This window comes from Enteractinococcus helveticum (assembly GCF_001657475.1).
GTDB classification, from domain to species: Bacteria; Actinomycetota; Actinomycetes; order Actinomycetales; family Micrococcaceae; genus Yaniella; species Yaniella helvetica.
Genome location: NZ_LXEY01000006.1, coordinates 1 through 57,671 on the forward strand (window position 1 = coordinate 1; position 57,671 = coordinate 57,671).

Here is a 57,671-nt window from a genome sequence, read left to right on the forward strand (position 1 = left end):
GGACAACACCACACAATAAACATGTGGATAACTGGCCGGATTCTTGACGCTCTTTTGGCCGGAAACCAACCGCTGAACTGGCTGGATTTCCCTGCTCATCTGGCCTAGTTCTAGTTGATCACAAACACCGGGGTGGGGATCATGACGGTGTGGTTCCTGGGCACGGCCAGCACATAATGCGTACCACGAGACACAGGCGGTGACGAAGCTGGTGGTTGGCACCATACACGGTGTCACCGGTGACCCATTGGGCTTGCACGCCAGCATCCAAGACACGCTCGATCATCGCTGCGGCCGGTTCTGGTTTGGTGGCCATCGTCTGGCGTTCGGCTGGGATCCCGGCCTTGGCGCACCGCTCTGGGCCCTCGATCCACGCCTTGGGGATATACAGTTCGCGGTCTAAAAACGTGCGCCCATACTTGGTGGCATAGGTGACAAAGACCCCGATCTGACAGTTCTCCACCCGGCCTGCGGTGCCGGAGTATTGTCGGGCCACCCCAGCTGAAGCCATGCCTTTCTTGAGGAACCCGGTCTCATCGATGGCCAGAATGCCTGCCGGGTCGCCCAGGTGTTTGGCCACATACCCGATCAGTGCATCACGGACGGCTTCCGGGTCCCAATCCGTGGTGGATAACAACCGTTGCATCCCATCAGGGGTGGCCTGCCCGGCACGTTCAGACAACGTCCAAGAGTTCTTGCGTTCCTCATCTGACAACTGCCCTTGGGTATAACCGATCGCGGTATTGCGCGGCTCAGTCCGGGCGAACTGATCACCAATCAGATCACGGATTTCTTCCAGCCCCTGGGCCCATTCGTGTGTTTCTGCCACACCAATATTGTCGCTCATACGACAGAATTAACACGCCAGCTCAGCAATGTCCGATGAAACCGCCGACCCCACCAGAAATAAATGCGACTGTAGTACTAGTTTGGGGTGACAAGATCGGTGGAAAGGACCGCTGCAATGGGTTTACCGTTTGCTGCGTTTCCAATGCTTTTACCCTTATACAACGTGTCCATCAGTTCTCGCGCTTCAGTCAGCATGGTTTTTCGCCAAAATTTTTGGACGAATGGGTTATCTACTGCCTTGTCGAAGGCGGTCTTGTATTTCTCTATGGCCGGTCGCTGATTCGCACTGGTGCCCCGGATGATGTGAGCAGTTGGCGCCCAGACCATCCCTGGGGCCGCTTCCTTGGAGATTGGTGAACTGGTGAGTCGTGCCAAGATTTGATTGGTGGGTGATTTGTCTGCCGAGTCGTAGGGCATGGTCACAAGCTCAGGTTCCAGGGACTGCATGATGTCATAGTTGAATTGCCCCTCTTCGATCCGGTCATCCCCCGCTAAGAGTTGCACTCGTTCTGCGGAGACTGAGTGTAGTGGGGTGAACGCAACTTCAGCTCTTGGTGTCCTGCCGGAGTGATATCTGACTCGGCCGTCGCGCAAGAGGACTCGGAAGGGATCTTCGTCGTTTCGGGCTGCCTGGGCGAGGAATTGTTGCCCGTCGGCAATGAATTCAGCTTCGTACTCTGGCCGTTTCAGTTTTCGGGCGTTTTGTTCTATGAACACATTGGGGTCTGATGAACCTGCACGGAGCTCATAGAGTTTCCGGTGGATGCCCCCGCCGCCACCACCGATCGTGATGTTGGTGGGTGTTGGCCCTTGAGTCGGTCTATAAAACGGGTAGTAGACTCCCATCGATTGTGCCCGGTACATGTGGTAACTTTCGTCGCCGTGGAGTTCCAACCGACGTATGGTTCGGTTGTCATTGATTTCAAACCCGTAACGTCCGGCGATGGTGGTAGCGACTTCGAAGTCTGTTTGGTTATGCGGGCTTGAACTGCAGTGTAGACGCGGTAGTTGACTTCGGTTGTCGAGTCGGGATAATGCTGCTTGAACGAGGGCGAAGTTGGCTCGAGAGTCCACCCCTCCGGTGAGGTCTACGGTGAAGTCTGTCTCGGGGGAGTGCATGAGGGTTTCGAAGCGGCTTACCCAGGTGTTGAGGTATTCGGACAGAGCTTCGGTGTAGGTGGTGCTGGTGGCGGTGGGATCGGGGCGTCGTATGAATTGGACGGTGCTTGGTGTGATGATTAAAGAGTGTGTGCGTGGTGCCACGCGGACATTGTGGGCCAGGGTTTGGAATGAGAAGAGTTGGCCGAGCGGCATTCCATTGCCCATAGCTGCGGCAAGATGAGCATAGTTTGGGCGGATGCTAATGTTCTGGTCGCGGAGGTAGTCGATGATTCTGGAGAAGCTGTTGCTAACTGCCCACGTTGCGCCGTCGTGGTAGTAGTACAGGATGGTGTATCCGGCGAAGTCGACGTCGAAAACGTAGGCGTCATTGTGGCAGTGGATTGTGACGTAGCATCCGTCTTGGGCAGCGGGTATGGGGTTGCCAGTTAATGCTTGATAGTGTAACGCGCCGTTGGTTCCAAATATGAAGTCGTTTCTGATGAAGCAGTAGCCTTGGAAGAAGCCGTTGGTTGGTGGGCTGTGATTGGTAGCGAGGAATGTCGTCTCGTAGAGTCCGGATATGTGCATGTGTAAGAATCTAGCAGCCAGGGTGTTGATCTTGAGACGCAAGAAGAAACAGCCCCATTACCTAGGGGGTGCTGCGTGATTGGTCTAGTTAGACGCGTCGTGTCCTGCTAATAGGAAGCGTTCCTCACCGATAGTGCACCGATAACGGCTTCGCGGTCCCCCGATGAGGATTTCGGCACCGCCCTGACTTGTGAGATTCGCTGCCACATACCAGCCAAGAGATCATTAGCGGTACTGTGAGTTTCTGATGAGGTCTTTGTATGGGACCCAGCCGGTCTTGCCGTTGTGGGTGACTCGCCACCAGTTGCCGATGGCTCGGTTTGTAGTGCTGACTCGGGCACCGCGGGATAAGCGTTGCACTGTAGTGGCTGTGGAATTGGGTGCAGTCCTAAGCGTCGTGGTCCTTTGGGCACGGTAGGCCAAGCCTGAGGTGATTGTGCGGTAAGCCACTGGCGCCTTGTATTTGGAGTTACTGATGAGATCTTTGTATGGAACCCAGCCAGTCTTGCCATTGTAAGTGACGCGCCACCAACTGCCACTGGCTCGGTTTGTTGTGGTGACTCGGGCACCTTGGGATAGGCGTTGCACGGTAGCAGCTTTGACATTGGGGTCAGTCCTCAGCACGGTGGCCTTTTGGGCCCGGTAGGCCAGGCCTGAGGCAATTGTGCGGTAAGTAATAGGTGGCGTGTATTTGGAGTTACTGATGAGGTCTTTGTATGGAACCCAGCCAGTTTTACCGTTGTAAGTGACACGCCACCATCCACTGCTGGCAAGGTTTGTGGTGGTGACCCGGGACCCATGGGCGAGACTCTGGATTGTGGAAGCTTTCGTATTGGGTTCTGCCCTAAGGGTGGTGGCTTTTTGAGCACGGTAAGCCAGTCCTGCGGTGATCTTGCGCGTAGGAAACGACGTCGTTGTTTTGGCGTTGTTAATGCGTGTGGCGACATCCCGACGAATCGATGGTAATTGGGAATACAGATATCGTCCTGGGCATGCAGTTGCATGCGTATCTTTGTGACCGAGAATTGTATTGACAGTTACGCGAGTACCACTTGAGTGTTTTGAACTGCCACCAGCGGATGTGAGCGATGTCGTGCCTGCTGCATTAATTCCATGTTGAAGTCCCTTCCAGGCTAATACCTTTTTAAGAGACTCAACCATGGCTGCCGGCGGACTTGCGATCTCAAAATTGCCAATGGTCGATATCCCGAAGGTATTGGTATTGAATCCGCCAGCTTGCGCGCCTACGGGTAGAGAGTCTATGGAACCACGGCGCCCTTCGTATATGGTGCCATAACGGTCGATGAGAAAGTTGTATCCGATATCTCCCCATCGAAGGGTTCCGGCGTGATAGTTATGAACTGCTCGAACTTGAGCATAAGCTTGAGCTCGTGAATAGTTGTTTGTTCCAGCAGTGTGGTGGACATACATCGCCTTGAGTTCGCTCGACTGGTTACTTCTAGAAACTAGCGACTCGTTGGCGCCCCACTGGGCCCGGGTTACGATTGCGGGCTTGATGACATCAGCGCTGCTATTAGAGCGGGCGGTCTGCAGTGGAGTCCTTGCAGATACTGAACGCATCATCTTTGCGCCAGTAGGCTGGTCAGGCTCGGTGGTGGCGTTATCGAGAGGGCGAGTGGTTGAAGCCGTTGAAGCGTCGTCAATGGTCTTGACATCGGTGCTTTCGATGGAGGCGGGCTCCAATTGGCCGTCTGTGGCAGACTCACCAGGATCGATCAGGGAAACCTCGAGGCCCTCAGGAGCTTTCCCCGATCGGGTATGCACTCTTGCCTGGACTGCATCGGCTTTGAGCGTGATGAGGGGTTCTGTACCAGCTCGTGGGGAATGGGCTTTCATTTCCTCATCAGTGGCATGCACTTCGAGATCGTGCCACTCACTCCATTCACCCTGCTTTCGCACCCGGAGCGCAGCTTCAGTGATATCTTCAGAAGTGTTCGAATCCCACGTTATACCTGCCGCAATGAAATCGATGGATTCCACGGGTGTTGTGAGAGCGGCTAATGTGCCCTCGCTGTCTTCGATAGCCGTTTCGGCTAATTGTTGTTCCTCTGCGGACTTCTGATTCTGGGTAGCCTCTGTAGGTGAGGCGTTTTCTGGTGAGGGTTGTACCGTCTCCGGGCCAGAAGTCTCTACTGTGTCTGGAGCATCAGAAGCTTCATCTGTCTGTGCGTCAGTTCCCAGGCTCTCCGGTTGCTCAGACTCGCCATCATCTTCGGCTTGTGGCGTCGCCTCCGAAGTAACTGATGGTTCGGATTCTTGGGAGATCTCGGGTGAAGGCTGCTCATAAAGTTCTTCGTCGCTGTCTGGGAGAGCTTCTTCATCTACGCCGTCTACGCTTATGACTTGTGTGTCTTCCCCTTGAACTGGTGCAGGTTTTTGGTCTGCGTCCATTTCATCGACGGTGAGGGCAGTTGCTTGATGGTGAGGAACTGGGGTGGTTGAGGTACTCGGTAATGCGTATGACACTGAAAATGATGATGCAATGAGCGCCAAGGATAATGCGCTAACGGATGCAATTCTGGTGGTGTGAGCGAACATAAAAATCAGCAGGCAACCTTCTATTGTTCTATACCGCCATTATTTATGGCACAGACAGGTGCAATAGTATCAGTTGGGTTCACTCGTAATGAAGTCTATGTGTGCTACGACCCCGGGTATGTGCAGAGGCTTATTGGTGTGTTTCTATTCGGGAACAGCCGTGGCTCAATTCGATGTTGTGCACCGAAAATATGATTGCTGGAGACCCTTAGCCAATCTCTAGCAGCCGTTTGAGAGTGTTGAGGCGTTTAGAAGTCTGGCGAGTTAAAGCGTCAGTTCGTTTAGCTATCTCCGCTTTGGCCAAATGATTCCTGTGCCAAGACAAAGTCAGAACTACTGAAAGGGCGATCTGTTCCCGGAATGTATAGTGCCCATGCTGAGAACCAATGTCACTACCTAAGCCTGAGTGCATATCTTGCACCGCCTGATCTAGATCCGTGACGTTGATAATCATTTTCGACATGTCGAACGCGATGGGCTTCATTTCTGCGAATTCCCAATCGACGAGCACGAAGTCTCTTTCGTTGACAAGGATGTTGGAATTTACAAGATCCCCATGAGTAAGGCTTACTTCTAAGAGGTCATTACGATCGATCAGTCGTTGTACGGCGTCATCGATTGTTGGATCGATGTTTTGAGCCTTTACGAAGTTGGACCAGCGCAGCCTGTATGCCCCACCAACTATCTTGCTTAAGTGCTTCTCTTTGACGCCAACACCTTGATGAACTTTCCGTAAGCGCTGCGCAAGGGGGACGATCAAAGATTCGAGCTGAGCGCGAGTAGCTGTTTCTCCGACAACGGTGTCTTCGACCAGGTACGCGCCTGCACGATTCCGGATGGTCCCGTGATCGTAAATGGTCGGCATGAGCTCTGGTGCGTAGGGGTGCACTTTATCGTGTGCATCGACTGTGCGAGTAATGCCATTTCGTTTTCCACCGGTTTGGTAGCGAACACTGAGGCCCTTGTCTGGATAGAAGGCGCGGAGTCGAACTTCTTCTTCGACATCGAATTTCCCTATTAATAGGGATTCTGCTCGGACCCGTGCACGGGTTTTTCCGTGACCTGGTAGCTCATGCTGTTGATCTATGGGCAAGACATCGAAGCCCTCTTCGGTAGCCCAGGCAGATCGCTTCGAATACGTAAATGTTCTCGGGAAGAATCGTGATCTGAGATTACGAGATTTCCGCTCTACCTCGGCGACTCGGCTCAGGGCAGTATCCCACCGTTGATGTTCTATGTTTGGCAATCCGTTTCACCCTTTTAATTTTTGCATTTCATTTGGTGTTCTTGCGCTCTTTGAATTGCGAAAGATTATACAGGAGGGTTTTCGCCCGCTCTGAAAGATGATCGCAGTGCAGCACGGTGCCGGTAATTTTCGATCAAATGAGCCGCCAAATGCCAACTTATGCTCTACAATAGGTAAGGCTTGCCTAAATAAATTACTTATGCGCTTGTGGTTTGGTTAGCTCCCTTCGCTGATGTGCGTCAGAAGTCTGACGCCTGTCGCAGGCAAGGGAATGGTCTTGTCGAAAATTCGAACAGACCTTTTTTGTGATTGAAGAACTGGGTTCAGTGTCCTGAGCCTGATAAGTCCTGCCCTACTTGAGTAGTGGGGCACTATGAGGAAAGCAGATAAATGCATAAGTCATCACTTCCACCGGCGCCTCGGGTACCGCTGAGCTGTGCCTCGCCCGAAAAGTCCAGAGACGGCCGGAGAGCCATTGCTACTCGCGCGACTGCGCTAATGGGTGCAATTGTTTTGAGTACTGCTGGATTAGTTGGTATTTCTGCCCCTGCCCACGCAGTAACCGATGCAGGCGCAGGGGCGATCATTGCCTCGACTATGTTCCAGGCCGATGCCTCTGAAGCTGGTCAACGTGAAATCTCCCAGTCAGATTTCAATTGGGGAGTCAGATCATCTTTCCGTAACTATATTAAAGGTCCCATTGCAGGAGGTTCCATTACAGCCGTCGGCGGTGCCGCTGCGGATAGCGCTGGTATTTTGACTTGGTCTAACGGTGCGGGGTCACTTAAAGAGGCCGAGTCCTTCAGCGGCAGGGTGAGCTTTACTGGCGGTGTCAGTTACCGTGGACATGCCGGGGACCAGTACGAAGGTGGGTATGGACTCAATGTTGATCTAACGAACCCGACCATTGAGTTTGAGGAAACCGCAGCGGGTGTGACCGGCGTCCTATACATTGACGCCTTTGCGAACCCCTATGGCGGCGCTGAGGGTATCGACGAGAAGCAGGTTCCCTTTGCCAATCTGACATTCTCGGATGGTTTTGCCGTAGAAGATGACACATTGTCCGGTACTGCAACCGCTACCTTGCATGAAGATGGGGTCGATGCATTTATCGGCTTCTACGAAGCAGGTTCACAACTTGACCCGATTACCTTCTCGGCCACACTTGCTCCCGCAGTCACTGAGGTAGCACCTGAAGCGCCGACGCAAAACGGTGGCACTGTCACCATTCCTGAAGTTGAGGGTATCGAATACGTCGTCGACGGTGAAGTCGTTTCCCCTGGAGACCTGGAGCTTGAATCGGGCGTCCCGCTCAAGGTCACTGCCCGAGCAGAAGAGGGATATGCGCTCACCGAAGGTTCGACATCGGAATGGACCTTTGAATACGAAGCCCCTGTTGTTGCAGAAGCTTCGCTGACGGTGACACCAACGTCTGATCTCGACCCGAACGGTCAGACTGTTACTATCCGTGGTTCCGGTTTCGATACCTCCGCCGATGCACCAGCGTACCTACCGGTGAATAAGGCTGGCTTCTACGTTCAGATCGGCTGGATCGATGAAGAGTGGCGGCCATCCGAAGGTGCGCCGTCGTCTGCACGCTCGAACGCATACTCGGTATGGGTCCAGGACACTAACGCTGACGAACCGTACATGCTCTGGGACGAAGCGGAAGACGGAACTGCCAGCTTCACCTGGGAAGTCGAGATCGATAAAGCCACGCTTGATGAAAAGCAGCGTGAAGGTGCACAACTGGCGGTATTCACCATCGGTGCTGGCGGCCAACAGCAGCCAATGAACGAAAAGGTTATTCCGATCAGCTTTGCCGATGAAACGGAGTCGCCTGAACCGGACGACACTGAATCGCCAGAGCCCGGTGAGACTGAGACTCCTGAACCAGGCGATACCGAGACACCTGAGCCAGGCGACAGCGAATCACCGGAGCCTACTCAAAGTGAAACCAAATCGCCTAACGACAACACTGGGTCTCCATCGGCTGACGCTGTAGACCACAGCGTTGATGACCTCACCGAAGATAACCGTGGAGACATTGACGTTCCGGCAAGTGCAAAGGCCGGGGAGACCATCACGGTAAACGTTGGTGAAGAGTATGCAGGTGAGCAGGTTGATCCTGTATTGTTCTCGGATCCGTACGTGTTCGACACTGCGACCGTCGCTGACGGCGGAGCGATCCAAGTGACCTTGCCAAATAACGTGACCGGAGAACATCGTTTCGCTGTCTATTTTGCAGGTGAGACGGGTGCTGACGGTGTCTTAGGTTGGTCGACCGTTACGATCTCTGCGGCAGACAACGAAGGCCAGGATGCTAAGGATGCCGATGATACCGGCGATGATTCCGAAGAAGTAACCACTGCTGGTACGAATGACAACGAAGCGGACAAGTCCGGTGGCCTAGCGAAAACTGGCGCCGAACCAGTAATCGTTGCTATCGGCGGCCTGTTGTTGCTCGTAGCCGGTGGCGTAGCGCTCGTTGCTTCCCGTGCACGTCGAAACGGCATGCAGCAGTAACGCTTTCCCGCTAATCTCAACTCGACCGATTTTGTGTCGGACTTGTTGAGTCCTAGCTATAGGCCCAGTTCATGACGCTCTGTCATGGACTGGGCCTCGTGCTTTTTCTGGGAATCGACGGCTCTATGAGTTCGTGAACTTGCTGAGTCTGCGCTGCTTCAAGAATGTTCTTGGCCATCGTGGGGAAAATGAGCGCGTGGAAGGGCTGAATGACACGCCAGTAGGAGCGGCCTATCAGTCCGTTCGGGAAGAATACCGCGCGTTGATATAGTCGCGTGCCGCCATCGTCCAATGGTTCAATACGGAACTGTAGCCAGGCACGGCCACCAGCTCGCATCTCGGCACGCAGCGTGACTATGTGCTCGGGTTCAACGGACTCCACCCGCCACCAGTCCACATGATCATTGACCCGTAGCTGGTGTTCGTCCTTTCGTCCTCTGGCCAGTCCATAGCCGCCGAGTGCTTGATCCATGAGCCCGCGGATCTTCCATAAGATCGGTGCCGAGTACCATCCGCGTGGACCACCGATGGTTTCTATCACTTGCCATACGGCACCGGGCGTGGCGTTGCCTTCGCGCTCGCGTTCGTCCGTCAGGACAGTGTGTCCCGCCCACTCAGGATCGGATGGCAGGGGGTCGGCGGGGTTTCTGGATTGCACGGCTAGCACGTCGTCATCCCAGGTGACGTCTAAGGGGCCAAGTTTTTGTCGGGTGATCGCGCGTTGGCAGGCTTCGCGATAGGTGGTCAATCCACCCGGTGGGTCTGGGATGAGGTTTGCTATCTCATGTTCGTGGGTCACAGCGTCCTCCGCCATGGAGGCTGCCAAGGGCATGGCTATGCCGCGGGGTATGGGAGTCACCATGCCAATCCAAAATCCCGATAAGCGTTGGGCAGGGATGGGCAGTGCCAGAACTTTTCGTCGAGACAAACCGGCGACCTGGGCGTACTGTTCCAGCATGGACGCAAAAGACTGTACGCTGCCCGAGCCGATGCCCAAGGAGGCATTGACAGGCTGATCCAGTGCGCAAGCATGCGCCAGGTAGTACAGGACATCACGGATGGCGATTGGTTCAATCGTGTTCTTCAGCCAGCTTGGGCCTGGCATTAGGGGTAGGCGTTCGGCCAGATGCCGAATCATCTCGAAGGAGACGGATCCTGACCCGATGATGACTGCTGCCTTCAATACAAGCGCAGGGACTGGTCCAGCAAGCAAGATTTGTGCAACACGTTCCCGAGAGCGCATATGTGCTGAGAGTTCAGTAAGTGGTTTCTTCGGGTGAAGCCCGGACAAGTAGACGATTTGTTGTACCCCGGCTGCGGCCGCGCTGTGCGCAACGTGTCGAGCAATTTCTGTTTCTTGTTTTTCGAAGTCTTTGCTGGAGGCCATCGAGTGGACAAGGTACAACACGGTATGGACGTCTTTGAAAGCGCTTTCTGTGTCGTCTGGATTTTGCAGATCGGCTTGGGCTGTTTCGACGTCGTTGAACCAGGGCCTGTTTTCAAGATGACTAACGTTGCGAGCCAGCGTACGAACCGTGAATCCAGCTGCTACAAGTTCAGGGATGAGTCGCCCGCCAACGTAGCCGCTGGCACCTGTGACTAGTACGCGACGTCCCTTGCCGGATCGTAAGTGCAAATCTAATGGTGATGCAGGGTTCGCGCTCATTCTCACAAGGTAGTTGGCTTTACTTATGCCAAGCTCGGTGCAAGCTTGAAATTTGCAGTGCATCTGGCTTCAGCTGTGTTGGTCCATGCTCATGACTGCTAGGTTGGCGAACACAACGCATCGCCACGAAGTGTATGTGTGTCGACGACCAAGGAGGCAGCTTGAATACCGACGACCCTGTGAAAACCTTACTGAAGAAGACTCAGGATGCAGGCGTATGTATGCTGACGACCATGGAGGCTGACGGAAAACTTGTCAGCCGTCCGATGGCGATCCAAGAAATCGAAGAGAACCATACGATCTGGTTCATGACCCGCATTGATAAGCCCGCGGTTCGCGAGACGTCAGGTGGCCAACAGGTCAATGTCACGGTCGCTGAGAAAGGTTTCTGGGCATCGATTGCGGGCGCCGCAACCATTGTTCAGGATGTAGAGCGCAAGAAGGCGTTCTGGTCCAAAGCTACCGAGGCTTTCTTCGGCGATTCGACGCCTGAGGACCCGGACGTGGTCTTGTTGCGAGTTACTCCGGATACCGCCCAGTACTGGGACTCACCAGGTCTTCCGGCGACAGCTATCGAAATCCTGAAAGGTCTCGCCAGTGACAAGCCTGCCCATCCTGGAGAAACTCACGAGGTGGATCTCTAGCTAGCCGCCAATTCCACACGCTGACCTGGAACATTCACATGTTCCAGGTCAGCGGTCGTTAAGGCATAAATCTCTTAAACGGCGACGGGCGTGAGCCTTTTGCAAAAGGTGCCCAACTCTTCGAAGATGGCCTTGTTGTACCGGAAACCACGAGCTGCTTCGTCAACGAATGCATCTTGTTGTTCCGGGGTGAGGTTGAGATTATTCAACTTCTCGCGGTAGGAGTCCTTATACAACTTCGGTTTCGAAATTGACTTGAAGGTGTACATGTTGAGCTGATGGTCATGTACGCGATAGTGCCGTTGCATCAGACGAGCAATAGCTAGCCCGCCGGACAAATCACCTAAATAGCGGAGGTAGTGGTGGGCGGCAAGGCGAGCGGGATCATCTGCGACATCACGGATCCTTTGTGCGTACGTCGCCGTTGACGTCAGTTCAACCGGGGCGGGATGTAAACCGGACTCAGGCAGCAAAGTCTGAAGATCTTCAAGGATTGCGGTGCGACGATCAAGTTTTGGGTCGAATAATTGCACCACCTGCGGCAGTAGTGAGTTATCCCTGAAATGTTCTACCGCAGCATCCAGGGCCTGGTAAATGAAGTGGTACTGCGACACGAGCATCGCATATTCGCGGGTGCTCAGATCTCCGTTCATTAGCTCCGTGATAAACGAAGCTGACTCTGCTGATCTGTGATCTTCCTGAGTGAGCTTTTTGACACGAGTTGCTAGCGATGATGCCTCGTCAGAATGTGGCATTTTCCCTCCGATGATGTGAATAGTTAGGGGAGGAATCAAACCGCCACCAAGGAGCGATTCGTTTTCTCATTAGGGTAGCCTAACTTAAATTTGTGGCAGCCGGAAGCCTTGGGGCAAAGATCGTTTTTTTGACTCTCAACTCCGGTGCGGTTCCGGGCTTTATCGCGGCGCCGCGAGCCATGTCGAGTCTGTTGGCTGTATTTCAATTCATATAAATAATTCCTATCGCCTCCCATAATCTATTGTATTCCGATGATTTTAGGGCTTTTTCGGACATGGGCCTGGCCTCACTTGAGCGTATTTCGAAAGTTTTCGCAAGAAATATTGACCATTGTGCTTGTGCTTGTGAGGTGGGGGTCATATAGTGTTCTCTCAGTTAGGTGAGGCAAGCCTGACTAATAAAGAAAGGCGGGGCTTCGGTAATCGAAGTCCGCTTGTCAGTCGAGTAAAGGAAAGTCATGCAGCCGCCACTGAACGCATCAATGAACGTGAAACCGGTCTTCACTTTCTGGTCTGATGTACTCTTCGGTTTCTGCTCAATCGCGGCTGACGATGATTGCCAACACCCAGACCTCGTGGAGTCACGACGTCTGCAAGCCACCTTTGAAGCTGCGCAAGTTTATGCGAGGACTTGTCGCAGGGTCGAAGGTTGTCACACCGGTGTCACTGGAATTGGTGCTGTTGCGGGTCACCAAGCCGCCGGTGGTTCTCAAGGTATTGCGCTGGCACTGTCAGGTCTTTTCGTCGTCCTGAGAGTCGCCACCTTGATGTTCATGTTCGGTGCGTTGAACATTGTGCGGTACCTACGCGAAGCCCATAGGACAGACACCTCTATGTCCTAGAGCCTCGTACGAGGCCTGGACGATCTGTTTCCAGCATTTTTGGATCTGGTGTTGGAAACAGATCGTCCGTGGCCGTCTCGCATCAAGATTTCGTTGACACACTCACACTCACGTCCAGGAGGACCCATCCGATGGGCCGAATATACGCGCTCAATTCCGCGCTCCGTGCATCATTGATGATGATCGTGATCGCAGTCTTTTCGATCGCATCGAGCGCTTTGGCTCTAGCCGCTCCGAGTTACAACGAGTCAACCACGGACAACACGACCTCGCGGCTGTCGGTCGATGGTGGCGAACTGACCTGGGGGATCAGCGATAGCTGGCGAGAGTATCTCAATCGCCCATTCGTTGGCGGACATACGATTCCGCAAGCACCGGCGCGCGAGGCACAAGATCATCGCGCTACGCTGGTTGAAGCGTCCGGGTGGGTTGATGTTGAAACCGGTAGTGGCTCGATCGAATACAACGGCGGAATCACCTCGCAGGGACACAAGGGCTATGCAAACCCTGACGAGTGGGGCTTAGACCAAACTCTGAGCCAACTGAAAATTGAGCTGACATCTCAAAAGACTGCAAAACTTACGGCCCTTGTGAGCCAGTCGTCTGCCTTACCAGCTTTCCCAAAGTATTCCGATCAGCGCGTGCACATTGCGAATCTAACATTTTCAACAGAGCAGCTTCGCGCGGGTGAAATTACCGCCTCTGCAGTATTTGCTCCCGACGGCGCTGACATTTATGCGCGACTCAACGAAAAGTACGAGCCGGGTGCCGCCATGGATCATGTGGTCTTCTCATTTGCAACGAGCGGGCCAGCACCAACTGAGTCGGAAGAAACACCCAAGCCCGACGAAACGAAAAAGCCCGATCCCGATCAAAATACGAAGCCGAGCCCAGCCCCGTCGCAACCGACAGAAGAACCGAATGTTAGTGCGCCATCTACCAGCGGTGTGGAAGGCTCCCTGCAGTGGGGCGTGCGGGAAAGTTTCCGAAAATATGTTGTCGGTCCAATTGCCAATGGCAAGATTACGCCGTCGAGTGGGGCGAAACAAGCAAGTGGCAACGGTGTTTTCACCTTCCCACAAGCTGCGCGGGGGACCAAGTGGAATGGCACCACAGGCCAGGTACAGTACGCCGGCAACGTGAATTTCTATGGCCATGACGGAGTCATGGACGTTACGCTGTCGAACCCAGTCATTGTCGTAGAGAATGCACGGTCTGCCAAAGTACAAACAAACTACAACGGCAAAACCATCACCATTGGCAACATTGACCTTTCCGGTGCAAAGATGCGCTCATTGCAAGGTGACGCGGTGCAGTATCAGAATGCACCAGTTACGCTGCACTCCGAGGGAGTTGCGTTCTTTGCGTACAACGGCGAGGGATTCTACAACGCGGGCGACAAGCTCGACGCGATCACGTTTACCGTGGGCGACAGCAGCAAGACGGCCGTGGCAAAGACACCGTCGTCGAAGAACACCGGCAGTCAGCAGGCTGGTGGCCGCTCGTCGTCAACTTCGAATGCAGAGACTCCTGCAACAACCGCCGGCACTGGTTCTGCAGCCGGATCCTTGAAGTGGGGTGTCTCGAGTTACTTCGCCAAATACACCACGGAAAAATCAGGGACCTCAGGATGTCCAACGCCGAGTACACACTGTGCGGGTGGAAATATTGAAACCAGCGGTGTTGGCAGCGGGTGGCTATTCCCACAGGCAACCGGTGGAACCTGGAATGACCAGAACCATACCGGCACGGTGAATTTCTCCGGGGTCGTGCGATTCAAAGGCTATGGCATGATCATGTTCCAGGTCGCCAACCCATCGATCACCGTGCACAATGACTCATCGGCAACCATCAGCACAGGCAATACGACCAACCATGGTCAGGCCTCGTATAAGCTCGACCTTTCGCGCGGCACAAAGACCGTCAATGATGACGGCACTGTGACCTGGAGCAATGTACCCGTCAACGGTGCACTTGCAGGGATCAATGCTCACCAAAGCATTGGATTCGATCCGCTCACCTTCACCATTGGAACGGCAAATAACGCCGCCTTCGGTGCTGGTGCTCAAAGTAGCGACGGCAGCAGCGCAAACGAATCTACCTATGAGGCCGCTGAGACTGCACCGACCACCGAAGGCCTGGAAGTTCTGACTCCGGCAGATCGTATCCGCGAAGGCGGGCGCATCAAAGTCAAAGCTGAATGCTTCGATGCCGAAGACTCCGGAATCTTGGCGGTGCTGTATGACACAGCAGATGGCACTGAACCGAAGATTCTCGATGAAACCGCCACAGCGGATGAAAACGGTGTTGTCGAATGGTCTGGCACCTTACCGGAGGGTATAACCGGTGAGCATATCTTGACCCTGCAGGGCAGTCACGATGCGGGTGCAGCAATCGACATTCTGCCCGCCGAAGCCATCGCTGCCATCGCACCGATCGATGAGCTGGCCGCTGTCCTCGGTGATCGCATCTTGTTTGCTGCCACGGGTATGCAGCCCTCGGAATGGTGGGCCAGCGCCGGCGCACTGCTGAGTATTGCCGGTTGTTCGACCGCGCTGACACTTCGTCATCGCCGGAACCAAGCCCCTGTGGAACTCCAGGGCTGAATCTCGATGACACATCACTTGCAACGAGGAGTATTTTTGGCAAGCCCACAAGCCACACGCGGTGTGACCAGAACCCTATTACCAGCCGTGTTCGCGACTGCGCTGTTGGTCTCCCCATCATCGGCACTGGCCAGTCCCGAAACCGATGACCAGCCAGCAGACACCGGTATCTGTCAGATCGAAAATGCCGAACTGCAATGGGGACTGAAGGAAAGCTTCCGGTCCTACATCAGTGGCTCAATTGCTAACGGTTCATGGGAAACTGCCGATGGTGCCGACTACCAGACCCCTCATTTCATCTGGTCCGAGGGCACTGGCACATATGATCCGGCAACGGGCATGGGCTCGGTGTCATTCACCGGCACGGTCGCATTCAGTGGCCACGATGGTGTTTTAGACATGACAATTGCTAACCCGACCTTCGAATTTGAAGGCGACGGCAATGCGGCCTTGGCGTTGGATACCAAGAGCAACGACATGGAGGGCAACCTGGCGGTCGATGAGCAGCAACAGTGGGTTGCTGAAGTCAGCTTGGACGAGCAGCCCGAAGCAGCTGATGGCCCGGTCGAACTCGCGGACATGCCCAGTGTGCTCACCAACTCGGGTGCGGCCGCATTTGCTGGCTTCTATGAAGCCGGCGTAGATCTTGACCCTTTGGCATTGAACTTTGACTTCGTCGATTGTGATGCCCATGGCGGAGCCGTAGCGGCTGATACTCCCGAGCCGCCCGCGGCCGAAGAAGTCGCACAAGAACCGACCATTATTCCGGCGCCGACAATTCCGTGGCTGCCGATCGCCTTGGGCGGGCTCGCCCTGTTGGTCATCGGCCTGACCATCGGCGTATTCATCGGTGGTCGCAAGCCTGCTGCTCAGCACCGGAAACGCCACAGCGTAGACCAATCCGATATCCACGAGTTGATAGGGGATCAGCGTTGAGCACATCTTCACCACAGCGACGCATGCTCGGCTGGATTGCCACCGCACTGGTTGCGGGTCTGGCACTGGTTGGCTGCAGCAACACCGGACACGGTGGGACCCAGACACAACCTCAGCCCGCACTGGAAGAGGTCGAAGTCCTTGAAAACCCGCGCGATTATGTTGGTCCGTCCACAGCGGTATTGCAAAGTACAGACATTGAACCCATTGCACAGAATCCAAAACAATCCCTCCCCACGACTGTGACCTCATATCAAGCTAACGGTCAGACCGAAGAAATAGAGATCACCGATACCACTCGGGTCGTTGCCCTGGATATCGCAGGTTCCATTGCGGCAACGATCTGGGCGCTCGGATTTTCTGACACCCTGGTTGGTGTGGACCAATCCACGACTTTCCCAGGCACCGAAGACATTGAAACCGTGACCTCCGGTGGCCATACGGTCAATGCCGAAGCGATCATCGGGTTGGATCCTGACGTCGTCATCACCGACGGTACCGTTGGTCCGCGCGACGTCGTCGAACAACTGACCGATGTGGGCATCGACGTGGTTTTTGTCGATAACGAGTCCTCATTTGAAGGTGCTGAAAATCTCGTGCATCAAGTTGCCGCAGTGTATGGTGCTCCCGAAACCGGCGAACAGCTGGCAGAGCAATTGGTCGGTGAGATTGATGCCAAGGTCGAAGAGATCTCGGCCATGGTGCCCGAGAACGAGGATGACAAGGTTCGGATGTTGTTCCTCTACCTGCGCGGTAACGCCGGGGTGTATTACATGTTCGGGGAGGAATCGGGCGCCGATGAACTCATTGATGCCCTTGGAGGTGTCGACGTGGCTGAAGAGCTGGGCTGGGACGGTATGAAACCGATGACCGATGAGGCCCTCGTTGCGGCAAATCCAGATCTCATCTTGACCATGTCCGGTGGAATTGAATCCGTAGATGGCGTCGAGGGCCTGCTCCAGGAAAAACCCGCTGTTGCTATCACCAAGGCCGGTGAGAACCAGCGCATCGTGGATATGGATGATGGCATGATTTTGTCGTTCGGTCCACGATCGGCAGACGTGCTGGACGCTCTGGCACGGGCCATCTATGCGCCAGACTCCGTAGCCAATCTTGCAGGTGGGCAGTAATGGCTGTTATAGATCAGACGCCCTTGCGCACCACGGACCGTGAGACCCGCAACAAGCCCAAGCGCTGGTTTCAGGTCAAACACCTGGTGGTCATTGTTGTCACCCTGGTGCTGTTAGTCGTGGGGGTCCTCCTATCGGCTGGCCTAGGGCAGTTGCCGTTTGGTGCGAGCCAGGTCATCGGTTCGATGTTACAAACCGTGGGTATTGATACGGCCATGGCCCCGACTGATCGGCTCATGGAGCAAACCTTGTGGCAGATCCGTTTTCCACGCGTGGTGATGTCCCTGCTGGTGGGCGCGTCGCTGGCGGTTGCCGGCGGTGTCATGCAGGCGATCTTTGGCAACCCGCTTGCCGAGCCAGGTGTTGTCGGCGTCTCTTCGGGTGCTGCACTGGGTGCTGCCACCGCGATTACGTTGGGTATGTCAGTCTTTGGCAACTGGACCATTGCCGCGATGGCGTTTATCGGTGGACTGGTTGCCACGCTCATTGTCTACGCCACCGCACGAGCACAGGGCCGTACCGAAGTGGTGACGCTGTTGCTCACCGGAATCGCCGTCAATGCGTTTGCGGGAGCAGGATTAGCCCTGGTGAATTTTGCCGGTGATACCCAAAGCCGTGAACAGATTGTGTTTTGGCAGCTGGGATCACTCAACGGATCGCGTTGGGATGAGGTCGCCGTTGTGGCCATTGTCGCCGCAGTGGCCACGAGCCTTGCGCTGGGACTTTCCTCACAATATGACCTGCTGTCGCTGGGGGACCGCACGGCCGCTCATCTCGGAGTCAAAGTAGAAGCCCTGCGCATTTTGTCGGTCATCCTGGTTGCGCTATTGACCGGTGTTGGTGTTGCCTTCGTAGGGATTATCGCCTTCGTCGGGCTGGTCGTTCCACACCTGATCCGCATGATCGTTGGTCCAGGCCACCGCTGGTTGCTCATACTGTCAGCACTGGGCGGTGCCACCCTAATGGTCTACGCCGACCTGCTCGCTCGCACCTTAGTTCCCTCGGCGGATCTGCCAATCGGCATGCTGACCTCACTGGTCGGTGGACCGTTCTTCTTCTGGCTCATCCGTCGCAACCGCAAAGGCGCAGGAGGCTGGGCATGACCGTGACATCAATACAAACCACCGTGGCACAAGCCCTGCACAGTGTCAGCTACCAAACCGGCAGCCACAAGATCATCAAGGACGTCAGTCTCCAGGTCAACTACGGCGAAGTACTTGCCCTGGTCGGACCCAATGGCGCCGGCAAGTCTACGCTGCTCGGTTTGCTCGCAGGAGACTTGCATCCAACCGCCGGTAGCGTCAGCTTGGAAGGACGGGACCTGGCGGATTGGGATGCTAAAGAACTCGCCAGGATGCGTGCGGTACTGTTGCAGGCCAATCAGGTCGCGTTTTCATTTACCGCTCGCGATGTCATCGATATGGGTCGGGCGCCCTGGATTGGGACTGCCGAATCAGCAGAGGATGATGAGGCAATCACCCAGGCCATTGCCTTGACCGATGTTGGACACCTGACCGGACGAACCTTTCCGACACTATCGGGGGGTGAAAAGGCGCGCGTATCGCTGGCCCGCGTCATTGCGCAGCGCACCAGAATCGTGATGCTCGATGAGCCCACCGCAGCGCTGGATCTACGTCACCAAGAAGAGGTGTTGACCATCGCTCGCAATATTGCCGCCCAGGGACGCGCCGTGATCGTCGTCCTGCATGACCTTTCCCTCTCGGCCGCGTACGCCGATCAGGTGGCAATGCTGCACCAGGGACAATTGGCCGCGGTGGGTCAACCGGCTGAGGTACTGACCGCTCAGCGTGTTCAAGACATCTATGGCATTCAGGTGCGGATCATCCACGATCCAGATACCGGCCGACCGATCGTGCTGCCCCGACGCAGCCTCTAGACGGTCGCCACACAAGCTGGATGGGCGGCGTGTTTGCAAAAATTACCACAAGCGCAGCAAACACGTCGTCCATTCTTTATTTACCCGGTGTTCACTCTGGGGTGGTTCGATCGTGAGTCGACGCATGTATTTTCTGGTCTGGCAGTGCACAATGGAAGTATCGTCGTTCTGACCAGCCGCAGCTGAGGAGTATGTCTTGTTCGAAGAACTCATTCCCGACCAACCTCGTCAAAACTTGCGCGAGTTTATCGACACTCTGCGCGATGGCGGCTACCAAGTCACCGAAGGTCACACCCCAGACCCGGATCTTATTGACCCGATGGGCAAGGCGGTAGAAACCTGGCGGGAAAACTATCCCTATGCCGAGCGCATGACCCGGGACCGGTATGAACGCGAAAAATATAAGCTGCAGATCGAACTGCTGAAACTCCAATACTGGGCTGAAGATACCGGCCAGAAGATCATCGTCGTCTTTGAAGGCCGAGACGCCGCAGGTAAGGGTGGCACGATTCAACGGTTCACCGAATACATGAATCCGCGCACTGCTCGCACCGTGGCACTGAATAAGCCAACCGAACGCGAAACCGGTCAGTGGTACTTCCAGCGTTACATTAACCATTTTCCCACGGCTGGTGAGATCGTTTTGTTCGACCGGTCCTGGTACAACCGCGCCGGTGTGGAACGGGTCATGGGCTTTAGTAATGAAGACCAGTACCACACGTTTATGAATCAGACTCCGGTGTTTGAAAAGCTGCTGGTGGATGATGGTTTTCATCTGATCAAGTTCTGGTTCTCTGTGACCCAGACTGAACAGCGCACCCGCTTTGCGATCCGTCAGTTGGATCCGGTTCGACGTTGGAAACTGTCACCGGTCGACCTGGAAGCGCTGGACCGGTGGGAGGCTTATACTGAAGCCAAAGAGCTCATGTTCCTACACACCGACACGGATCACGCGCCCTGGGTCACCGTGAAGTCCAATGATAAGAAGCGCGGTCGCCTTAATGCGATGCGCTACTTCTTGAGCCAATTCGATTATGACGGCAAAAGCCACGATGTTGTCGGCGTCCCAGACCCACTGTTGGTCATGCGCGGCCGCGACGCGGTAGGAGATTAACACACCCCTCGTCCGGGAAAGGATCGCATGAGCACCCCGCCTGCTAGCAGGATTCGGCGGGCTCGTGCGGCCACCGGGCTACTGTTTCTCACCAACGGCGCACTCCTTGCCAACCTGATACCGCGCTACCCAGAAATCAAAGCTGCCTTGGACATGACCGACTCGTTATTTGGCTTGTCAGTGGCAGCCTTTCCACTGGGGGCCATGATCTTTGGGGTCTTTGCCGCCGGTCTGATCAGACGATTTGGGTCAGGGGTGATTGCCACACTGATGACAATCACCTTGGCAGTCTGTCTGGCAGCCACGGCCTTCATGCCAGAAGTGTTCCTTTTTGCTCTGGCGTTATTATTGGCTGGAGGAGCAGACGCAATCGCCGATGTGTCACAAAACGCCCATGGATTGCAGGTTCAAGATGCATATGGTCGCTCCATATTGAACTCCTTCCATGCCTTATGGTCTCTCGGGGCGGTGGTGGGTGGATTTATGGCCGCGGGCGTGTTGTTTATTGAACTGGATTTACATGTGCACCTGGTCGGTTCAGCGGTGTGCTTTATTGTGGTCGCGCTGATTGCCTGGACCATGACCCTACCGCCGGCATGTCCTGAAGGTTCACCGGAAACCGCCCCCGGTGCCGATGCTCGGCGTCAGGATCTCAAACGCATTCAATGGGCAGTACTGCGGAATCCGAACACGATGCTGATGGTAGGCGCTTTAGTTCTGCTGGCCATGGCTGAAGCGGTGGTGGAGGACTCCGGGAATTCTTGGTCTGCCCTGTATATGTCAGTGCACCTGGGGGCACCAAGCGCCGTGGCGGCATTCGGGTTCACCGCTTTGGTGGCCGGCCAGTTGATCGGGCGGGCTACGGCCGACCGATTCGTTGATCGCTTTGGGCAGCGTCGCGTAATCCGTACTGGTGGCATCATCATTTCTGTAGGGATGGGACTGGCAATCGCTTGGCCAACGGTTCCGTTGACCATTGCCGGGTTTGCTGCGGCTGGGTTTGGTTCCTCGGCACTGATCCCAGCCGCGTATAATGCTGCCGATGATATTCCCGGACTACGTCCCGGCGTCGGATTGACCGTGGTCTCGTGGTTTATGCGGCTCGGGTTCTTGATCGCTCCACCGTTTGTGGGCGCGCTGTCAGATATGTTGTCGCTGCGATGGGCACTGCTGGTTGTTCCGCTGGCAGGATTGGTGACTATTGTGCTTGCCAGGGTGCTGCCGGGACGCCATACTGCGATACAACAGCGGCTCTAAGGAAGTTCTCCTTGGAGCCGCATGCTGCAAGATTGCTGGGTTAGATCCACATGGCTGGATCAACATATTCAGCCGGGTCAACTGCAGGCTTTGCTTCTTCCTGACTACGGCGAATACGAATCTGAGCTGGGATACCAGTGGCAATGGCGTCTTCTGGAGTATCTTTGACTAACACCGCATTGGCGCCAACAGCGGTGCGCTTGCCCACCACGACTGGTCCGAGGATTTTGGCACCAGCCCCGACGACGACATCATTTTCTAGGGTCGGGTGACGTTTGACTTTCTCCAGGGATTGACCCCCGAGCGTGACACCGTGGTAGAGCATGACGTCGTCGCCTATTTCGGTGGTCTCACCGATGACCACACCCATACCGTGGTCGATGAAGAAGCGGCGGCCAATTGTTGCACCCGGGTGAATTTCGATTCCGGTCAGTGCCCGGTTGAATTGTGAAAGGAGTCGCGCTGGGGTTTTGAGCTGCTCTTTTTGCCACATCTTATGTGCGACGCGGTGCATCCAAATAGCATGGAGACCGGTGTAACCCACAGCCACTTCAAATGTACTGCGTGCAGCAGGGTCGCGGTCTTTGGCTGCCTGAATATCCTCGCGCAAGCGACGTAAGAATCCCAATGTTTCCCTTTCAAAAAGTGTCGTTGATAAGCTCAACGCACAGGCGGTCGAAATTATTCTATGGTCAAGTGAACCGCCAGTTAAGCATTAAAGCGTTCTGCCTTCGGTCTGCAACAGAATATGCATTCCATTGCGAGCCCGAAGGCAGAATCACAGAGCAGCGTTGATTAGCCGCGAATGTCTTCGTAGAGAACAGTGGAGATGTAGCGTTCGCCGAAGTCTGGAATGACTGCAACGATCAGCTTGCCGGCGTTTTCTTCTTTCTTGGCTTCATCCAGGGCCGCAGCGATTGCCGCGCCCGAAGAAATACCGCCAAGGATGCCTTCTTTGGTCCCCAGCAGACGAGCGTTCTGGACAGATTCCTCGAGGGTGGCGGTGTAGACAGAGGAGTAGAGCTCGGTATCAAGTACTTCTGGTACGAAGTTGGCGCCGATGCCCTGGATCTTGTGTGGCCCTGGTTTACCACCCGACAGGATCGGGGAGTCGGCTGGTTCTACAGCAACGATCTTGACGTCAGGCTTCTGTTCTTTGAGGTAGCGACCTGCGCCGGTCAGGGTCCCGCCGGTACCGATACCGGAAACCAAGATATCGACCTTGCCCTCGGATGCTTCCCAGATTTCTGGGCCGGTGGTGGTGTAGTGAATTTCGACGTTGGCCGGGTTAGCGAATTGCTGGGCCAGAATCGAGTTGTCGGTTTCTTCCACGATCTGGGCGGCTTTTTCTACAGCACCGCGCATGCCGTCTGCACCTGGAGTCAGGACAATCTCGGCACCGTAGGCGCGGAGCATAACACGACGCTCATTGGACATGGTCTCTGGCATGGTCAGCACGACGCGATAGCCGCGAGCCGCACCTACCATGGCCAGTGCGATACCAGTGTTGCCGGAGGTGCCTTCAACGATGGTTCCGCCCGGACGCAGTTTGCCTGCTTTTTCAGCGGCATCAATGATGGCGACACCGATGCGATCTTTGACGGAGTTGGCTGGGTTGTAGAACTCGACCTTGACGGCCACCTCAGCTGGGAGCCCCTCGGTGAGACGGTTTAGACGAATAAGAGGGGTCTGTCCGACAGCTTGGGTGATGTTATCGAGCATCTTTGCCATGTTGGATTCATCCTTTTCAGGGGTACAAGTTTAAAAGAGTTCTCACGCTTAACAATAAAGGAAAGGTCGCAAAACGTAATTATTGAAGCCATGCAGAGTAATGTTTGCGAACGTTTGCCAGTTTTGGATTGATAACCACCTGACAATAGCCCCAGTTGGGGTTTCGTTGATAAAAGTTCTGATGCTCTGCTTCAGCCGGCCACCAGGTCGCGTCTTCTTCAATGGTAGTGACGATGGGATCAGCCCAATGTTGTTGATGGCGTTCAATCGTGCGCTCAAAGAGTTCTTTGTCGCCGTCTGACTGTGGGAACAGTGCTGAGCGGTACTGTGGGCCAACATCGGCACCCTGACGATTCAGCGTGGTTGGGTTATGGGAGGCAAAGAGCATATCTAAGATCGTGTCGGCGTCGATGACGTTCTGGTCGAACGTGACTTTCACTGCCTCGGCGTGACCCGTTGTGGCCGTCGATACCTGCTCGTAGGTGGGGTGTTCAACGTGACCGCCGATATACCCACATTCTGATTCGATGACGCCCTTAGTTTTGCGATAAACGGCGTCCTGACACCAAAAGCATCCTCCACCGACAATCAGGGTGCGCTGGCTGGTATTTCCTTGAGATTCTTGTTGCTGCGTCATATCTGACCACGCTACATGATATGCCGCTACTTCGGCTAGATCATGCGGGAGTTTCGGGGTGTCGGAGCTTACGCTAGGGCGTGAAAAGTGACGGTGAACAGTGGTCGGTAAAGCCTCGCCTTTCATCTGAAATGGGAACACTTTTGACGCCGAGAGCAACTTACGAGCACTTTTGAAGGCTTCTCGTTTTTCTCAAATCCACTTTCCCCCGGACACTCTGTGTCTGTAAAGCAGTCATAGTAAGGGAAATGTGGGGGAATACCAGTGGCCAGAGCTCGTCTAAGAATCGGCGAACGTGGGGAAATTGGCTCGTATAAGGTGGCAGATCGAAAATGGAAGTCTCGATGCTTCTATCGGGACTCATACGGCAAAAGACGTGCGTTGACGGCGACAGCAGCCACCAAAGCAGCTTCAGTTCGTGCAGTGCGGGAAAGGTGGCACAATGTTTCCAAGAAGATCATCACCAGACACGACGGAGATGAAAACCTCACTCTCGATGATCTCGCCACCAAATACTTCGATCATCTCTTCGAGGTACGACGAATCAAGGGCAGTAACACCGAAACCCTGCCGTCTCGTCACAAGCAGTATCTCAATCACCTGCAACCTCGTATAGGTCACACGTTGGTCATTGACTGCTCTACAGGAATGCTGAACGAGGCGTTACACAGCATCATCGAACCAGACGGTTCCATGGTGTCAGTGGCTGACAAATGCCGTAGTATCCTGGTCGGGATGTTTCAATATGCTGCCAGTCATAACATTGTTCAGCACAACCCGGCTGAGAACATCCCAACTGTGGGCTACCAGGCGCCCAGACCCCAAATCTGGTCGGACACGGCGTTGCACAACATCAGACTGGCCTTGCGGCACTGGGAGTCCAACCCACCGGTCAAAACCGTCCCCATCGCTGATGTTTTTGACATGACGCTTGCTACAGCGTGTCGTATCTCTGAAGTCTTGGGGATGCAATGGGAAGACATCTACTTGCCCGACGAAGAACACCAACCGGGGATTGTCTACGTGCAAAAAGCTGTTGTTCGCAGAACAGGAGTCTCCAACTACCTTGGCGATCCGAAAAACAGCAAGAAGAAACGCCTATCGCTACCAGTGTATGCCGTAAACATCCTGAAGCGACGCAAAGCAGACTGTGCTGGCAAAGGATTGGTATTTGTCAACCGCAAAGGCAACCCGTATGCACGAGATAACCTGTACCGGGCTGCACAACGTGCATTCAGTCTAGCTCGACAAGAACTCGGTCTCGATGTTCCAGACCGCTTGCCATTTCACACATCACGTCGAACCTCGCTCACAGAGATCGCCGAGGTGTATGGCATTGAAGCGGCATCGCAGCAGGGCGGACACAGCTCGGTGCGGGTCACGGAGCGCCACTACATTCAACGCGACGAGATGAAAGTTATCGACTTTTCTTCCGCATTAGAAAAGTTCGGGAAGACTGCAAAATAAAACCACTGCATGATGTATAGGTGAGTACAACATCATGGCTTTCGTCAGCCAGAAACATCAGCAGAGGTGAGTGTCATCGTCATCGGTATCGACCGGATCACCGTCAACGTGGGGCAGAAGTTCGATCCCGAAAACCAACGCCACATCGACAAAGTGATCAAGGCCGTTGCTGCACAACACGGTGAAGGATTCGAGATAGAAAACTTCGAGCCAGCCACCGGCAAAGCAGTCTTACGCCGCGAAAACCGATCCGCCATCGCCTCCCACACCGGCAACGCATCCATCGAGGTGCCACTACCGACCGGCACAACGGAGCGCGATGGGAAGAAACGATCACTCGCCTTTGCTGATGCATACCCCGGCTATGTGATGACCACCTTTGAGCCACACCGACGCCGGGCGATCTTATCCAAACTCGAAGAAGACATTGTGCTCACCCGAGATGCTTTAGCCACCGCACTGCGGTGTGAACCATGGGACATTCAAGTCTCATATCGACCCAAGGGCGGTTATGATTTCACGTTACCGTCCACCTACCGGCCATCCGCACATGACAAGGCGCTGACCGAAGTGACTGAGACGATCATCGGCAAACCTGGCTGGTATTTTGAGACCGACACTCGGGAACGAACCGGGTCGATCATCCCAGCAGAACTGCCCACGTTCAAAGCAGTGTATCCAACACCGCTGCCCAAAAAGGTTGAACCGTTTAACCCGGACAAAGACGATCATTTCCATATTCCAATCGGCACTGCCCTGCCTGAGCCGGGGAAGAAACATACCGAGCAGATCATCGACATTTCAGCCCATCAGCACGTCCAAATCGGGGGTATCGCTCAGGCCGGTAAATCCACAGTGGTCAATGCCTACATCACACAATTCCTGGCGCGCGGGGCTCAGCTGGCCATCATCGACACCCCCGATAAAGCAGTGGACTTCGCTTGGTGCAAAGACTTTGTCACGCCTGGCGGCTGGGGATGTGAAAATATCTTTGAATCCGCCACCGTGACCAAGCTCATTGAAAAAGAAAAGACCCGTCGCAGTGCCATCATTGCTCGCAACGGGGTGCAAAACTGGACGCAGCTGCCACCAGATCAACGTGTCATGCCACTGCTATTGGTCATTGACGAAGTCACCGTGCTGTTCTCCATGGAACCAGTGCCCAAGACGAACAAAGACTCACCCCAGGTGCTATTGGATATGAAGGATGAGGCAGAGTCCAACAACCTGGCAAAGGAGATTCTGCAAAAGGGAATCAACGATATCGCCGCCGAGATGCGTTTTGCCGGCATCTTTTTAGCCCTCTCCACTCAGGTAGCCTCCACCGACACCGGACTGCGAACCAAACTGCGAAGCAACCTCGGGCACAAAGTCCTGCTGGGCGCCAATCCAACCGAGGGCAACCGTCGGTTGATTTTCAACGACCCTGAAGGCGTCCCGCGGGTGCCATCCCACATTCGTGAAGACCCTGTTGCCGCCCGAGGTACTGGCTCGATTGAGCCACAAGGCTCCAACCCGGCAGTGTTCAAAGGCTATTACCGCTCCACGGATGAATACCGCAAGTGGCTGATCAGCATGGGCATCAAACAAAACGCCGATATCCGCCCAACAGTCGGCCAAGTCACTGACGTGTTCGGTGATGCTGACATCGACCTATCCAGTCGGATGGACCCATCACCAACAGATGTCACACCATCAGCTGAGGCCGCACCGACGTTCGTCTCGTCTGCCGGATCGCGTGCCCAAGCTCAGCACGAGGCGCTGCTGGGGGACTGAAGGATTCTGCGACATCATCCTATGCAGGAATCTCTCGCGGATACTGTCAACGAAATTTCGCACAGCACAGTGTAGTGCGCGACAGCTGTTATTCCACAGTCAAAATACCAGGAGCATCCCTTGTCCTACTACGAACCAGCGCACCTATCGGTTGCTGACATTCTGAATCCCACCCAGCTGTGGAAAGTCCAAGAGCGCTTTGGCAACTACGCTAATCAGTAGGTTGCCGGTTCGAGTCCGGCGGGGAGCACTCGTAGCCCCCGTCCCGCAGTGCGTGGCGAGGGTATTTTCGCATCAAAACTTGTTCCCCTAGCAATTCCCTGCCTGAGCCTGTGCTGTTATCTAGCAAATTCCAGAAAGGGTCGATTTCTAGGTTTAACTGATTACTTCGTGCTTCGACAGAAAGAGCCGAATTTTTCTAATTCTGCTCGATGTTGGAGAGGAAGCGACTCCACACTTTATGCTGTGCGGGACTGAGTATGTCAGATCGGATCTGCTCGACCAATGCCATAATTGGCAGCTGCTCTGTGGCAGGTGTCAAACCCGTAGCTTCCAGAACGGCATCCACAAAACTTGCAATCTGGCCTGCAAGTTCATTTGCCCGGCCATCATCGATATGAGTCTGGGTCTCTAGCTGTTCGAATTCCGGATACCAAGTGGAGGCCAGGTCCGCCAATGGCCCTTCGTTCAAAACGTTCTGAATAGTGGCAGCGATGTTCGCGTCAACAGTCCCAGTGGCGGTGATTAGCGTCCACACATCCTGATCCAGCTGCTGGGTAGCCGTACTTCGTTTTGCGAGGGACAACCTCGAGTATCGGGTGGTGGCGGAGCGAAGCTCAGCCAGTAATTTTCGCTGCGTCTTGATACGTTCTGCTTGTACCTTCAATTCGCGGTCAAGTTCAGCCAAAAAGGTCATCCTGGCGCTGGGTGTCCTGTTCTAGCACGTCACCGATTTTACGTAATGGCATACCGCTCATTGCTAGCTGGCGGATACGTAATACTCTAATCAAGTCGCGTGCGCTGTAGCGTCGGTACCCGTTCTGGTCACGCGGAACTTCAGGAAGCAGTCCGATCTTATGGTAATGACGCAACGCACGAGTGGTGGTGTCGGCAAGGTCTGCTAGCTCCTGACTGCGCAACACGGTGTCCAGATCGAGCATACTGTTCCTAGTCTTACAGTGGCACATAAGCAGTGCTAGAGAAACTGCGCATTACTAAAAGAGTGATCAAAAAATATTTATTTTATGAACAGTCTTTTTAGGAGTGTCATGACTACGCAAGTAAATGTACGGCAAGACGCATACCCCACTCGAGATAGTGATTACACCACCGTCGTGGATCGCCATGATCCGGTAGTGCACGATTGGGACTCTGCTGGTCCACTGTCTGTCCAAGAGCTGCAAAGCTATGATGCCACCGGGTATCTGACCATTCATGAGCTGCTGAGTCCCGAAGAACTGCAACAGTGTCGGGATGAGCTGCAGCGTTTGGCTCAGGACTCGGACGTCAAAGCCGACGAGGCCACCGTGACCGAAGCTGAATCCAATGAAGTCCGGTCCATCTTCAATATTCACCGGACCAATGCGATTTTTAAGAAACTCGCAAACGACCCACGATTGGTGCGTCGCGTTGAACAGATTCTGGGGTCGAAAGTTTATGTGCACCAGAGCCGCATCAACTACAAACCCGGTTTCGTGGGTAAAGAATTCGGTTGGCATTCGGATTTTGAAACCTGGCACGCCGAAGACGGGCTACCAACCCCGCGGGCAGCCAGCATCTCGATCTCCCTGACCGATAATTACTCCTTCAACGGGCCGCTGATGACCATGCCCGGCTCCCACAAAAAATACGTCCGCTGCGCAGGCGGCACCCCGGAAGATAACTATAAAAAATCCCTGGTCATGCAGGGCGCCGGCGTGCCAGACCGGGCCACCCTAACCGAATTTGCGGACAACTACGGCATTGACGTGCTCGAAGGACCAGCAGGCGGGGCAATCATTTTTGATTCCAACTGCATGCACGCCTCAAACGGCAACGTCACACCGTATTCGCGCTCAAATATTTTCCTGGTGTATAACTCGGTCGAGAATACGGCAGAAGAACCCTTTGCCGCAGCCTCCCCGCGGCCCGAGTTCATCGGGAGTACCGATTTCACCCCCGCCGGTGACTAACTCGATGCAGCACTAGCCGCCGAGGTGCACCACCACGCAACCCGGTGTTGCACCTCGGCAGCATCATTATGGAGCGCTGATAGGCGTTACCTGCTGTGCTGACCAGCAAGGTTGCTCTAGTCTGGTCGAGACACCAGAACTGCGACAGGAAGCTTTTTCTTCATGGTCATCGGCATTTTGCTGCTGAGCTTTATTGCCACCGCACTGCAACGCATCACCGGTTTGGGCTTTGCCATGCTCACCGCCCCCTTCGCCGTCGTGGCTTTAGGCACCCACCAGGGGATCATGCTGACCACGGTCCTGGCAGTTATTGCCTCGCTGCTGATGCTGCCGGGCATGTGGCGAGATATTGATTGGCGCAGGGTGGCCTGGATCGGGATCCCCGCGGCCGTCTCGGTCCCACCGGCCGCCTGGATTGGCTCCATGATTGATACCGCTGTGGTGTATTTGTTGGTCGGTGCGCTGGTGATCGTGGGGCTGGGTGTCGCACTGCTCATGCAGGGCACCACCAAACCGGTCACCGGTCGCAGCGCCAAAATTCTGACGGGGTTTGGTGCTGGTGCCGGGAGTGTGCTGGCAGGCATCGGTGGTCCGGCAATGACGATTTACGGAGTGGTCGCCCGCTGGCCGGTGGCCTCCTTTGCTGCCAGCCTGCAACCGATATGGGTCATCGTGTGCACCGTCGTGCTCATCAGCCGTAATACCATCATGGGCTCTACCATTCCGGACATGTCGCCGTGGGTCTGGCTGCTGGTGGCCACGGGCATCGCCGCTGGTATGTGGACCGGTCAGCGTTCCCTGGGGAAAGTTAACGATCGGGTGGTATTTGGCATTGTGGTGGCGCTGGCGATGACAGGCGCAGTGCTCTCGCTAGTCACCGGGATCATGGAGTTGCGGTAGTCGCCCGCGCCAGGTGTCGGCACCTTCTCCGCGGCCAAGCTCCTGTACTTCCATCTTGATGTGAGCGCTGCCCACGACGAGTCACGGAGACAACTTTCTGCCTCACTTACTTCAGAGGTTGTAGAAACGGTACTGTAATGCCCGGACCACGAGTTGGGCGAGGTTCTCGGCCTGAAGCTTCTCTCGCAGCTTCTTCGTTTGGGTCTTTACCGTCCACGCCGAGACCCCTTGGGCCTTGGCGATCTCCTCATAGCTCTGCCCACGACATATCAGCATGAGAACCTCAAGTTCTCGATGGGTGAGCTCCGGAGTGACCAACGGCGTCTCCGGCAATGTGTCACCAGAGATAAGGATGTCCCGTGCTAGGAACTTCAGCATTGAGGGATCATCGCCGCGGGCCGCACCTCGGACTGTCGCACGCAGCGTCGATTCAGAGGCGGTCTTATTGATCACTGCGACCGCACCGGCTTCCAGCGCTCGGGCAAGGCCTGGGCCGGGCGAGACGGTACTGAGTATGACCACGGTTGCTTCCGAATCCATTCGGCGAATCTGTCGGGTGGCGTCGATTCCGTTCATGCCGTCGGGCATGTTAATGTCCATCAGCACTACATCCGGCTGATGTTTGCGGTAGCTGTCGATAGCGTTGTCTCCGCTATGGACCGGGGGCAACAGTGTGATATCCGGCTCGGTCACGAGCGCGTAGGAAATTGCGCGTGTTGTCCAGTGATCGTCGTCGACGATCAGAACCGACAACTGGCGGTCAATATCGGTTCTCTCGCCCGGCGGTGATGGGGAGCGGATCATAGGCAATACTTCCTGTACTGTTTCTTATCGATGATGCGCCATATGACGCACTTGTAAGGGTTCCCGGTTGTTTTATAGGAAAGCTCACCGCTCACGGTGGTAGTCGCAACCGATGTCGTGGTGACGGATAAGGGTAGTTCTACAGGCGCTAAAGCACTGGAGAGCGGAATTAGCGAAATGGTCGCGAAAGCCAAAAGAAGTCTCATACCTTAAGACCACGACATTGCCTCTCAACTCCGCATCCCTCGTTCGAGGTATTTACATCGTGACTTCTCTCCCAACGGGAAAACAGACGACGACGGTGAAGACGCCATCGTGGCACGAAGCATCGCAGGTCCCACCGGATCGTTGAACCCGAGCCAAGAGCGTACTCGGCTTCTTATAAGGGGCTCGGACGCTTGGGTTTTGGGACTCGAATCGAAGCCAGTCGTCGTCCTCTCGACGTTCTGTCGACACCGAGATTATGCAGGGCCTTGGATGCGAAGCGTGCTTGACGACATTCGTTGCGAGTTCCTTCATGGTAAATAGCGCCGACTCGAGCGTCTTTCCTGGTACTGAAGTAGGCACGTCGCCAATGTTGATCTTCAGGTCGAGACCGCCGGCTTCTGTTGCCGAACGTGTCATCTCCGCGGCGCGAAGCAAGTCAGTCTCAAAGTCGTCACCCCCGGATCGACCCTCGAGGTCTTGAGTGAGGCGTGAAAGCAGCACACGCAGTTGTTGCTGTGCATGTGCGTTGACCAGGGCGAGCTCCGTGAGGCGCCAGTCGTGGCGGTTTTCCATTCGTGCCTCGATCCCCAGCATGCGAATGATTGCGGCTTCCGCTGCCAATCCGTGCGAGATGGTGTCGTGTGTGTCCAACGCCAGATCAAGGCGTAGGCGTTCGATCTTCCGTTCACTGGCCAAGGCGATTTCCTCACGCTTGGCGATCCCGTCTTGGATGCGTCTCTCAAACCCTGCGGCAGTAAGTGCGAGTAAGGAGCTCATCAGCCACCCAAAAGCTAAAGTGACGAGCGTTTCGCTCCCGCCCTCGGTAGACCCGACAACATGTGATATGAGCTTTGTAGCAAATAACAACATGGTAAATGCGACGAACGGGCGTACTCTCAGCTGGCTCAAGACGAACGCCGTGGCCACTTCTACTACTGTTTGGAATGGGTTCAGCAGATCCGGGAAGGCGACCGTGAATGCCAAGAACATCATGAAGCCGGAAGCTCCCGCCAAAAGTGGGATGAAACCTGCCGCTACTACGAGCACTGCGGCCAGCAACTGCAACGCGAGGTAGAGCGGTGCATCCGATTCGAGCGCCGAGGGGGTGACACCTCCGAGCGCGACGAGTAGAAGTAGGACACGGATCGGCAGATCGACATACCTAGCCCCTGTGAGAAGATAGACCCATCTGATCCCACGCGAGACATCTGTGGTCTCCGCGGAGTACCGACCCATACCTCTCACTTTCACTTGGCCGACACCCGCGATAGCTATCCATCCCGAGGATACTCGGGGAAGGCATGAGCAAGGAGAGTTCCATGTCACGTTACGACGACTTTTCTCCCGCAGCCCCGTACCGGACACTTCGACGACGGTTACATAGGAAGTCGCCTGGGTAGCGTAGCTTACATGCGACATTGGGTGTGGAAGTGTCCGTCGGTAGCTAGGGTGCCGGTGCCGGCGGCTTCATCAGGCTGGCTGCCTTGACGACCCCGGTCCCCAAGGAGACACACGCCGCTATCGGCAGGGCACTATTCCCGATGAGAATGAAGATTACTGACCCAAACCCGTTGTACCCCGAGGCGGAGAGATAGTCCCATATATCCAAGGCACTACCTACGATCGTCGGGGCGGATATCAGAACATGCACGAGTGTGAGAATCAGGCGGGTAGCTCGATGCGGAAAGAGCAGCCAGGTGCCCACCAGCGCCGCGAAAATCGACAGCGCGCAGAGGGCGATACCGATTGTCATGCTGACAGAGATCTCGAGATTCTGACGATCCCACACGGACACATACCACGCCCTGGTTACCAGGTACAGCGCGGCGGAAAGCGCCAAGGACGTGAACCCTCCGCCGGCGATCTTGCCTTTGCTCATGGTTACCTGCCGTTCCAATTTTTTGTTTTGCTTTTGACCACAGAGTAGTAGAGTGCAGTGCGGTCGTAGCACTTCGCACGACCTGTTGAGGTCTTGTATAGCGAGTAGCCGCAGTTCTGCCGCAGGTTGCTCTTAAACCTTGAGTCCGCGCTGGCACGTTGCGATCGCTTGCTGCTCAAGGAGACTTTCTTTTGTCGGATCGAATCGATCGCCATGTCATGTCGGGCGCACGGGCCTCGATAATCTACCTTCGTGCCTTTGTAAGTGTACGAATCCGGTGACCAGGTGCAGTAGTCATGGAGACTCTTCGGCTTGCACTTAGACGTTACCCAGGTTTTGCAGTAGACGTATCTACTTGGGATCGTGACCTTGCTCGGTCGTTTGAATGCAGCGGCGAGCATTAAGGATGCCTGAGCTGCTGCATTGTCGTCGAAAACTGCAGGAGTGGCTTCCACACTCTCACCCGGATCGACTTCGTTCTCGTCGGCTCCCTCGTTGCTGTTTTCCTCAACCTCGAGCGCCTCTGTAAGCTCGGCCTCTTCAGCGGCGAGACTGTCAGCACTGCGGTCGGCCTCGGGTCCTGCGGCCAGCATCCACTCCAAAGTCTCCGATGCCTCGGCAAGAATCTCGGTCTCGGTCTCGTCACCCATAAACAGTGAGAACAAGAACGGCCCGGCCAGATCGTCCCGGGGTACCGCAGAGACAATGATCTCGCTGTCTGTCACCGAGAGGTCGAATTCGATGCTACCTCCTTCGAGCGTGAGCACTGACGGTTCAAAAACAGTCGTGCCGGTTTCACACTCTAGTGTGCTCAAGCTGAGGTCTGGAGTGCAACCTTCGGGGATGGGGAACTTGGTCCGGAGGCCTGTAGCCGTTTGAGTTTGGTCGTCGTCGCTGATGCGTAAGTCATAAGCCGCTACGGTAGGAACTTTGTCCTCACCGGATGATTCCGCAGCTTCGTTGAGCGCGTCAGCGACTTCGGCAGCTTCCATCTCCGGGCTGATTTCACTTTCCACCTCGACCTGATCCTGGGCGATTTCGGAGGCCTGTGCGGGAGACGCCAGCACTCCTCCAATCAGCGCCATCACCATGCTGAGTCTCGCACCTGACATCGCTCGTTGTGTCTTCATGAAGCCACCCTTCCAGTCCGCTGTGCGTTCTTGACGCCTAGAACGCTCAATGTACCGACTGGTGCCGGGCGACTGCATACCCCGTGCGAGGTATGTCCCATGTCAGGAAATATCTGATTCGTACCTGAACGGACGGATGCAGATAGTAGCAGCCATAAAGCTCAGGAATGATGCTCATCTAAAGAGACTTTTGCAATGCCTCGAATGAGGTGACGTGCCGATCCCGAAACTGAGGTCAGTTGTATTCTGCTTCACGTCATGCGAAAGGTATATCGAAACTTGACGACCAGGCTGTTCGAACGGAAAATCTAGAAAGCAGCTTCGGAGAAATTGGCAAAATAACCTGCGTCATAAGTAGAATAAACCCCAGGGTGGACTGGACTGGTGTCTGTGTTAAAGTGTCCGTCCAAGCAGCGGCTTGGGTGACATTGGTACCCTATTTTTGTACTTTAACGTTCGGTATGGTGTTTGGCCTAAATTAGGGTTGAAATATTAAGAATGTGATGTCTCAGGACTTGGGTGACAGTTCTGTATCAAGACTTCGGTGACGCTTGGTGTCTCAGGACATCGGTAACACTATGACTGGTTGGCTCGGTTTTGGAACCGGTATCGGGCCTTGGAAATGGCCTGGTATCTGGTACCTGCTGATGGCCATTCATATTCAGCGATGATCTCTCCGACGGTGGTGGCAAAGATGATGCGTTCCGGGTTCCAGTCGGCGATGATAATGCGGCTGGCCATGGCCCTGGTGACAGAAAATAATGTGCCTGCAAAGTTGACTACCCCGTTGGTATACACGCGGAGCTGCCGGGTACCGGTGGCTCCGGGATGTTGAATACTGCCGGTGACCTTCGGCTGGCAACTCGAGGCCTGTTCGGAAGCTTTGGTCGCGGTGGCCTCCCAGAGCACGCTGAGATCGGTGATGCCTTCGTGGGCTGGCAACTCAGCCCCCAGTTCGGGTGAGACGGTTACTGGAATCTCTGGATCGATCGGTTGTGGCGCAGGTCGGGGTGCTTCGGCTACCGGGGTGGCATCCCAAGCTTGTTGCGGGGTGATCCGCCCAGCAAGGGCCTGATGTCCGCGCTGTGTGTTGTAGTAGCGGTCAAACTCATCGACCTGGGCTTGGAGCTCTGCGCACGTGGCGGCCAAGGGTTGTTTGTCCAACCATCGGAACAACGTTTGATGGAACCGCTCATTTTTGCCTTGGGTGGTTGGGCGACCAGGCCTTCCGGTGATCGGCTCGACACCTAGTGTTTTGGCATACGCGGTCAGTTGGCCGATCCAGCCCATCCGTTCAGGATTCAACGCCGCTCCGTTATCGGTCAACAGTCGCTGTGGCACCCCGGCAGCAGCGATGCCTTTGCGCATCACCGCTACCGCATCCTCCCCATTTTCAGATGGGGCGACATGCGAGGCGATAGCTTTACGCGAATGGTCATCTTCCAGTTGGAAAATCACACACTTGCGTCCACCCACCAGCACGTACTCGGTAGCATCCAACTGCCAACACGCATTGGGCGCTGGATAGACAAACCGCCGGTACGCAGCCCGGGGCTTCTTGTTGGGATGGACTCGGGCCACCTGACGTTCTCGGAAGATCCGTGCCAAGGAGGCTACTGCTGGTGGCTGTAAGCCCATGGCCAGCATTTTGTCATGCACACTGATCGGCCCGTGATCCCAACCCGAGGCTTCCAGGGCTTTGCGCACCGCGACCGCCTGATCTTTGACGTCTTCGCTGATTTTGGTGGGCGAGGTCTTGGGTCGACGAGACCGGGGCTCCAAGACTGCGGCTTGACCCTCGTTGCGTGCCCGAGCGCGCAGGGCATAGAAGGTTTTGCGACTGATGCCATGTTCAGCACAAAACGCGGTCACACTGCCACGGGGTGCGTCCTTGGGCCAATTAGCAATCGCCAGACGGATACGAGCATCAACAGGTTCATTATTTTTGGTCACCCATCAATCAGAACCGACCCGAAATCTTCTGGAAGTGTCACCACCACAACCCCCAGAACTGTTACCGATGTCCTGAGGTAGAACTGTCACCGATCTCCTGCGACATAACAAGTTTAAAGACAATTAATGACGCACCGTGCCCGGCTTATACCCATACCTGGCCAGCACCTATTGGCGGAAATTCTAAGTGTGTCGAGATTGCCGGTAATGTGCACGCCACGAACAAAAAATTCTGGGTTTTCAAGGGTATCGAATAAATGTATCCCGACCCGAGCCATACGGATCATATGGAGCACGACAGTGCGGTCGTCAGTCAGCTGCACCCCAGCAGCAAACGGTGCCAGCGGCGTTCCTGGCACCGCCATAAGATAAGGGACTACGTAAAGCGTCTTGTGTGTCGCTGCATTGTTCATTCGCGCTTTGAGCGTAGCAACGACTTCATCTGCTGGATACCAGTTGTTGTACACGCCACGATCAGCTTCGCGGCTGGTGGCAACAACGGTGCGTTCTTCTGATCTGGCGGTGTCTTGCCGGTGAGATCGAGCGTAGTAACACCCTTCTCCTGCCGGTAATAACTCTTCGGCGTCGAGGGCTTCTTGGATGAGGCGGGCATCATCAGTGGCAGTGATGACTTCGACCCTGGACGGGGTAGTGATGGCCACCCACTCATGAACGAACTCCCGGATTTTCGGGGAGGTGATCGTTGGCAGCTTCAGTTGTTGATCGGTGTCAGTGTTCATGGGATTGGTGCTCCTGAAATGATGTCGTGAACTGCTGTAATAGGAACCAACAAGGTTGCTGAAGGACGGAGTAGACCGTGTTTGGCAGCAAAGGCGACTGCTGCATCTAAGACGTCGCCGTGCTGGTGGACCTCGGGGGTGCCCACAAAACTGTATCCTGTGGCGGTTTCAGGATTGATAACGGATACAACGGCTTGAGAACCGTTATGGATATTTACCAAGTGCTGACTCCTGAGCTGCTCGTGATAGATCAGGGTGTGATCATCAAGTACTCGTAGGGACGGCCTCGGCGAGATATCGGCCCTGCCGTGAGGGGTGACGGTGGTGAGGAGTGGAAGGTGTGTCGATAGCATCTGCTGCATCGGTGCTGATAAATCAATGACGCCTTGGAGTTTGGCATTTAACTGGTCATAGTCAACGGTCGGGCCTTGAGTAAAGGATGGGCCCTGGGTTGGCGGGCCTGCCCTGAATGAAGCGTCAAGAAAGCGTTCTAATTTCCTGGAATCTTCTCCGCGGAGAAAAACTACGAGCAGTCGTAAAAGATTCTGCATTACTGCAGGGGGGTCTGCAGAGGTTACTAAAAGTTTCATTGCCCGTTGATGATCACCAGAGCGTACTTGTTGGAAGATACCGATCGCTTCCAGCCAGGCTCCTTCACATGCCCTGTGCATCGTTAGCCACTCCTATTCGACTTGGTGAGGGATACTGCTAGACACTATATGTTCGTGATCTCGAAGTAAAAACTTTGACAAGACGAACATTTAAGGTCATATTAGTGAAGGCGCTAAATGATGTGGTTGGATTTCAGTCCATGCGCAACATATGGGCTTCTGTGTGATTGTTTAGACGGAGCGAAAGGAGGATGCGATGCTCAAATTGAAGCGGGGGGTTGCTGCCCCGGTGCGAGAGCTCACCATTGAGGAGTCACCTGAACTGGTTCTTTTCTCCAGCGTGTCAGAAAATACTTTGCGTTTTGTGGGACGGCTTGGCCGCCCGGCCGTGCGCATACCTCTCAGGCCGCGAGTAGATGGTGGCATCCGGGTGTCTCGCAGATTTGTGTTGGTGGTGCCCACCTACGGTAGCGGGGCGCTTGCTGGTGCAGTGCCCAAACAAGTGAACGCGTTTCTTAATGATCCAGTGAACCGAGGGCACCTGTGCGGGGTCATTACTGCAGGGAATACGAACTTTGGTGAGGATTATTGTCTTGCCGGACGCATTATTTCAGCTAAGTGTCAGGTGCCGGAGTTATACCGATTCGAATTATTGGGCACCCAGCAGGATATTGAACAAGTAAATAGTGGCCTGACCCGCTTTTGGCAAAAATTGCATCAACGCCATCAAACCGCGAAAGGAATATCATATGACGACCAATATTCAACAGGCCACTGGTGAGTCCGGGATCGGCTCCAGAAAGGACTACCACGCGCTAAACGCCCAACTAAACCTGTTGGCTTTGGACGGGACTATTCAGTTTGAGAAAGATCATGAGGCTGTTAAGCGCTATGTGGCTGAACATGTTGTTCCGAAGACGCGAACGTTTCCGAGCGTGCTGGAACGCTTGGAATGGCTGGTCGATCATGACTATTATGAACCAGACTTCCTTGAGGGTTATACTGATGCGTTTCTAATAGCGCTGCATGAGCAAGCTTCTCAAGCGCGGCATGAGTTTGCAACGTTTTTGGGTGCTTTCAAGTTTTTCACCTCATATGCGCTGAAAACTTTTGATGGCACAACTTACCTGGAAGGTTTCGAAGAACGGGTCGTAGCGACAGCGCTGTTCTTGGCACAGGGTGATGAATCCCTTGCCATCCGCCTTGTCGAGGAAATGCTGACAGGTCGCTTCCAGCCGGCAACACCAACATTTCTTAACGCAGGCAAGGCCCAGCGTGGTGAATTGGTCTCATGCTTCTTGTTGCGGTTAGAAGACAATCTTGAATCTATCGGACGCAGCGTGAATTCGGCACTGCAACTGTCGAAACGTGGCGGTGGCGTGGCCTTGCTACTCACGAATCTGCGTGAGGCTGGAGCACCGATCAAAAAAACAGAACATCAAGCATCCGGGGTCGTACCCGTGATGAAAATCCTTGAAGATTCATTTTCATATGCGAATCAGTTGGGCTCGCGTCAAGGTGCCGGAGCGGTCTACTTGCACGCGCATCATCCTGACATCATGCGTTTTTTGGATACTAAGCGAGAGAAAGCCCACGAAAAGATCCGCATTAAGACCCTTTCTTTGGGCGTGGTGATTCCCGATGTCACCTTCCATCTTGCGAAAACCAACAAGGAAATGCACCTGTTCAGCCCGTATGACGTCGAACGAGAGTACGGCATACCGCTGTCTGATCTGTCAATGACACAACATTATGAGGAGATGGCCACTGGCGTCAGACAACCCACATGGCTTCAGCCACATAACGAGGAAGTGAAAAAGACTATTGCTCCACAAAACTGCTCCCCCACAGCTAGCCGATGCACCACTGCTGCCGTCAAACGCGAAAGGTTCCGATGTGGCAGCTGACGTGCTGTCGATTGACAATCTGCATGTGTCATACGGTGGGGTCAAGGCCGTCAGCGGGCTGAGTCTCCGGGTATCGGCTGGACAGATGACCTGCATTGTTGGCCCCAACGGCTCTGGCAAATCCAGCACTCTTAAAGCGGCGCTGAATTTGGTTGAGCACTCCTATGGCACCATCCGGTTTTTTGGCCAGCCCCTCAGAAAAGTCCGCAACCGCATCGGTTATGTGCCGCAGCGTTCCACAATCGACTGGGACTTCCCGATTAATGTTTTTGACACGGTTTTATTGGGTACTTACCCTAATCTGCGCATCTTTCAACGTCCTGGCTCCGAACATCGTGAGCTTGCAGCGCAGGCGCTGGCACGAGTACGCATGACCGCATTCTCTGACCGGCAAATCTCAGACCTTTCTGGTGGTCAGCAACAACGCGTTTTTATTGCCCGCGCCCTCGCTCAACAGGCCGACATCTTCCTGCTGGACGAGCCGCTGGTGGGCATTGATGCCACTAGCGAGGCCAACATCATGGGGATCCTGACCGAACTGTGCGCCAGGGGTAAAACCGTGGTGATGGTCCATCACGATCTGTCCACTATCGAACGGTATTTTGATCACATCATTATGGTCCATCATGTACTGGTCGCCCAAGGTCCCGTCCCCCAGACACTGACCGCCGACAACCTCAAACAAACTTTTGGGGCAAACTTGCTGGGTTTGCCAGAGTCCACGGAGTAGTGCATGGAATTTCTTAACGATCTCATCAACTACCCGCACCTGGCTCGCGGCGCCATCACTGCTGTGGTCATTGGCGTCACTTCTGGAGTGGTCGGTTCGCTGATCATTCTTCGCGGCCTGTCACTGATGGGTGACGCCATTTCCCACGCCGTCATGCCTGGCATTGCCGTCTCATTTCTCCTCGGAACCAATGTTCTCGTCGCAGCTCTGGTATCGGGACTGCTCGCAGCCGGCGGTATTGGTTTCATCAACAGTAATTCGCGATTAAAACGTGATACCTCTATCGGGATCGTATTCACAGCATTTCTAGCAGCAGGGGTGTTACTCTGGGCTCGCACACACTCAGCGATGACACTTGAAGCGGTGCTCTTTGGTGATGTGCTTTCAACCCGTCCGTCACAAATGTGGCAGTCCATTGTGATCGCCGTGATCATTATCGGGCTGGTAGTGCTGTTTTATAAACAATTACTCATCACCACCATGGACTCAGAAGTAGCCAAAGCCTTTGGCTTCCCCACCAAAGCTATTCAGTACTCGGTCCTAATTGGCTTGGCCGTCGTCACCGTATCGGCGGTCCAAACCGTGGGAGTCATTCTTGTGGTGGCCATGCTGATCACGCCCGCAGCGACCGCATTCTTATGGATCAAAAAATTCTCCACCATGATGTGGCTAGCCGCACTGTTGGGGATGGTCTCATCCATCGCCGGCATGTATTTCAGCTATCGCTGGCAACTGCAATCCGGCCCTGCCATTGTACTGGTGGCCTTCACCATGTTTCTTTTCACTTTCTTCTTCAGTCCGAATCAGGGCTTTTTCTGGACACAACTCCGCAAAGTCCGCGAACGTCACCATCTTAAAATCACTCAATCAACAAAAGCAGCGAAGGACTACACATTTTCATGAACAAACACTGGATCATCTCACTGACTACCGTCGGCGCTCTCATGTTGACCAGCTGCAGCTCGGGCGATGAGCAAGCCACGGATAGCACAGACACAATCCAAGCGGTATCGACATTTACTATTCTCAGCGACATCGTGGCGGAAGTTGGTGGCGACCATGTGACGGTGCACAATATTGTGCCCGTGGGCAATGACCCGCACGAATACGATTCCACCCCAGAAGACACCAAAGCGATGTCTGATGCTGACGTATTTTTCTATAATGGGCTCAACCTTGAAGGCGGCGAAAACGGCTGGGCATCACGCATGGTTGAATCCGTGGGCCTGGAGGACGATAGAGTGGTTGAAACCACCGATGGCGTTGAGCCGATGTATCTCACCGATGAGGAGTCGGAGCATTCCATCAACCCGCATGCCTTTCTAGACCCAAGGGTCGGCATGATCATGGCCGAAAATGTTGCCGACGGGCTCATTGATGTTAACCCGGATAACGCTGATGAGTACCGCCAAAACCTCGAGAGTTTCTTGGAACAGTTGACTGATATAGATCAACGGTACCAGCAGGAGATTGGTGATCTCGAAGAAGATCGTCGCGTGCTTGTAACGTCGGAGCGCGCCTACCAGTACATGGCAGATAGCTATGACCTACTTGAAGGATATATCTGGGCGGTTGACACCGATGACATCGGCACTCCCGAGCAGATGATTTCCGCAATCGATTTCGTCAACGAACACAAGCCCCCTGCACTGTTCGTGGAATCGAATGTAACCCCCGGACCGATGGAAACCGTGTCAGAAGAAACCGGCGTAGAGATTTATGCCACCATCTTCTCCGACGAGCTCGCCCCCGAAGGTGAACCCGGCGACACCTACCTTGACTTTCTAGAAGAAAACCTTAGAAACATTTCCGAAGGATTACAACAATAGATTCATCACGAAGACCCCTGAGAGAAACACGCTTCAGGACCGAGGAAAACTACCTATGAGCGTTGAATCAGAACTGTATCACGCAGGCATGCGACTTCCAGGCTCGCATGGAACAGTGCTCCGCCGAGGCATCAGCTGCTTTAAGTAGAACATCTGCCTAGTAGACAGCGTAGAGAAAATCACCGAAAAATAAGGCACTCTCTTACCTGCAGATGAGAGTCTCATGCTCGCTGCTCCTAGGGGATTTGGGATGGAAAAGAGCGACGGCCGAAGAAGAAAACGCACTCCTGAACTCTGACGAACCCACACACGTTGAGGTTGATGCGGTCACCGGCGACATCATCAGCGTCGAAAAACGCGAAGACGACGTGATTCCGGCGAATTTCGGGGGCTCAGCACACAATTAAACGCACAAATAGGGCCGTAGGACCCGCACTGAATCAGGGCTAGTTACCCTACTGCTGGAACCTATCGCCTGGTGGGCACCGAAGATCGCCCCCAAGGTGGAAGGTCGGGCCCGAGTTTTTATCTAAAGACCGCAAGGAGGTCGTCTTCATGAATACATCACCCAAGCGCATCCTGTGGTGGGGGGTTGGATTCCTCATCTTGGGTGCGATTGCTTTTTATATGTACACCAGCGTCGGGTTCCAAACTGGCTTGGCCTCCACCCAGACAAGCCAAGCTTTATGGTTCTGGCTATTTAACCCAGTATTAAACATCATTCAAAACGCGGCGTTTCCAGTAGGAGCAGCGCTGATCGGAGCGTCAGTCGTGATCCAATACCTCACGGCACCCCAATCGGCACTGAATCAACAGCAAACACAACCCGACGAACTCTCGTAAATATACGCACCATCTCAACGACCCCTACCGCTCGTGTGATAGAACCCGGCTGTACCGGATCTTCAGCAATCCTCTGACCGCTTGACTATCGCAGCAGAAAAACCACTAGCTTCTCGACAGTTCTACATCCTGTACCAGCACGTATACCTATGAAACGCAACTTCGTGTGGCAGTTTCAGCTGGCGCTCTAGTTCGTTGCTGCTTGGCATGCGCTGTGCCCGGGCAGGCTGGAACTAGAAGGTATTACGAACACAGCTGGGGTCGTGTTTAGTGACCTGGTTGCTGTTCTGCGTGTTGGAGGTATTCGGCAAAGTCCGCGTCGCTGAGGTATCCAGCAGCGTGCATTTCTTCGATGGTCATGGCATGAGCTGGGCTGAGCAATCCCAGCATTGGGCCATCCGGTCCTTGGATGGGTTCGGTGAACGTGATATCGCCGAGGATGTCATGTTCGCATCCTAAGTCCAGAGCCCGTTGAAATTGCTGGTCAAACTCCACGGCATTGATCTCTTCGATGTAGGGACACGGTTCTACTGGTGGCGCGGAAATCTCCGGCCCTGCATACAACAGGAACTCGTCACGGGGCTCTGCCTCAAGACCCTGGGGTCCGTGGGCGACAATGGGCTTCGAAAATCCCGCCCATCCACTGGGTGGTGGTACTTTTGGGATGGATTTACGCGCTGATAGGCATATTTATTTACGGCAATTTCGTGCTCACCACGCATGATGTCGGGGATGCGTGTCGTGCCGCTGGATATGTCTATGAGCCAGCATGGTATGCCGCAGCCCCATCGAGACCACTATTCCCCATCAGTTACCCCAGCCGCTCACGATGACCTCGTGCCCGGCTGGGTCAATCCGGTCTTCGCAGTCGCCGCGTTGTGCTTCCTCGCAAGCATCATGTTTTTTATCAGCGCTGGCGCACGACATTTTTACAGGAACCTGCGGGCATGATCTGTGAATCGAAGCTTTGTTTGGCGGTGTTTCACCGCTGCGTGAAAGTTGGTTTTGTGAAAAAGATCGGGATGTTTGTCGTGGGGATGTTCCTCTTAGTCGGCACGTCTTGCGCATCGCCCGACACCACGGCAGGTGAGGGTTTCAAGGGTGATGTACCAGGTTCGGCCTACTCGCGTGATGGGATGTGGGCGGCGTTTGCCGACTGGGAGGAACGCACCTTCTACATCACGACACTGGGTAGTTCTAACTGCCCACTGATTGCCCAACCCCTCACGGAGGCTGCATACCCTCAGGCCCCTATCACCGTCGCAACCCAGCGCCGCGAGGATGAAGCCGGATTTTGCACAGCTGACCTACAGTCATACACCTCTAAAATCGCAATGCCGGACCATCTGGAGTACAGCCTCGAAGTGGAAATCCGCCTCCAGGGCTTCCCCGACAGCATTACCCTGGATGGTGACGACTCAGAAACATCCACGGACCAGGCTCCTGAGTATGACTGTTAACTTCATTTGGCGGTTTCTCGCAGGTTGATGTGGCGATCTGCCCGACCGAGAAGAACAGGAGTCAATACTGGAAGTCAGGGGCTCACCGTTTCTGGTGGTGATACTCAAATGCACTGCTTCGACGGGTGAGTTCTTCGTACCGCTGAGGTCGGGTGCTACTGGGCGGCAAGGTGGTCGTTGATGCGTTCGAGATCTGGGTCGATCTCGCCGGTGAAATCATCGGGCAGCAATTGTGCGGTATGTGTGAGAGTTGGTGTATCGATTTGAAGTCTCAGCCCGTGGGCAGCGAAATCTTCTGATGGGGCACAAGAAATCCCAATGGCCCAGTCATCCGGGTGATCAGCTAACGGCGTGTTATCCAGCACCACACACCAGTTGTCATCGTCATCACGGGCTGCAAATACGTTAAAGTTCTCGGCTGCGTCAATGAGCGTGAAATTCGTTAAGCCTTGTCCCTGGTAGCCAGGATGATCAGAGTCTTGCCCAACGTTGGTGACAGTAGCAGAGAAGTCATTGATAAAGGACGCCACGTGCGTCGGGATGTCTGCCTGTGCTTGCTCTTCGTTCATGAGCGATAATTCTGGCTCTGCAGTCCCCGTACATCCGACCAATAGCAGCCCAGAAAAACCCATGAGCGACAAAAGCCGTTTTTTATTCATACCCCCTAGTCTGATCTGCACTTCCCGAGGAAACAAGACCCCATCGAAGCTTGTACCTGTTCATGGCTCGTGTTGATACCCAAATGCACCGCTTCAGGTGGCGAGCTGATGATGCTAATGAGTGTGAAACCAGGTATACCCTTTTACGCCCTTATCTATTCGTCGTGGCCAGCCTTGGCTTCTAAGTGGTGTATTTAGGTAGCAACAAGTTCAGTGACGGCAGGCCGCCACATGAAGCTGCGAAAAGCCGTCAAACAAAGTTGAGAGTCACACTATGTGTCACATCCACCCCTGCGCGACGAGTATTGCTACAGTAGGGCCATGCCACATGCTTTGGGCTACGCCCGAGTCTCCACCGGGGATCAAGATGCTCGATTACAACACGACGCGTTAACCGCTGCCGGGTGTTATCGGATTTTTACCGACACTGCCTCCGGCGCATTACAGTCCCGACCCGAACTCGACAAACTGATGGACCAATTGCGCCCCGGCGACACCCTGGTGGTGTGGCGATTGGATCGGTTGGGTCGTTCGATTCGACATCTCATTGATCAGCTGGCCGAGCTCCAAGCACAGGGGATCGAGTTTCGATCCTTACAGGAAAACATTGACACCTCCTCGCCCGGGGGTCGGCTTATCTTTCACATCTTCGCGTCGCTGGCGGAATTTGAACGTGATCTCATCCGAGAGCGCACCAACGCCGGACTAGCTGCGGCTCGTGCCCGTGGCCGCACCGGAGGCCGCCCATCCCGGCTTACGAAGGATCAATTGACCACCGCCCGAAAACTCTACGACCAACAAGAGATGACCGTCGCTCAAATCGGCGAAGTCTTAGGCGTGAGCAGATCCACCATTTACCGGGCGCTTCGTCGTGATCCGGAATTCACGCCCTCACAACATCGCCGATCAACATGACCACGCCCTGAAGCTGCTAATTCCCGGACTCAAGACTGAGCATCAAATCGTTCAACCACCAGATTGTTTTGAAGGGCAACATCATGACGGATAAACCAGATTACTTGGACACTCGGCGTGAGGAGTTGCTCGAACAGTACGAGCAAACCTATATGCCCAAGGTTCTTGCCGCACAACGACGGCTCCGAGCCATGGGCAGAATCACGAGAGAAGTAGCCGTGCAAGCGCTTGCGACCATCATCGGTGGGGCAGTTTTAGCTGGCGCTGCCGTCGCAATTGGTTGGCTTGGGTCCGACCCAACGTTGAGGGCATACGGCGGCAGTGGAGCTATCGCGCTCGTTCTGCTCTTAATCATGTCTATTTGGACTGCTGCAAGACCGTTAGACACCAGTACTGATGCAACTCTTGCAAGGCAACTACGAGAATTGGATGCGTTAATTGCTGAAAGGGATAAACGACGGGCCGAGGAAGCAGAATGAAGCCCCGCTGATCGAGGCGCTGCAATGATTATAAGTCGCGGCGGGGCCATTGCATTAGGGGACAAAAAATTCTGCTGGACTGCTCATTGGCAGAAGATTTCTGCAAATGACAGCAGCGCAACCAATGGGTAGCTCGATGGATACCGACTCGCAGACGACGAAAACGATGCATCAGAAGCCGTAACGAACAAGTCCGCCAATTGAATCTGTGAAAACCGCTAAACGATGGTGAAAGTCACAGACGTGTGTCCACGCCTTCATGCACGGCAATGTGAAAGGTGCCGTTTTGCGAGCCTCTTGTATTACTTGCTTGGTACGGTAGTGTGTTATTTAGATGATACAAATGGTGAGAGGTGAAGGCATGTTGTGGCTTCTGCTGTTGATTCTTGGCCCCTTGATTTTCGGACTACTTGTTGCCTTTACATGGTGGTTGTTGCGTCGCAGGGCTGGGTTGCTTGGTCGCAAACATCGAGCCATTGCCCTGATAGTTGGCCTATTTTTGTTCCTGGGGATCACGGCGGAACGGTTGATTCGCGAACCTTGGTTATTGCCGTTTGATCTCTATTGGACGGACCTAGACTTGTTTTTGGGTATTCAGTTCGTGACGCCATTGCTGCTGGGGATTATTGGCTTAGCTGTTCTGGTTATTCCGTTGCGTTCACGTTCTGGCGGTGGTGTTGCTTCATTAGCCCCACGAACACCCGCAAGCTTTAGCCGTCGCTCATGGATGGTGGTGCCGGTAATGGTGCTGGCAGTCGTCCTCGTGCTGACGATCATTACGGGGATGGCTTCAGAACCGGATCCTTCAACGGGGCGATACACCATGTATTTCGTCGATGTCGGCGCAGAGTATGGCATGGGGACAAGCATTTATGGGTGGTTCCACTCTGTTCCAAGCCTGATCCTGCTCGCGATGTTGGCCGCAGGCACTGTTTTGAACCTATCGCTGATTGCTCGGCCTGGTTTTGGGGCGGATTACGATGAGGACTTTCGAATCAGGACCATACGTACAAGTAATGTCTTAGCGGTTACAACGGGTGCATTATTTGTGCATCTCGGGGCGATTCTCGACTCAATTGCGCGGACGGCTTCGATCCAAATGCAATTCTCCGTTGGAGGGGAAGCCATCAGCTCTTGGACTTCCTTTGCAGCCCTTGGCCCGGCACTCCAAATCAGTGCCGGTATCGCCGTTGGGGTAGGCGTTGCTTATTGGCTCTCGATTGCCTTATCTGCGGTGCCGGTTCGTCAACTGACTCGAAGCAGAATCTTAGTATCATGATTACTCTGTCGGGATCTACTCCACCCGCGGATCAGATCCGCGATCAGATCCGCGGTTTGATAGTTTCCGGGCGGATCGCTGCCAACGATCGATTACCATCAGTTCGTCAGCTTGCCAAAGACCTCAACGTTGCTCCTGGCACTGTCGCCAAAGCATATAAAGCCCTGGAATCTGAAGGATTTCTGATTGCTCGCACCGGTGGAGGTACCCGTGTCAGTCCACACGCAACCACCACGCCAAGACCTGTCTTAGATGCAGCACGTCACCTGGCCGGCATTGCTACGGATTCTGGCACGAGTCTCGACGAGACCATCCGTATAGTTCGTGCGATTTGGCCAGAACGACAGACTATAGAGCGAGAGGCTGGACGAGAAGTAACGCAGTAGCACCAGTAATATTTCACAGACACGATCAAGATGGCACAGTTCTTATACTCAAACTTATCCTCAACAAGAGAGGGCTGAAATACCATGCGCAAAACCAAAGGAACCCAGGTCGCTTTGCTTATATGCGTTGTTGCACTATTCGCGGGATGCACATCCAGTGATAATGCTGAGAAGGGAGTGTCAGCACTCGGCAGCGACGCTTCAGCACATCAGATTCCAGAAGCCGTAGAAGCACAGGATTACCTAGCCGCAGATTCAGCACGATATCTCGGCGATTATGGCGATAAATCTTACTATGTAGCACGAGGCGCAGATAATCCTAAGAATGAAGTATGCTTGGTCGAATTTGAGCCTGACAGCGAAGAAGTCGCCAGTGGTTGCTCTGATCCTACGCCTGGTTGGGCGGACCTGATTGTAATCCTCAAGAGGGGTGAATCGCCCTCAGGGATCGCATTAGTGCGCGATAATCCTTCGGAGACAGATCTTGAAGAAGCAGGATGGTCGAAGATTGCCGACAACCTCTGGCACAAGCAAGAATAATCTTCCGCCGACCCTGATGTGAGGACCACCGACTAGCGGCTTGTGTACCGCGATTTTCGTTTAGGTCGAGAATGAATAATTGAAGCCGCCAGGACACCTATTTTGGATGAATATCGACGAAAGTATTATTAATGGTTACCAACAAAGCCATGATCCGTCTCCCGTTAAACGGGATAACCCGTCACTGACTAAGTATAATACCGCCGTCGCTTCCGGGGAATATCAACAAGATCGTCAATACATTGCGTTAGTCGATGTCAACGCGATGTACGTGTCCTGCGAACGAGTCTTTGACCCCAGCTTGCACAACCGACCAGCCGTGGTGCTGTCGAATAACGATGGGTGTGTCGTAGCCAGGTCTGCCGAAGCCAAAGCCCTTGGCATCCCGATGGGGTATCCCTGGTTCAAACTCGAAGCCACCGCCAAGCAACACAATTTAGTTGCAAAATCAAGCAATTACGAGTTATATGGCGATTTAAGTTCGCGCGTCATGGGCATCTTGGCCAGGTTTTCCGCGTGGATCGAAGTGTATTCCATTGACGAAGCGTTTTTAGGTTTACGCGGTACCTTAGACGAGCTGCACGCCGTGGGCCAGCAGATCAAAGCCGAAGTCTTGAAGCTGACCGGCCTGCCGGTCTGTGTCGGGATCGCCAAAACCAAAACTTTGGCCAAAATTTCGAATGAGGCCGCCAAGAAGGTCAATGAGCTTGGGGGAGTGTGCGTCTGGGATCGGGTCCCTGAGTCCACCCGCGACCATGTGCTGCGCCGTTTACCTGTGATTGAGGTTTGGGGGATTGGTCCCCGCGTGACCAGGCGCCTCAACGCGATGGGTATCTTTACGGTGGCCGACTTTCGGGACACTGACCCGGTGCTGATCCGTGAGAAGTTTTCGATTGTGCAGATGCGGACCCTGTTGGAGCTGCGCGGGACACCGTGTATCCCGTTGGAAGAAGCACGCGAGATTAAAGACCAGCTGATCTACTCGCGGAGTTTTGCCGAGCGGGTCACGACCCGCGAGGACATGGAGCAAGTGCTCAGCATTTATGCGCAAATGGCTTCCACCCGCCTGCATCGCCACGACCGGGAGGCCAAGGTGCTCACCGCCTGGGCCATGACGAGTTACTTCAACGAGGACCAATCCCATCACCCCGCAGTCACCGTCGCTCTGCCGGGCTATAGTGCCGATCCAGTGGTGCTGACAAAAGCAGCTAAAAGCCTGCTCTCCAAGATCCGGCCCGGCACACGCTACGCCCTGATATCGACGCGTCCACTACGGCGCGGGCGTTGATCTACCTGTTCATTGGTGCGCAGGTCAGTTCATACGTCACCGATGGTTGGCAGTCCCTGCCGGAGAACATCGAAACCGCCGTAGCCGCCGTGCTGCGGAATCTTGCTCCGCCGTGTAAGCCTCGACCTGCAGTTTCCTTTTCACAGTGATTGTTCCTATCCATAAGGACGATTGATGGCTCTTCCGTATTCAGAGTGCGTAAGTGGGTGTTTTCTCGGCGTGGTGAGGTCGGGGTGTAGGTGAGCCTTGGGTGGAAAATGGAGCTGTTACCTCTACCGTTTTCACACCCAAGGCTCACTATGAAATCTACCTGTTCTTCCTGCCCTGTGGCAGATGTTATTTGCCGGACCGTTGAGCTGGGGCTCACTATCGAGGGCGCGTTCATCGGCGAGGGCGACATCACTGTCATCAGGGCGCGGCCAATCGAGGTCCTACCGTTCTGTCCCGCGTGCGAGGCCGAAGGTGTGTTGCGCGATCACGTCACCCGGGAGTTGACTGATCTGCCCGTTGCTGGTCACCCCTGCCGGTTACACGTGCGTCTGCCCCGCTATCGGTGCGTGGGAGAGCAGTGCCCGCAAGTGATCTTCCAACACCGGCTGGAATGCGCAGAGCCCGGTGCGAAGCCCACCAACCGGTGCACCAGGTGGATCCTGCAAAAACTCAGCGCCTCGAAGATGAGCGTCAAGGCCGTCGCTGACGAGCTCGGCTTGGGGTGGGACCTGGTCAACCGCCTCGCCCTGAGGCGCATTCGCTCGTTGGTGTATGACGATCCCAGACACCTGGAAGGAGTGAAAATCCTGGGGGTGGACGAGCACTGCTGGTCCCACGTGCGCGGGAGGGGCAAGGAGACGTACGCGACCATCCTGGTCGACCTCACCCCCGTCATCGAGGGCACTGGGCCCTCGCGGTTGTTGGACGTACGTCCTGGCCGCTCGAAGAAGGTGCTGGCTACATGGTTGAAGGAACGCACTCCTGCGTTCCGCGACGGCATCAAGGTTGTCACCATGGATGGGTTCGCCGGCTACCACTCCGCCACCGTTGCTGAGCTGCCAGAAGCGATTCCGGTGATGGACCCCTTCCACGTGGTGCAACTGGCTGGGGAGAAACTGACCTTGTGCCGGCAACGGCTGCAACAGGCCACCACCGGTCACCGGGGCAGGAAGGACGATCCGCTATACAAGGTAAGGAAGACACTGCTCACCCGCCGCGGGTTGCTCACCGAGCGGCAGCACCTGAAGGTGGCGAACCTGTGGGCTCACCACGATGATCATGTGGGACTGCAGGTGACGTACTTGGTGTATCAGGACATCATCGACGCCTACGCCCACCCGAAACGATCGGTCGGTAAGAAGTTGATGCGCAAGGTGATGGACACCATCCGCAAAGGACTGCCCGCCGGGCTGGAGGAACTCGCCCAACTCGGGCGCACCCTGTGGCGCAAACGCAAACAGGTGCTGGCGTTCTTCGACCACGGCGGCGCTTCCAACGGCCCCGTCGAAGCCGTCAACGGCAGGTTGGAACACCTACGCGGCATCGCCCTAGGATTCCGAAACTTCGACCACTACGTCCTACGCTGCCTCATCCACTCCGGCCAACTCACTGAACGAATCAACGCACTCTAAAAACGGAAGAGCCCGATTGATGGCGACCTTCTGATCCTGAATTACAGGATTATCTCAACCGTATAAACGAAAGACGGAGTGCAGGATGAACAGTTCATAACAAATCATCAGATGATTGTCTCGTCTGCAACTAACGGCCGAGGCTCGGGCCTCTGTGTGGGTCGGGCTGATGCGTGGGTGAGCGGTAAGGCCATTCCTGCCGTAACCATTCGGCGCGCTCGTGGGCGAGCTGAGCCGATGGAAGTATGCGCCGCAGGATCGCACTACGGATTACTTCGATGACCTCTTGTTTGAAGTGCCGGGTTCGGCCGATGATTTGAACCGTGCACTGCGTCGTGGGCTCATAGACGATGAGCTGTACGACGAGGTCGCGGATCGCCTCGAAGCGTTACAAGCGCGTTCATCTCCGGGTCAGTGAGAGTGTCAGGCATCACCTGCATGACATTTCCTTTCCAGCGCGACCCGATGCTGTCAACTGGGGAGACGCTCCCTAAGCTGCGCGAGGGTCTCATCATTGCCTAGATCCAGTTCATCGAATATTGGGTAGACCGTCTCCCCGTCAACGACGAGCACGGATTGTGAAGCGTTCACCAGTTCGTATATGCCGTCAGTGCTTGTTTGAGAGAGAAAGAGGATCAGGGAGTCTGCGCCGACCTCAGCTAAGGGAAGGTCGTAATCTCCGTCTGCGGCAGGCTGCTCTACGGTGACGTTCGAGCCTGCGGGTAAGTTGCCGCTGAGCGTCTCAACTACGGTGAGCTGAGAGCGCACCTTTCCAGAGGCTGTATCGGATTGCTCGACGGTGGCCTGTACGACGAGATCGGCTTTCTCTGCGAGTGCTTCAACGTCTTGGTATTGATTCTCGTGCGTCGGTGGGGGCTGGTGCGTGTTTTCGGTTTCGGGTTCGGCAACGTAGAGAAACTGCTGAGGGTTGATGAAGAGCACGAGCGCAGCTGCGCAAGCGAGCACGGCCAGGGTAGCCGTTGCAGCGGCCGCGAGGCGGTTTCGGCGCGGCTCTGCTGCGGTGTTCTCAATGTCACCGGGCAACTCCTGGCCGGTGATCTGAGCGAAATCAGATCGTGCGCGGTTGGAGAGGATTGCGTTACGGTTTGCACTGAAGGGGCGTGCTTTACGGAGCCGTCGTTCGAGGTCATCCATCACGCATCCTTCCCTTCGGTTGCTCCTTGCAGAACCGGGTCTCTTAAGATGGAACGCAGGCGCTCCTTTGCTCGGAATAAGCGAACCCGCACCGCTGCGGGGTTGCACCCAAGAATCTGAGCCGCTTCGGAGCGGGTGAGATCCTCCCAGTAGGTCATCATGAGTATCTCGCGGTCTGCCTCTGAGAGCGAGAGCATGGCTTTGCGGACGAGCATGGCGTCTTCGATTGAATCATCAGGCATGGCAGTCTCCATGTTCTCTCGTTGCAGGAACGACAGAACGTCGACGGTACGTTGTGCGTGGCGGTACTGGTTTGCGACGAGATTGCGGAGCGTCTGGTAGACCCACGGCAGCTTCAACGAGCCACCCTCAAGGTGGTGTTCCCACGTGATGCGGAATACTTCGCTGGTTATGTCTTCGGCGAGGGCGAAATCGCCGAGTCGTTGGTGTGCGATCGTCAGGATCAGAGGGTGGTGATCCGCGTAGAAGCGCTGGAAGCTCTCGAGTGCCATGCATGGTTCTTTTCTATATCGGGCCAGCGCCGAGTATGAGAAGACCAATCACGGTTTAATTTTTCATACTCGGCGCTGGCGCTCACTTCATGGGCTCATCCGTTGATGTAGAAGTACTCCTCGAATGGACGCTCAGGAACCGTGCTTCCTGGATCTTCTGAGTATCCGCCGGTGAGAGAGACTTCAGTGTTGATCGGGATTCGTGTTCCATCTGGGAGAATTACCTCTTCATCGTCGAGCGAGAGAGTGGTTCCTTCGGGGAACACAATGCCGACACGTCCTCCGTTCGCATCTTCGCCATACAGGTACTGGTCACTGGATTCTCCAATCAACCGGCCCTCGAAAGCAGCCTCGGCCGAGCCTTGATCCTCTACCGGCGTATAGGTCAGAAGGTTCACCTGGCTCCTCTCGGTGGGGGCCACTGTCGACGTATGCGGCGAGGGGGACTCACCGGTTGCGCACCCGCCCAGCACGAGCATCCCCACGATACTGGCGAGGGCCATGAGACGTTTCAACTCTGAGGTGGATGACACGATCTTACCTTAGCTCGTCTTCAGGGTCAGGCCGAACTTCGACAGGGCAGAGTTGATCTTCGTGTAGGTCGAGTAGCCGCCCGACTTGCCGAAGTGGATCCCCCGTGCAGAGTTGCCGGAGTACCAGGGGCCGCCGCTGTCACCGCCATTGGTGAACTTGCCGTTGGTCTGCACCATCTGCTTCACATGCTTTCCATCCTTGTTGATGAAGGCGTGGTTGGCCCTCCTGATGGTGGTGCACGAGCTGCTGCTGCGGGTCTTGCCGTAGTTGCAGACGGAGGAACCATTCGCGCCAGTGTCGCGGCTAGTAATCGAGCGGGTAACCCCGGACGACGTAATGCGGATCTGGTTGCGGATCGAATCAGAGGTAGAGTGCCACTGGATATCGCCCGAGGCTCCGATGTGCTGAGCCTTGAATGCGAGGGAGGCGCTGCTGCCGGTCGGCTTACCGGCGCTGTTGGGGCAGTGGCCTGCCGTCAGCGCACCACGGGTGCTGCTCTTGGTGACGGTGAAGCCGAGCGTGCAGCTCTTGATGCTGGTGCCGCCACGGACGACCTCTTCGACTGGCTCGATGTCTTCGACTTCTTCGGCCTCGACCGCGACGGGGGTTTCATCCATGAACGTCTCAAGCAGCGCCTCGAACTCGGCGGGGTCGCTTTCGGTATCTGCCAGGGTGTATTCGATCTCGATACCACCTTCGTCAGTGAAGTCTCCGGTCAGGCCGTCAAGCTCGGCCGCCGCGTACAGCTCGGTCATCAGCTCTTCGCGGATGTCTTCCAACTCGGCTTCGGTGTGCTCGGCGTCGAGACGCACGTCAACGGAGAAGGTAAGGGCCGCAAAACGATCGGTGACGTCTGCGGGCACCCCACCCTTGAATGACACCCACGCCTTGTGACCGGTGGTGGCCTCGTTCTCAGGCGTCCATGCTGACGAGAAGTACTGATCGCCAACGGCTGCGAGTGCGTAGTCGAGAGCGGCGAGGAACTCGTCTTCGCCTTCGAACCACTGGTCGGCTACGTCCTCGGTCACGCCAAGGTCTTCAGCGAGCAGAGCCGCGTCGAAAGCTTCCGCTTCCTGAATGGTCTGCTCGATGACAGCAGCCTCGTCGTTCTCCTCCGCGAAAGCGGGCTGCACGCCGAGGGCCCCCAGCGTCAGCGCTGAAGTGAGAATGAGGGATGGAACGATGCGACGTTTCATAGCTTGATCCTTATCGATTCAGACGCACAGAGTGCGTCGGTAGCGTGAACCCGGATGGGGCTTCACACCTCCTATATGTCTGAGCGGCAGAGAACGTTACATCGCCCTTGGAAGTAAGGGTTTTTACAGTCCAAGACTCGGGCCGCGCGATGGGCCTGGCTGGTGCTGGGTTGGTGAGCGATAGGGGTCTTGCTTGCGGAGTCGTTCGGCGCGTTCGCGTGCGAGCTGCTTTTCGCGTGCCGCGTGCTCAGCTGCGGCTGGTGCTTCGCCTGCACCCGCTCGGCCGCCTGGTCGGTGGGAAGCTGGCGCAGCTCGACGGCTTCGGCGCGCAAGTCGGTAGCTCGACCCCGCCACCGTTCCGTGTTCTGCGCGGCACGGCGCTCCCCGCTCTCGGCCGTGAGGAACTGCGCAGCGGGATCGTTGCGAAACACTCGGCGGGCAAGGCCTTGCGCTTCGAGCGGGTGTCGTTTGTGAGCGGTGTTCAGCTCGATCTTCGCAACGGTAGAGGCTTTGCTCGCGTCGCGCACCTGGGGGTCTTGGCCGGCGCGCTGCTGGCTGACGCGCTCGGCCCAGCTCTCGACCTCGCCAGCACCCCATGGGGCGCTGCCCCAGCGTTGCGTGGCGCGGTCGCGTGCCTGTTCCCACTTGCTTGTGGCGGTTTGGGTGTCGCGCTCGGCCCGCCGGCGACTGAATCGGCCGGCGCTGCGCGCTTCCTGTTGCGCCTGCGTCGCGCGCTCGCGCAGCGCTGCGATCTCGGCCCCGTCGGTCTGAGCTTCGGCGCGAAGCGGGGCGATCACTTGGGCGTGTAGCTGTTGTGCGGTGGCCTGCGTCGTTTCCACTGCTTGTTCGAGCTGGTGTAGCTCGGCGGCATGCTGCTCGCGCAGCCGGGCGAACTGGGAGGCGGCATCGTCCCAGACGGCTGTCTGCCGGTCGGCTTTCGCCGCGTCGTGGATAAGCTGGTCGACTTCGGCGGCTACGGTCGCCGCGTTGCCGGCGATGATGCCGTGCATGTCGCGTTCGACCTGTTTTCGGGCTTCGTCGAGGCCGCGGTCTGCGCTATCGCGTGCGAATGCGTCGATGAACTGTTCGCGGGCATCTTGCTCGTCGACGGCAACGACGTGCAGCACGTTCGCGGTGCGGCCGCGGGTCATGCCGACATAGGCACCGGCAGCGTCCATCTCGTCGGAGAGCACCGTGTGCGCAGTGTCGACGGTCATGCCTTGCGCGCCGTGCCCAGTGACGGCGTAGCCGAGGTACCCCAAACACACTCACCTGTGATCGCGCGCGTCTGCGCGGTTCCAGTCTACAGGTAGCGTCGAACGGATGGCCTGGGCCCCGATGATGCCAGCGCCGCACGGCTTCGTGGCCGTGCGGCCAACGGCTGACCGAATCTTGGCGGGGGTGCGGTGGAAGCCGCGTATCGCGGTGTGAAGCCGCTGTGAAATACCGTGACTACGCAGAGCGGGGCGTTCTTCTCTCATGCTGGTCGCGTAAGGCTCAGCTTGATGGGGTGCGGGGTGTCGTGGGGTCTGGTCTCTGCTTTCGGTGGCGTCGGTGTCTGCGGTGGAGGCCGTTTGCTATCGCGACGGCGGCGACGACGATTCCAGCCCCCGTGAGTTGGAGGACTGTGGGGTACTCGGCGAGGGTCACAGCGGCGAGGCCGAGCGCGAGCACCGGTTGGATCAGCAGGAGTGTTGCGGTGGTGGTGGGGGCGAGGCGGATGCTGCCGTGGTGGATCAGCAGCCAGGCGATGACCTGCCCGAGGAGGGCGAGGGCGACCAGCAGCCCCCAGGATGCGGCGCTGATGCCGGTCAGGTGCAGCCCGCCGGAGAACGGGGCGATGAGTGTCGTGGTCACCGCGGCAGAAGTGGTCGCCCAGGCCAGCGGCTGGATCAGGCGGCCCGGTTCCCGCCGGGTGGATCGGCGGGTGAGGAACAGGTAGATTCCGTACCCGACTCCGGCAAGCAGGCCCAGCAGCGTTCCTGTGACGGCATTTCCGCCCAGTGCGGCGGTGTCCCACAGGCCGCCGACGAGACTGACCCCCAGCAGCATCAGCGGCAGAGCCACGAGGAACCGCGTGGTGATCTGTTCTCGGTCGACGACCAGCGCCAGCAGCGGGAGCACGACCACCTGGACATTGATCAGGACGGTACTGATCCCGGCACCGACCTGATAGATCGCGGCGGTCCAGGCGGCGTAGTCGACCCCGAGCGCGATCCCAGCCGCGACCGCCCACCCGATGCCCTGCCACGACAGACCGCCACACCGGTGACGTTCGGCACGCGCTAAAGGAACGAGCACGAGCACGGCGATCGCGCAGCGCAGCATGGCGGTCGTCGCGGCGTCCACCCCGGCGAGCTTGACCAGGATCGCCGAGACCGACAGGCACAGCGCTCCGGCGAGCACGCCCGCCGACCCGATCGCAGAGATTCGGCTTCCAGTCTGGTGGATGTTGGTCACACCTCGACGTTATGCACCGCACACTGATAAGCACTACTTCTGATATCTACACGATAGTGGTAAGCATGACGTATGGGTGTGGAATGGAGCCGAATGCGGGTGCTGGATGCGGTCGCGCGGGCCGGATCGGTGACTCGGGCAGCCGCGCTGCTGCA

Annotated in this window: 55 protein-coding genes and 2 pseudogenes (1 of these 57 running past the window's edge); 31 read left to right on the forward strand and 26 right to left on the reverse strand. The window is 55.5% G+C overall.

Annotated features, from left to right (window positions below; translation table 11 throughout):
• Nucleotides 1-140: 140 nt before the first annotated feature.
• From A6F49_RS00925 to A6F49_RS00940, 4 genes and pseudogenes are all read right to left on the reverse strand, one after another.
• Nucleotides 141-847, reverse strand: a pseudogene (locus A6F49_RS00925) (IS701 family transposase); the annotation flags it as partial.
• A gap of 77 nt (nucleotides 848-924) precedes the next feature.
• A complete protein-coding gene (locus A6F49_RS00930) occupies nucleotides 925-2,538 on the reverse strand; it encodes a hypothetical protein (RefSeq protein ID WP_043055958.1) in 1,614 nt (537 codons plus the stop codon).
• Between the two features lie 225 nt (nucleotides 2,539-2,763).
• Nucleotides 2,764-4,950: an SH3 domain-containing protein gene (locus A6F49_RS00935; RefSeq protein ID WP_161485746.1), complete on the reverse strand. Its 2,187-nt coding sequence runs from the start codon at nucleotides 4,948-4,950 to the stop codon at nucleotides 2,764-2,766.
• A 355-nt stretch (nucleotides 4,951-5,305) separates the two neighbouring features.
• Complete coding sequence (locus A6F49_RS00940; protein ID WP_043055959.1) at nucleotides 5,306-6,190, reverse strand: phosphotransferase; 885 nt, start codon at nucleotides 6,188-6,190, stop codon at nucleotides 5,306-5,308.
• 651 nt (nucleotides 6,191-6,841) lie between these two features.
• Between A6F49_RS00940 and A6F49_RS00945 the strand changes: the two genes are divergently transcribed.
• On the forward strand, nucleotides 6,842-8,869 hold the full coding sequence (locus A6F49_RS00945; protein WP_043055960.1) for an HtaA domain-containing protein: 2,028 nt from the start codon (nucleotides 6,842-6,844) through the stop codon (nucleotides 8,867-8,869).
• An 82-nt stretch (nucleotides 8,870-8,951) separates the two neighbouring features.
• Here A6F49_RS00945 and A6F49_RS00950 read toward each other — a convergent pair whose 3' ends face one another.
• A complete protein-coding gene (locus A6F49_RS00950) occupies nucleotides 8,952-10,535 on the reverse strand; it encodes an SDR family oxidoreductase (protein ID WP_067605456.1) in 1,584 nt (527 codons plus the stop codon).
• Nucleotides 10,536-10,696: 161 nt separating this feature from the next.
• Between A6F49_RS00950 and A6F49_RS00955 the strand changes: the two genes are divergently transcribed.
• Nucleotides 10,697-11,179, forward strand: coding sequence for a pyridoxamine 5'-phosphate oxidase family protein (locus tag A6F49_RS00955; protein ID WP_043055961.1), 483 nt, complete (start codon nucleotides 10,697-10,699; stop codon nucleotides 11,177-11,179).
• A gap of 74 nt (nucleotides 11,180-11,253) precedes the next feature.
• Here the strand turns inward: A6F49_RS00955 and A6F49_RS00960 are convergent, their stop codons facing one another.
• A complete protein-coding gene (locus A6F49_RS00960) occupies nucleotides 11,254-11,934 on the reverse strand; it encodes a biliverdin-producing heme oxygenase (RefSeq protein ID WP_043055962.1) in 681 nt (226 codons plus the stop codon).
• Between the two features lie 458 nt (nucleotides 11,935-12,392).
• Between A6F49_RS00960 and A6F49_RS00965 the strand changes: the two genes are divergently transcribed.
• The 8 genes from A6F49_RS00965 to A6F49_RS01000 all read left to right on the forward strand — a co-directional run bounded on the left by A6F49_RS00965 (nucleotide 12,393) and on the right by A6F49_RS01000 (nucleotide 21,716).
• A complete protein-coding gene (locus A6F49_RS00965) occupies nucleotides 12,393-12,776 on the forward strand; it encodes a hypothetical protein (RefSeq protein WP_043055963.1) in 384 nt (127 codons plus the stop codon).
• Nucleotides 12,777-12,907: 131 nt separating this feature from the next.
• Nucleotides 12,908-15,382, forward strand: coding sequence for an HtaA domain-containing protein (locus A6F49_RS00970; protein WP_043055964.1), 2,475 nt, complete (start codon nucleotides 12,908-12,910; stop codon nucleotides 15,380-15,382).
• A gap of 36 nt (nucleotides 15,383-15,418) precedes the next feature.
• On the forward strand, nucleotides 15,419-16,318 hold the full coding sequence (locus tag A6F49_RS00975; RefSeq protein WP_052500015.1) for an HtaA domain-containing protein: 900 nt from the start codon (nucleotides 15,419-15,421) through the stop codon (nucleotides 16,316-16,318).
• Nucleotides 16,315-17,448: a heme/hemin ABC transporter substrate-binding protein gene (locus A6F49_RS00980; protein ID WP_235604802.1), complete on the forward strand. Its 1,134-nt coding sequence runs from the start codon at nucleotides 16,315-16,317 to the stop codon at nucleotides 17,446-17,448. The genes A6F49_RS00975 and A6F49_RS00980 overlap by 4 nt, the downstream gene beginning before the upstream one ends.
• Nucleotides 17,448-18,551, forward strand: a complete 1,104-nt coding sequence (locus A6F49_RS00985) for a FecCD family ABC transporter permease (RefSeq protein WP_082911512.1) — start codon at nucleotides 17,448-17,450, stop codon at nucleotides 18,549-18,551. Before A6F49_RS00980 ends, A6F49_RS00985 begins: the two co-directional genes overlap by 1 nt.
• On the forward strand, nucleotides 18,548-19,345 hold the full coding sequence (locus A6F49_RS00990; protein ID WP_043055966.1) for a heme ABC transporter ATP-binding protein: 798 nt from the start codon (nucleotides 18,548-18,550) through the stop codon (nucleotides 19,343-19,345). Before A6F49_RS00985 ends, A6F49_RS00990 begins: the two co-directional genes overlap by 4 nt.
• A 196-nt stretch (nucleotides 19,346-19,541) precedes the next feature.
• Nucleotides 19,542-20,459, forward strand: a complete 918-nt coding sequence (gene ppk2, locus A6F49_RS00995) for a polyphosphate kinase 2 (RefSeq protein ID WP_043055967.1) — start codon at nucleotides 19,542-19,544, stop codon at nucleotides 20,457-20,459.
• Nucleotides 20,460-20,486: 27 nt separating this feature from the next.
• A complete protein-coding gene (locus A6F49_RS01000) occupies nucleotides 20,487-21,716 on the forward strand; it encodes an MFS transporter (RefSeq protein ID WP_043055968.1) in 1,230 nt (409 codons plus the stop codon).
• A gap of 40 nt (nucleotides 21,717-21,756) precedes the next feature.
• Here A6F49_RS01000 and epsC read toward each other — a convergent pair whose 3' ends face one another.
• From epsC to msrA, 3 genes are all read right to left on the reverse strand, one after another.
• Nucleotides 21,757-22,398, reverse strand: coding sequence for a serine O-acetyltransferase EpsC (gene epsC / locus A6F49_RS01005; RefSeq protein ID WP_327019903.1), 642 nt, complete (start codon nucleotides 22,396-22,398; stop codon nucleotides 21,757-21,759).
• Nucleotides 22,399-22,511: 113 nt separating this feature from the next.
• Nucleotides 22,512-23,447: a cysteine synthase A gene (gene cysK / locus A6F49_RS01010; protein WP_043055970.1), complete on the reverse strand. Its 936-nt coding sequence runs from the start codon at nucleotides 23,445-23,447 to the stop codon at nucleotides 22,512-22,514.
• A 79-nt stretch (nucleotides 23,448-23,526) separates the two neighbouring features.
• Nucleotides 23,527-24,084, reverse strand: a complete 558-nt coding sequence (gene msrA, locus A6F49_RS01015; RefSeq protein ID WP_043055971.1) for a peptide-methionine (S)-S-oxide reductase MsrA — start codon at nucleotides 24,082-24,084, stop codon at nucleotides 23,527-23,529.
• A 381-nt stretch (nucleotides 24,085-24,465) separates the two neighbouring features.
• On the opposite strand from msrA, the gene A6F49_RS01020 reads away from it, so the two are divergent.
• Nucleotides 24,466-25,551 (forward strand): site-specific integrase, encoded by a 1,086-nt coding sequence (locus A6F49_RS01020; RefSeq protein ID WP_043055972.1) that lies wholly within the window; start codon nucleotides 24,466-24,468, stop codon nucleotides 25,549-25,551.
• A 66-nt stretch (nucleotides 25,552-25,617) separates the two neighbouring features.
• Complete coding sequence (locus tag A6F49_RS01025; RefSeq protein ID WP_043055973.1) at nucleotides 25,618-27,327, forward strand: hypothetical protein; 1,710 nt, start codon at nucleotides 25,618-25,620, stop codon at nucleotides 27,325-27,327.
• Nucleotides 27,328-27,745: 418 nt separating this feature from the next.
• On the opposite strand, the gene A6F49_RS01030 is transcribed toward A6F49_RS01025, so the two are convergent.
• Nucleotides 27,746-28,234: a hypothetical protein gene (locus tag A6F49_RS01030; RefSeq protein WP_052504660.1), complete on the reverse strand. Its 489-nt coding sequence runs from the start codon at nucleotides 28,232-28,234 to the stop codon at nucleotides 27,746-27,748.
• The gene (locus A6F49_RS01035; protein ID WP_052500017.1) at nucleotides 28,227-28,487 is read right to left on the reverse strand and encodes a helix-turn-helix domain-containing protein; all 261 of its coding nucleotides are present in this window, start codon (nucleotides 28,485-28,487) and stop codon (nucleotides 28,227-28,229) included. The genes A6F49_RS01030 and A6F49_RS01035 overlap by 8 nt, the downstream gene beginning before the upstream one ends.
• A 108-nt stretch (nucleotides 28,488-28,595) precedes the next feature.
• On the opposite strand from A6F49_RS01035, the gene thpD reads away from it, so the two are divergent.
• Together thpD and A6F49_RS01045 are read left to right on the forward strand one after the other, a co-directional pair.
• The gene (gene thpD / locus A6F49_RS01040) at nucleotides 28,596-29,498 is read left to right on the forward strand and encodes an ectoine hydroxylase (protein ID WP_043055974.1); all 903 of its coding nucleotides are present in this window, start codon (nucleotides 28,596-28,598) and stop codon (nucleotides 29,496-29,498) included.
• 162 nt (nucleotides 29,499-29,660) lie between these two features.
• Nucleotides 29,661-30,398, forward strand: coding sequence for a sulfite exporter TauE/SafE family protein (locus A6F49_RS01045; protein ID WP_043055975.1), 738 nt, complete (start codon nucleotides 29,661-29,663; stop codon nucleotides 30,396-30,398).
• A gap of 111 nt (nucleotides 30,399-30,509) precedes the next feature.
• Here A6F49_RS01045 and A6F49_RS01050 read toward each other — a convergent pair whose 3' ends face one another.
• From A6F49_RS01050 to A6F49_RS17170, 7 genes are all read right to left on the reverse strand, one after another.
• Nucleotides 30,510-31,202 (reverse strand): response regulator transcription factor, encoded by a 693-nt coding sequence (locus tag A6F49_RS01050; RefSeq protein ID WP_043055976.1) that lies wholly within the window; start codon nucleotides 31,200-31,202, stop codon nucleotides 30,510-30,512.
• Between the two features lie 258 nt (nucleotides 31,203-31,460).
• Nucleotides 31,461-32,645 carry a sensor histidine kinase gene (locus A6F49_RS01055; protein WP_043055977.1) on the reverse strand — a complete coding sequence of 395 codons (1,185 nt, stop codon included), beginning with the start codon at nucleotides 32,643-32,645 and terminating at the stop codon, nucleotides 31,461-31,463.
• A gap of 208 nt (nucleotides 32,646-32,853) precedes the next feature.
• Nucleotides 32,854-33,288, reverse strand: coding sequence for a hypothetical protein (locus tag A6F49_RS01060; RefSeq protein ID WP_043055978.1), 435 nt, complete (start codon nucleotides 33,286-33,288; stop codon nucleotides 32,854-32,856).
• A gap of 2 nt (nucleotides 33,289-33,290) precedes the next feature.
• On the reverse strand, nucleotides 33,291-34,418 hold the full coding sequence (locus tag A6F49_RS01065; protein WP_043055979.1) for a hypothetical protein: 1,128 nt from the start codon (nucleotides 34,416-34,418) through the stop codon (nucleotides 33,291-33,293).
• A 576-nt stretch (nucleotides 34,419-34,994) separates the two neighbouring features.
• Complete coding sequence (locus A6F49_RS01070) at nucleotides 34,995-36,371, reverse strand: IS481 family transposase (protein WP_043055980.1); 1,377 nt, start codon at nucleotides 36,369-36,371, stop codon at nucleotides 34,995-34,997.
• A 113-nt stretch (nucleotides 36,372-36,484) separates the two neighbouring features.
• On the reverse strand, nucleotides 36,485-37,111 hold the full coding sequence (locus tag A6F49_RS01075) for a phosphoenolpyruvate carboxykinase (GTP) (RefSeq protein ID WP_043055981.1): 627 nt from the start codon (nucleotides 37,109-37,111) through the stop codon (nucleotides 36,485-36,487).
• The gene (locus A6F49_RS17170) at nucleotides 37,108-37,662 is read right to left on the reverse strand and encodes a pyridoxamine 5'-phosphate oxidase family protein (protein ID WP_161485747.1); all 555 of its coding nucleotides are present in this window, start codon (nucleotides 37,660-37,662) and stop codon (nucleotides 37,108-37,110) included. Before A6F49_RS17170 ends, A6F49_RS01075 begins: the two co-directional genes overlap by 4 nt.
• 316 nt (nucleotides 37,663-37,978) lie before the next feature.
• Here A6F49_RS17170 and nrdI point away from each other — a divergent pair, with 316 nt between their 5' ends.
• The 7 genes and pseudogenes from nrdI (at nucleotide 37,979) to A6F49_RS01110 (ending at nucleotide 43,031) form a co-directional block, all read left to right on the forward strand.
• Entirely contained in the window at nucleotides 37,979-38,503 is a 525-nt protein-coding gene (gene nrdI, locus A6F49_RS01085; RefSeq protein WP_043055982.1) for a class Ib ribonucleoside-diphosphate reductase assembly flavoprotein NrdI, read from the forward strand.
• Nucleotides 38,472-39,500 (forward strand): annotated as a pseudogene (locus tag A6F49_RS01090) (ribonucleotide reductase N-terminal alpha domain-containing protein); the annotation flags it as partial. The gene nrdI and the pseudogene A6F49_RS01090, both read left to right, overlap by 32 nt.
• 118 nt (nucleotides 39,501-39,618) lie before the next feature.
• Nucleotides 39,619-40,359, forward strand: coding sequence for a metal ABC transporter ATP-binding protein (locus tag A6F49_RS01095; RefSeq protein WP_043055983.1), 741 nt, complete (start codon nucleotides 39,619-39,621; stop codon nucleotides 40,357-40,359).
• Nucleotides 40,360-40,362: 3 nt separating this feature from the next.
• Nucleotides 40,363-41,262, forward strand: coding sequence for a metal ABC transporter permease (locus tag A6F49_RS01100; protein WP_043055984.1), 900 nt, complete (start codon nucleotides 40,363-40,365; stop codon nucleotides 41,260-41,262).
• The gene (locus A6F49_RS01105) at nucleotides 41,259-42,188 is read left to right on the forward strand and encodes a metal ABC transporter solute-binding protein, Zn/Mn family (protein ID WP_043055985.1); all 930 of its coding nucleotides are present in this window, start codon (nucleotides 41,259-41,261) and stop codon (nucleotides 42,186-42,188) included. The genes A6F49_RS01100 and A6F49_RS01105 overlap by 4 nt, the downstream gene beginning before the upstream one ends.
• A 245-nt stretch (nucleotides 42,189-42,433) precedes the next feature.
• The gene (locus A6F49_RS17935; protein WP_161485748.1) at nucleotides 42,434-42,595 is read left to right on the forward strand and encodes a hypothetical protein; all 162 of its coding nucleotides are present in this window, start codon (nucleotides 42,434-42,436) and stop codon (nucleotides 42,593-42,595) included.
• Nucleotides 42,596-42,743: 148 nt separating this feature from the next.
• Nucleotides 42,744-43,031 carry a hypothetical protein gene (locus tag A6F49_RS01110; protein WP_043055986.1) on the forward strand — a complete coding sequence of 96 codons (288 nt, stop codon included), beginning with the start codon at nucleotides 42,744-42,746 and terminating at the stop codon, nucleotides 43,029-43,031.
• A 267-nt stretch (nucleotides 43,032-43,298) separates the two neighbouring features.
• Here A6F49_RS01110 and A6F49_RS01115 read toward each other — a convergent pair whose 3' ends face one another.
• Nucleotides 43,299-43,595: a hypothetical protein gene (locus A6F49_RS01115; RefSeq protein WP_043056748.1), complete on the reverse strand. Its 297-nt coding sequence runs from the start codon at nucleotides 43,593-43,595 to the stop codon at nucleotides 43,299-43,301.
• Nucleotides 43,596-44,038: 443 nt separating this feature from the next.
• On the opposite strand from A6F49_RS01115, the gene A6F49_RS01120 reads away from it, so the two are divergent.
• Nucleotides 44,039-44,491 (forward strand): hypothetical protein, encoded by a 453-nt coding sequence (locus A6F49_RS01120; protein WP_150119325.1) that lies wholly within the window; start codon nucleotides 44,039-44,041, stop codon nucleotides 44,489-44,491.
• 155 nt (nucleotides 44,492-44,646) lie between these two features.
• On the opposite strand, the gene A6F49_RS01125 is transcribed toward A6F49_RS01120, so the two are convergent.
• On the reverse strand, nucleotides 44,647-45,150 hold the full coding sequence (locus A6F49_RS01125) for a hypothetical protein (protein ID WP_150119326.1): 504 nt from the start codon (nucleotides 45,148-45,150) through the stop codon (nucleotides 44,647-44,649).
• A 321-nt stretch (nucleotides 45,151-45,471) separates the two neighbouring features.
• Between A6F49_RS01125 and A6F49_RS01130 the strand changes: the two genes are divergently transcribed.
• The 8 genes from A6F49_RS01130 (at nucleotide 45,472) to A6F49_RS17575 (ending at nucleotide 52,077) form a co-directional block, all read left to right on the forward strand.
• Entirely contained in the window at nucleotides 45,472-46,065 is a 594-nt protein-coding gene (locus A6F49_RS01130; RefSeq protein WP_043055991.1) for a recombinase family protein, read from the forward strand.
• An 83-nt stretch (nucleotides 46,066-46,148) separates the two neighbouring features.
• A complete protein-coding gene (locus A6F49_RS01135) occupies nucleotides 46,149-46,544 on the forward strand; it encodes a hypothetical protein (protein ID WP_043055992.1) in 396 nt (131 codons plus the stop codon).
• A gap of 361 nt (nucleotides 46,545-46,905) precedes the next feature.
• Nucleotides 46,906-47,823, forward strand: a complete 918-nt coding sequence (locus A6F49_RS01140) for a hypothetical protein (protein ID WP_043056747.1) — start codon at nucleotides 46,906-46,908, stop codon at nucleotides 47,821-47,823.
• Nucleotides 47,820-48,209 carry a GntR family transcriptional regulator gene (locus A6F49_RS01145; protein WP_043055994.1) on the forward strand — a complete coding sequence of 130 codons (390 nt, stop codon included), beginning with the start codon at nucleotides 47,820-47,822 and terminating at the stop codon, nucleotides 48,207-48,209. The genes A6F49_RS01140 and A6F49_RS01145 overlap by 4 nt, the downstream gene beginning before the upstream one ends.
• Nucleotides 48,210-48,293: 84 nt before the next feature.
• Nucleotides 48,294-48,749, forward strand: a complete 456-nt coding sequence (locus A6F49_RS01150; RefSeq protein WP_150119327.1) for a hypothetical protein — start codon at nucleotides 48,294-48,296, stop codon at nucleotides 48,747-48,749.
• 106 nt (nucleotides 48,750-48,855) lie between these two features.
• Nucleotides 48,856-50,037 (forward strand): Y-family DNA polymerase, encoded by a 1,182-nt coding sequence (locus A6F49_RS01155; RefSeq protein WP_052500019.1) that lies wholly within the window; start codon nucleotides 48,856-48,858, stop codon nucleotides 50,035-50,037.
• Between the two features lie 299 nt (nucleotides 50,038-50,336).
• Nucleotides 50,337-51,659, forward strand: a complete 1,323-nt coding sequence (locus A6F49_RS01160) for an ISL3 family transposase (protein WP_067605463.1) — start codon at nucleotides 50,337-50,339, stop codon at nucleotides 51,657-51,659.
• 220 nt (nucleotides 51,660-51,879) lie between these two features.
• Complete coding sequence (locus tag A6F49_RS17575) at nucleotides 51,880-52,077, forward strand: hypothetical protein (protein ID WP_043055996.1); 198 nt, start codon at nucleotides 51,880-51,882, stop codon at nucleotides 52,075-52,077.
• 53 nt (nucleotides 52,078-52,130) lie between these two features.
• On the opposite strand, the gene A6F49_RS01165 is transcribed toward A6F49_RS17575, so the two are convergent.
• From A6F49_RS01165 to A6F49_RS01190, 6 genes are all read right to left on the reverse strand, one after another.
• Nucleotides 52,131-52,814: a hypothetical protein gene (locus A6F49_RS01165; protein ID WP_043055997.1), complete on the reverse strand. Its 684-nt coding sequence runs from the start codon at nucleotides 52,812-52,814 to the stop codon at nucleotides 52,131-52,133.
• The gene (locus tag A6F49_RS01170) at nucleotides 52,814-53,326 is read right to left on the reverse strand and encodes an RNA polymerase sigma factor (RefSeq protein WP_052500020.1); all 513 of its coding nucleotides are present in this window, start codon (nucleotides 53,324-53,326) and stop codon (nucleotides 52,814-52,816) included. The genes A6F49_RS01165 and A6F49_RS01170 overlap by 1 nt, the downstream gene beginning before the upstream one ends.
• 95 nt (nucleotides 53,327-53,421) lie before the next feature.
• On the reverse strand, nucleotides 53,422-53,859 hold the full coding sequence (locus A6F49_RS01175; protein WP_043055998.1) for a hypothetical protein: 438 nt from the start codon (nucleotides 53,857-53,859) through the stop codon (nucleotides 53,422-53,424).
• A gap of 9 nt (nucleotides 53,860-53,868) precedes the next feature.
• Nucleotides 53,869-55,056: a S1 family peptidase gene (locus A6F49_RS01180; protein WP_052500021.1), complete on the reverse strand. Its 1,188-nt coding sequence runs from the start codon at nucleotides 55,054-55,056 to the stop codon at nucleotides 53,869-53,871.
• A gap of 71 nt (nucleotides 55,057-55,127) precedes the next feature.
• Nucleotides 55,128-56,273 (reverse strand): coiled-coil domain-containing protein, encoded by a 1,146-nt coding sequence (locus A6F49_RS01185; RefSeq protein WP_150119328.1) that lies wholly within the window; start codon nucleotides 56,271-56,273, stop codon nucleotides 55,128-55,130.
• A gap of 280 nt (nucleotides 56,274-56,553) precedes the next feature.
• Nucleotides 56,554-57,516, reverse strand: a complete 963-nt coding sequence (locus A6F49_RS01190; protein ID WP_201120200.1) for a DMT family transporter — start codon at nucleotides 57,514-57,516, stop codon at nucleotides 56,554-56,556.
• A gap of 93 nt (nucleotides 57,517-57,609) precedes the next feature.
• On the opposite strand from A6F49_RS01190, the gene A6F49_RS01195 reads away from it, so the two are divergent.
• Nucleotides 57,610-57,671, forward strand: the beginning of a protein-coding gene (locus tag A6F49_RS01195; RefSeq protein ID WP_201120202.1) for a LysR family transcriptional regulator. Its footprint extends 811 nt past the window's final position; only the first 62 of its 873 coding nucleotides appear in the window; the start codon lies at nucleotides 57,610-57,612; its stop codon lies beyond the right edge, outside the window.

Excerpts from the sequence above, each read along its gene's own strand:
- A6F49_RS00930 (WP_043055958.1), bottom strand. The coding sequence starts at position 2,538 with ATGCACATATCCGGACTCTACGAGACGACATTCCTCGCTACCAATCAC.
- A6F49_RS00935 (WP_161485746.1), bottom strand. The coding sequence starts at position 4,950 with ATGGACGCAGACCAAAAACCTGCACCAGTTCAAGGGGAAGACACACAA.
- A6F49_RS00945 (WP_043055960.1), top strand. The coding sequence starts at position 6,842 with ATGGGTGCAATTGTTTTGAGTACTGCTGGATTAGTTGGTATTTCTGCC.
- A6F49_RS00950 (WP_067605456.1), bottom strand. The coding sequence starts at position 10,535 with ATGAGCGCGAACCCTGCATCACCATTAGATTTGCACTTACGATCCGGC.
- A6F49_RS00960 (WP_043055962.1), bottom strand. The coding sequence starts at position 11,934 with ATGCCACATTCTGACGAGGCATCATCGCTAGCAACTCGTGTCAAAAAG.
- A6F49_RS00965 (WP_043055963.1), top strand. The coding sequence starts at position 12,393 with ATGCAGCCGCCACTGAACGCATCAATGAACGTGAAACCGGTCTTCACT.
- A6F49_RS00970 (WP_043055964.1), top strand. The coding sequence starts at position 12,908 with ATGGGCCGAATATACGCGCTCAATTCCGCGCTCCGTGCATCATTGATG.
- A6F49_RS00985 (WP_082911512.1), top strand. The coding sequence starts at position 17,448 with ATGGCTGTTATAGATCAGACGCCCTTGCGCACCACGGACCGTGAGACC.
- A6F49_RS00990 (WP_043055966.1), top strand. The coding sequence starts at position 18,548 with ATGACCGTGACATCAATACAAACCACCGTGGCACAAGCCCTGCACAGT.
- A6F49_RS01000 (WP_043055968.1), top strand. The coding sequence starts at position 20,487 with ATGAGCACCCCGCCTGCTAGCAGGATTCGGCGGGCTCGTGCGGCCACC.
- cysK (WP_043055970.1), bottom strand. The coding sequence starts at position 23,447 with ATGGCAAAGATGCTCGATAACATCACCCAAGCTGTCGGACAGACCCCT.
- msrA (WP_043055971.1), bottom strand. The coding sequence starts at position 24,084 with ATGACGCAGCAACAAGAATCTCAAGGAAATACCAGCCAGCGCACCCTG.
- A6F49_RS01035 (WP_052500017.1), bottom strand. The coding sequence starts at position 28,487 with ATGCTCGATCTGGACACCGTGTTGCGCAGTCAGGAGCTAGCAGACCTT.
- thpD (WP_043055974.1), top strand. The coding sequence starts at position 28,596 with ATGACTACGCAAGTAAATGTACGGCAAGACGCATACCCCACTCGAGAT.
- A6F49_RS01045 (WP_043055975.1), top strand. The coding sequence starts at position 29,661 with ATGGTCATCGGCATTTTGCTGCTGAGCTTTATTGCCACCGCACTGCAA.
- A6F49_RS01050 (WP_043055976.1), bottom strand. The coding sequence starts at position 31,202 with ATGATCCGCTCCCCATCACCGCCGGGCGAGAGAACCGATATTGACCGC.
- A6F49_RS01055 (WP_043055977.1), bottom strand. The coding sequence starts at position 32,645 with ATGGGTCGGTACTCCGCGGAGACCACAGATGTCTCGCGTGGGATCAGA.
- A6F49_RS01060 (WP_043055978.1), bottom strand. The coding sequence starts at position 33,288 with ATGAGCAAAGGCAAGATCGCCGGCGGAGGGTTCACGTCCTTGGCGCTT.
- A6F49_RS01065 (WP_043055979.1), bottom strand. The coding sequence starts at position 34,418 with ATGAAGACACAACGAGCGATGTCAGGTGCGAGACTCAGCATGGTGATG.
- A6F49_RS01075 (WP_043055981.1), bottom strand. The coding sequence starts at position 37,111 with ATGAACACTGACACCGATCAACAACTGAAGCTGCCAACGATCACCTCC.
- A6F49_RS17170 (WP_161485747.1), bottom strand. The coding sequence starts at position 37,662 with ATGCAGAATCTTTTACGACTGCTCGTAGTTTTTCTCCGCGGAGAAGAT.
- nrdI (WP_043055982.1), top strand. The coding sequence starts at position 37,979 with ATGCTCAAATTGAAGCGGGGGGTTGCTGCCCCGGTGCGAGAGCTCACC.
- A6F49_RS01100 (WP_043055984.1), top strand. The coding sequence starts at position 40,363 with ATGGAATTTCTTAACGATCTCATCAACTACCCGCACCTGGCTCGCGGC.
- A6F49_RS01105 (WP_043055985.1), top strand. The coding sequence starts at position 41,259 with ATGAACAAACACTGGATCATCTCACTGACTACCGTCGGCGCTCTCATG.
- A6F49_RS01110 (WP_043055986.1), top strand. The coding sequence starts at position 42,744 with ATGAATACATCACCCAAGCGCATCCTGTGGTGGGGGGTTGGATTCCTC.
- A6F49_RS01125 (WP_150119326.1), bottom strand. The coding sequence starts at position 45,150 with ATGAATAAAAAACGGCTTTTGTCGCTCATGGGTTTTTCTGGGCTGCTA.
- A6F49_RS01130 (WP_043055991.1), top strand. The coding sequence starts at position 45,472 with ATGCCACATGCTTTGGGCTACGCCCGAGTCTCCACCGGGGATCAAGAT.
- A6F49_RS01135 (WP_043055992.1), top strand. The coding sequence starts at position 46,149 with ATGACGGATAAACCAGATTACTTGGACACTCGGCGTGAGGAGTTGCTC.
- A6F49_RS01140 (WP_043056747.1), top strand. The coding sequence starts at position 46,906 with ATGTTGTGGCTTCTGCTGTTGATTCTTGGCCCCTTGATTTTCGGACTA.
- A6F49_RS01145 (WP_043055994.1), top strand. The coding sequence starts at position 47,820 with ATGATTACTCTGTCGGGATCTACTCCACCCGCGGATCAGATCCGCGAT.
- A6F49_RS01150 (WP_150119327.1), top strand. The coding sequence starts at position 48,294 with ATGCGCAAAACCAAAGGAACCCAGGTCGCTTTGCTTATATGCGTTGTT.
- A6F49_RS01155 (WP_052500019.1), top strand. The coding sequence starts at position 48,856 with ATGAATATCGACGAAAGTATTATTAATGGTTACCAACAAAGCCATGAT.
- A6F49_RS01160 (WP_067605463.1), top strand. The coding sequence starts at position 50,337 with ATGAAATCTACCTGTTCTTCCTGCCCTGTGGCAGATGTTATTTGCCGG.
- A6F49_RS01165 (WP_043055997.1), bottom strand. The coding sequence starts at position 52,814 with ATGGATGACCTCGAACGACGGCTCCGTAAAGCACGCCCCTTCAGTGCA.
- A6F49_RS01170 (WP_052500020.1), bottom strand. The coding sequence starts at position 53,326 with ATGGCACTCGAGAGCTTCCAGCGCTTCTACGCGGATCACCACCCTCTG.
- A6F49_RS01180 (WP_052500021.1), bottom strand. The coding sequence starts at position 55,056 with ATGAAACGTCGCATCGTTCCATCCCTCATTCTCACTTCAGCGCTGACG.
- A6F49_RS01185 (WP_150119328.1), bottom strand. The coding sequence starts at position 56,273 with ATGACCGTCGACACTGCGCACACGGTGCTCTCCGACGAGATGGACGCT.